At 40.8% G+C, this 57,163-nt stretch carries 63 protein-coding genes and 2 pseudogenes (1 of these 65 only partly in view); 13 read left to right on the top strand and 52 right to left on the bottom strand.

Translation table 11 applies throughout. The features are described from left to right. Positions 1-384 carry the end of a 4-(cytidine 5'-diphospho)-2-C-methyl-D-erythritol kinase gene (locus PF327_RS06790; protein ID WP_289401839.1) on the top strand. It extends 513 nt beyond the left edge of the window, so the window shows 384 of its 897 coding nt (coding positions 514-897); its start codon lies beyond the left edge, outside the window; the stop codon is at positions 382-384. A gap of 15 nt (positions 385-399) precedes the next feature. On the opposite strand, the gene PF327_RS06785 is transcribed toward PF327_RS06790, so the two are convergent. From PF327_RS06785 to truC, 5 genes are all read right to left on the bottom strand, one after another. Continuing rightward, entirely contained in the window at positions 400-636 is a 237-nt protein-coding gene (locus PF327_RS06785) for a VF530 family protein (RefSeq protein WP_008245468.1), read from the bottom strand. Between the two features lie 15 nt (positions 637-651). Continuing rightward, positions 652-1,626, bottom strand: a complete 975-nt coding sequence (locus tag PF327_RS06780) for an alpha-L-glutamate ligase-like protein (protein ID WP_289401837.1) — start codon at positions 1,624-1,626, stop codon at positions 652-654. Between the two features lie 3 nt (positions 1,627-1,629). After that, the gene (locus tag PF327_RS06775; RefSeq protein WP_289401836.1) at positions 1,630-3,159 is read right to left on the bottom strand and encodes an inactive transglutaminase family protein; all 1,530 of its coding nucleotides are present in this window, start codon (positions 3,157-3,159) and stop codon (positions 1,630-1,632) included. Positions 3,160-3,171: 12 nt separating this feature from the next. Then, entirely contained in the window at positions 3,172-3,765 is a 594-nt protein-coding gene (locus tag PF327_RS06770; RefSeq protein WP_081501850.1) for an ATP-dependent zinc protease family protein, read from the bottom strand. Between the two features lie 93 nt (positions 3,766-3,858). Further along, positions 3,859-4,605: a tRNA pseudouridine(65) synthase TruC gene (gene truC / locus PF327_RS06765; RefSeq protein ID WP_289401835.1), complete on the bottom strand. Its 747-nt coding sequence runs from the start codon at positions 4,603-4,605 to the stop codon at positions 3,859-3,861. A 61-nt stretch (positions 4,606-4,666) separates the two neighbouring features. On the opposite strand from truC, the gene smpB reads away from it, so the two are divergent. Both smpB and PF327_RS06755 read left to right on the top strand, forming a co-directional pair. Further along, entirely contained in the window at positions 4,667-5,128 is a 462-nt protein-coding gene (gene smpB / locus PF327_RS06760) for an SsrA-binding protein SmpB (RefSeq protein WP_008245476.1), read from the top strand. Positions 5,129-5,135: 7 nt separating this feature from the next. Continuing rightward, positions 5,136-5,618, top strand: a complete 483-nt coding sequence (locus PF327_RS06755) for a HugZ family pyridoxamine 5'-phosphate oxidase (RefSeq protein WP_289401834.1) — start codon at positions 5,136-5,138, stop codon at positions 5,616-5,618. Here PF327_RS06755 and PF327_RS06750 read toward each other — a convergent pair whose 3' ends face one another. The 18 genes from PF327_RS06750 to PF327_RS06665 all read right to left on the bottom strand — a co-directional run bounded on the left by PF327_RS06750 (position 5,619) and on the right by PF327_RS06665 (position 19,127). Continuing rightward, entirely contained in the window at positions 5,619-6,542 is a 924-nt protein-coding gene (locus tag PF327_RS06750) for a hypothetical protein (protein WP_289401833.1), read from the bottom strand. Positions 6,543-6,549: 7 nt separating this feature from the next. Further along, positions 6,550-7,113 carry a hypothetical protein gene (locus PF327_RS06745; protein WP_289401832.1) on the bottom strand — a complete coding sequence of 188 codons (564 nt, stop codon included), beginning with the start codon at positions 7,111-7,113 and terminating at the stop codon, positions 6,550-6,552. A gap of 182 nt (positions 7,114-7,295) precedes the next feature. Next, positions 7,296-7,655 carry a 50S ribosomal protein L19 gene (gene rplS / locus PF327_RS06740; protein ID WP_008245481.1) on the bottom strand — a complete coding sequence of 120 codons (360 nt, stop codon included), beginning with the start codon at positions 7,653-7,655 and terminating at the stop codon, positions 7,296-7,298. After that, positions 7,645-8,340, bottom strand: a complete 696-nt coding sequence (gene trmD, locus PF327_RS06735) for a tRNA (guanosine(37)-N1)-methyltransferase TrmD (protein ID WP_008245483.1) — start codon at positions 8,338-8,340, stop codon at positions 7,645-7,647. Before trmD ends, rplS begins: the two co-directional genes overlap by 11 nt. 4 nt (positions 8,341-8,344) lie before the next feature. Further along, positions 8,345-8,872, bottom strand: a complete 528-nt coding sequence (rimM, locus tag PF327_RS06730; RefSeq protein ID WP_289401831.1) for a ribosome maturation factor RimM — start codon at positions 8,870-8,872, stop codon at positions 8,345-8,347. 6 nt (positions 8,873-8,878) lie between these two features. Then, entirely contained in the window at positions 8,879-9,121 is a 243-nt protein-coding gene (locus tag PF327_RS06725) for a KH domain-containing protein (RefSeq protein WP_008245486.1), read from the bottom strand. A 5-nt stretch (positions 9,122-9,126) separates the two neighbouring features. Next, complete coding sequence (gene rpsP / locus PF327_RS06720; protein ID WP_008245488.1) at positions 9,127-9,357, bottom strand: 30S ribosomal protein S16; 231 nt, start codon at positions 9,355-9,357, stop codon at positions 9,127-9,129. Positions 9,358-9,593: 236 nt separating this feature from the next. Next, a complete protein-coding gene (gene ffh / locus PF327_RS06715) occupies positions 9,594-10,949 on the bottom strand; it encodes a signal recognition particle protein (RefSeq protein ID WP_008245490.1) in 1,356 nt (451 codons plus the stop codon). A 57-nt stretch (positions 10,950-11,006) separates the two neighbouring features. Then, positions 11,007-11,744: an RluA family pseudouridine synthase gene (locus PF327_RS06710; protein WP_008245491.1), complete on the bottom strand. Its 738-nt coding sequence runs from the start codon at positions 11,742-11,744 to the stop codon at positions 11,007-11,009. Further along, positions 11,731-12,024, bottom strand: coding sequence for a DUF167 domain-containing protein (locus PF327_RS06705; RefSeq protein ID WP_008245492.1), 294 nt, complete (start codon positions 12,022-12,024; stop codon positions 11,731-11,733). Before PF327_RS06705 ends, PF327_RS06710 begins: the two co-directional genes overlap by 14 nt. After that, on the bottom strand, positions 12,014-13,183 hold the full coding sequence (gene waaA, locus PF327_RS06700) for a lipid IV(A) 3-deoxy-D-manno-octulosonic acid transferase (protein WP_289401830.1): 1,170 nt from the start codon (positions 13,181-13,183) through the stop codon (positions 12,014-12,016). The genes PF327_RS06705 and waaA overlap by 11 nt, the downstream gene beginning before the upstream one ends. A 10-nt stretch (positions 13,184-13,193) precedes the next feature. Beyond that, entirely contained in the window at positions 13,194-13,913 is a 720-nt protein-coding gene (locus tag PF327_RS06695) for a zinc ribbon domain-containing protein (protein WP_008245494.1), read from the bottom strand. 61 nt (positions 13,914-13,974) lie between these two features. Continuing rightward, entirely contained in the window at positions 13,975-14,703 is a 729-nt protein-coding gene (locus PF327_RS06690; protein ID WP_289401829.1) for a Nif3-like dinuclear metal center hexameric protein, read from the bottom strand. 1 nt (position 14,704) lies between these two features. After that, positions 14,705-15,205 (bottom strand): 5-(carboxyamino)imidazole ribonucleotide mutase, encoded by a 501-nt coding sequence (gene purE, locus PF327_RS06685; protein ID WP_289401828.1) that lies wholly within the window; start codon positions 15,203-15,205, stop codon positions 14,705-14,707. Next, entirely contained in the window at positions 15,193-16,353 is a 1,161-nt protein-coding gene (locus tag PF327_RS06680) for a 5-(carboxyamino)imidazole ribonucleotide synthase (RefSeq protein WP_289401827.1), read from the bottom strand. Before PF327_RS06680 ends, purE (PF327_RS06685) begins: the two co-directional genes overlap by 13 nt. Before the next feature lie 3 nt (positions 16,354-16,356). Further along, positions 16,357-17,250 carry a glycine--tRNA ligase subunit alpha gene (gene glyQ, locus PF327_RS06675; protein ID WP_289401826.1) on the bottom strand — a complete coding sequence of 298 codons (894 nt, stop codon included), beginning with the start codon at positions 17,248-17,250 and terminating at the stop codon, positions 16,357-16,359. Between the two features lie 24 nt (positions 17,251-17,274). Next, positions 17,275-17,769 (bottom strand): 5-(carboxyamino)imidazole ribonucleotide mutase, encoded by a 495-nt coding sequence (gene purE, locus PF327_RS06670; protein ID WP_248576281.1) that lies wholly within the window; start codon positions 17,767-17,769, stop codon positions 17,275-17,277. Then, positions 17,766-19,127 (bottom strand): peptidase U32 family protein, encoded by a 1,362-nt coding sequence (locus PF327_RS06665; RefSeq protein ID WP_289401825.1) that lies wholly within the window; start codon positions 19,125-19,127, stop codon positions 17,766-17,768. Before PF327_RS06665 ends, purE (PF327_RS06670) begins: the two co-directional genes overlap by 4 nt. Positions 19,128-19,252: 125 nt before the next feature. Here PF327_RS06665 and PF327_RS06660 point away from each other — a divergent pair, with 125 nt between their 5' ends. From PF327_RS06660 to PF327_RS06645, 4 genes are all read left to right on the top strand, one after another. Next, a complete protein-coding gene (locus PF327_RS06660; protein WP_289401824.1) occupies positions 19,253-20,032 on the top strand; it encodes a histidinol-phosphatase in 780 nt (259 codons plus the stop codon). Between the two features lie 69 nt (positions 20,033-20,101). Further along, positions 20,102-21,529 (top strand): type I glutamate--ammonia ligase, encoded by a 1,428-nt coding sequence (glnA, locus tag PF327_RS06655; RefSeq protein ID WP_289401823.1) that lies wholly within the window; start codon positions 20,102-20,104, stop codon positions 21,527-21,529. Between the two features lie 287 nt (positions 21,530-21,816). Continuing rightward, positions 21,817-22,536, top strand: a complete 720-nt coding sequence (locus PF327_RS06650; RefSeq protein ID WP_289401822.1) for a methyltransferase family protein — start codon at positions 21,817-21,819, stop codon at positions 22,534-22,536. Positions 22,537-22,696: 160 nt separating this feature from the next. Continuing rightward, positions 22,697-23,290, top strand: coding sequence for a DUF459 domain-containing protein (locus tag PF327_RS06645; RefSeq protein ID WP_289401821.1), 594 nt, complete (start codon positions 22,697-22,699; stop codon positions 23,288-23,290). A gap of 77 nt (positions 23,291-23,367) precedes the next feature. On the opposite strand, the gene PF327_RS06640 is transcribed toward PF327_RS06645, so the two are convergent. The 10 genes from PF327_RS06640 to PF327_RS06595 form a co-directional block, all read right to left on the bottom strand. Then, a complete protein-coding gene (locus PF327_RS06640) occupies positions 23,368-24,675 on the bottom strand; it encodes a cation:proton antiporter (RefSeq protein WP_289401820.1) in 1,308 nt (435 codons plus the stop codon). After that, on the bottom strand, positions 24,668-25,288 hold the full coding sequence (locus PF327_RS06635) for a DsbA family protein (protein WP_289401818.1): 621 nt from the start codon (positions 25,286-25,288) through the stop codon (positions 24,668-24,670). Before PF327_RS06635 ends, PF327_RS06640 begins: the two co-directional genes overlap by 8 nt. Before the next feature lies 1 nt (position 25,289). Continuing rightward, positions 25,290-27,431 carry a transglycosylase domain-containing protein gene (locus PF327_RS06630; RefSeq protein ID WP_008245519.1) on the bottom strand — a complete coding sequence of 714 codons (2,142 nt, stop codon included), beginning with the start codon at positions 27,429-27,431 and terminating at the stop codon, positions 25,290-25,292. A gap of 44 nt (positions 27,432-27,475) precedes the next feature. Beyond that, a complete protein-coding gene (locus PF327_RS06625; RefSeq protein WP_289401817.1) occupies positions 27,476-28,570 on the bottom strand; it encodes an aminotransferase class I/II-fold pyridoxal phosphate-dependent enzyme in 1,095 nt (364 codons plus the stop codon). 1 nt (position 28,571) lies between these two features. After that, complete coding sequence (gene maf, locus PF327_RS06620) at positions 28,572-29,129, bottom strand: septum formation inhibitor Maf (RefSeq protein ID WP_289401816.1); 558 nt, start codon at positions 29,127-29,129, stop codon at positions 28,572-28,574. Then, positions 29,129-29,656 (bottom strand): hypothetical protein, encoded by a 528-nt coding sequence (locus tag PF327_RS06615; RefSeq protein ID WP_289401815.1) that lies wholly within the window; start codon positions 29,654-29,656, stop codon positions 29,129-29,131. The genes maf and PF327_RS06615 overlap by 1 nt, the downstream gene beginning before the upstream one ends. 1 nt (position 29,657) lies before the next feature. Then, the gene (alaS, locus tag PF327_RS06610) at positions 29,658-32,216 is read right to left on the bottom strand and encodes an alanine--tRNA ligase (protein WP_289401814.1); all 2,559 of its coding nucleotides are present in this window, start codon (positions 32,214-32,216) and stop codon (positions 29,658-29,660) included. Positions 32,217-32,478: 262 nt separating this feature from the next. Beyond that, positions 32,479-32,919, bottom strand: a complete 441-nt coding sequence (locus PF327_RS06605; protein WP_289401813.1) for a hypothetical protein — start codon at positions 32,917-32,919, stop codon at positions 32,479-32,481. Between the two features lie 47 nt (positions 32,920-32,966). Next, complete coding sequence (gene murG / locus PF327_RS06600) at positions 32,967-33,974, bottom strand: undecaprenyldiphospho-muramoylpentapeptide beta-N-acetylglucosaminyltransferase (RefSeq protein ID WP_289401812.1); 1,008 nt, start codon at positions 33,972-33,974, stop codon at positions 32,967-32,969. Then, positions 33,971-35,152, bottom strand: a complete 1,182-nt coding sequence (locus PF327_RS06595) for an FtsW/RodA/SpoVE family cell cycle protein (RefSeq protein ID WP_008245536.1) — start codon at positions 35,150-35,152, stop codon at positions 33,971-33,973. Before PF327_RS06595 ends, murG begins: the two co-directional genes overlap by 4 nt. 85 nt (positions 35,153-35,237) lie before the next feature. Here PF327_RS06595 and PF327_RS06590 point away from each other — a divergent pair, with 85 nt between their 5' ends. Continuing rightward, entirely contained in the window at positions 35,238-37,277 is a 2,040-nt protein-coding gene (locus PF327_RS06590) for a peptidoglycan D,D-transpeptidase FtsI family protein (RefSeq protein WP_289401811.1), read from the top strand. A gap of 9 nt (positions 37,278-37,286) precedes the next feature. Here the strand turns inward: PF327_RS06590 and panC are convergent, their stop codons facing one another. Then, positions 37,287-38,111, bottom strand: a complete 825-nt coding sequence (gene panC, locus PF327_RS06585) for a pantoate--beta-alanine ligase (RefSeq protein WP_289401810.1) — start codon at positions 38,109-38,111, stop codon at positions 37,287-37,289. Positions 38,112-38,174: 63 nt separating this feature from the next. Here panC and prfB point away from each other — a divergent pair, with 63 nt between their 5' ends. Next, entirely contained in the window at positions 38,175-39,269 is a 1,095-nt protein-coding gene (prfB, locus tag PF327_RS06580; protein ID WP_289401809.1) for a peptide chain release factor 2, read from the top strand. 15 nt (positions 39,270-39,284) lie between these two features. On the opposite strand, the gene PF327_RS06575 is transcribed toward prfB, so the two are convergent. The 6 genes and pseudogenes from PF327_RS06575 to bcp all read right to left on the bottom strand — a co-directional run bounded on the left by PF327_RS06575 (position 39,285) and on the right by bcp (position 42,976). Further along, positions 39,285-39,410, bottom strand: coding sequence for a hypothetical protein (locus PF327_RS06575; RefSeq protein WP_255344741.1), 126 nt, complete (start codon positions 39,408-39,410; stop codon positions 39,285-39,287). Beyond that, a complete protein-coding gene (locus PF327_RS06570) occupies positions 39,407-40,066 on the bottom strand; it encodes an ABC transporter ATP-binding protein (protein ID WP_289401808.1) in 660 nt (219 codons plus the stop codon). Before PF327_RS06570 ends, PF327_RS06575 begins: the two co-directional genes overlap by 4 nt. Before the next feature lie 159 nt (positions 40,067-40,225). Beyond that, on the bottom strand, positions 40,226-41,287 hold the full coding sequence (tsf, locus tag PF327_RS06565; protein ID WP_289401807.1) for a translation elongation factor Ts: 1,062 nt from the start codon (positions 41,285-41,287) through the stop codon (positions 40,226-40,228). A gap of 2 nt (positions 41,288-41,289) precedes the next feature. Then, positions 41,290-41,439, bottom strand: a pseudogene (locus PF327_RS11495) (helix-hairpin-helix domain-containing protein); the annotation flags it as partial. Between the two features lie 12 nt (positions 41,440-41,451). Next, positions 41,452-42,237: pseudogene (gene rpsB, locus PF327_RS06560) on the bottom strand (30S ribosomal protein S2); the annotation flags it as partial. Between the two features lie 268 nt (positions 42,238-42,505). Then, positions 42,506-42,976 (bottom strand): thioredoxin-dependent thiol peroxidase, encoded by a 471-nt coding sequence (bcp, locus tag PF327_RS06555; RefSeq protein WP_008245559.1) that lies wholly within the window; start codon positions 42,974-42,976, stop codon positions 42,506-42,508. Between the two features lie 123 nt (positions 42,977-43,099). On the opposite strand from bcp, the gene PF327_RS06550 reads away from it, so the two are divergent. Beyond that, a complete protein-coding gene (locus PF327_RS06550) occupies positions 43,100-43,309 on the top strand; it encodes a hypothetical protein (RefSeq protein ID WP_008245560.1) in 210 nt (69 codons plus the stop codon). On the opposite strand, the gene PF327_RS06545 is transcribed toward PF327_RS06550, so the two are convergent. The 5 genes from PF327_RS06545 to PF327_RS06525 form a co-directional block, all read right to left on the bottom strand. Then, entirely contained in the window at positions 43,310-44,749 is a 1,440-nt protein-coding gene (locus tag PF327_RS06545) for a S1C family serine protease (protein ID WP_289401806.1), read from the bottom strand. Next, entirely contained in the window at positions 44,746-45,192 is a 447-nt protein-coding gene (locus PF327_RS06540) for a 2-thiouracil desulfurase family protein (RefSeq protein WP_289401805.1), read from the bottom strand. Before PF327_RS06540 ends, PF327_RS06545 begins: the two co-directional genes overlap by 4 nt. Next, positions 45,192-45,671 carry a DUF420 domain-containing protein gene (locus PF327_RS06535; RefSeq protein ID WP_289401803.1) on the bottom strand — a complete coding sequence of 160 codons (480 nt, stop codon included), beginning with the start codon at positions 45,669-45,671 and terminating at the stop codon, positions 45,192-45,194. The genes PF327_RS06540 and PF327_RS06535 overlap by 1 nt, the downstream gene beginning before the upstream one ends. Positions 45,672-45,764: 93 nt before the next feature. Beyond that, positions 45,765-47,192 carry an aldehyde dehydrogenase family protein gene (locus PF327_RS06530; protein ID WP_289401802.1) on the bottom strand — a complete coding sequence of 476 codons (1,428 nt, stop codon included), beginning with the start codon at positions 47,190-47,192 and terminating at the stop codon, positions 45,765-45,767. Positions 47,193-47,397: 205 nt separating this feature from the next. Next, positions 47,398-48,246: a hypothetical protein gene (locus PF327_RS06525; protein ID WP_289401801.1), complete on the bottom strand. Its 849-nt coding sequence runs from the start codon at positions 48,244-48,246 to the stop codon at positions 47,398-47,400. Between the two features lie 292 nt (positions 48,247-48,538). On the opposite strand from PF327_RS06525, the gene PF327_RS06520 reads away from it, so the two are divergent. Then, the gene (locus tag PF327_RS06520) at positions 48,539-49,459 is read left to right on the top strand and encodes a branched-chain amino acid transaminase (protein ID WP_008245569.1); all 921 of its coding nucleotides are present in this window, start codon (positions 48,539-48,541) and stop codon (positions 49,457-49,459) included. A 12-nt stretch (positions 49,460-49,471) separates the two neighbouring features. After that, complete coding sequence (locus PF327_RS06515) at positions 49,472-50,566, top strand: prohibitin family protein (protein WP_008245570.1); 1,095 nt, start codon at positions 49,472-49,474, stop codon at positions 50,564-50,566. Positions 50,567-50,655: 89 nt separating this feature from the next. On the opposite strand, the gene PF327_RS06510 is transcribed toward PF327_RS06515, so the two are convergent. Further along, positions 50,656-51,378: a 2OG-Fe(II) oxygenase gene (locus PF327_RS06510; protein ID WP_289401800.1), complete on the bottom strand. Its 723-nt coding sequence runs from the start codon at positions 51,376-51,378 to the stop codon at positions 50,656-50,658. A gap of 210 nt (positions 51,379-51,588) precedes the next feature. Between PF327_RS06510 and hisIE the strand changes: the two genes are divergently transcribed. Beyond that, positions 51,589-52,254 (top strand): bifunctional phosphoribosyl-AMP cyclohydrolase/phosphoribosyl-ATP diphosphatase HisIE, encoded by a 666-nt coding sequence (gene hisIE, locus PF327_RS06505; protein WP_008245573.1) that lies wholly within the window; start codon positions 51,589-51,591, stop codon positions 52,252-52,254. 36 nt (positions 52,255-52,290) lie between these two features. On the opposite strand, the gene purF is transcribed toward hisIE, so the two are convergent. From purF to PF327_RS06475, 6 genes are all read right to left on the bottom strand, one after another. Beyond that, positions 52,291-53,661: an amidophosphoribosyltransferase gene (purF, locus tag PF327_RS06500; protein ID WP_008245574.1), complete on the bottom strand. Its 1,371-nt coding sequence runs from the start codon at positions 53,659-53,661 to the stop codon at positions 52,291-52,293. Position 53,662: 1 nt separating this feature from the next. Next, positions 53,663-54,430, bottom strand: a complete 768-nt coding sequence (gene dapB, locus PF327_RS06495; protein WP_008245575.1) for a 4-hydroxy-tetrahydrodipicolinate reductase — start codon at positions 54,428-54,430, stop codon at positions 53,663-53,665. Beyond that, on the bottom strand, positions 54,431-55,369 hold the full coding sequence (trxB, locus tag PF327_RS06490; RefSeq protein ID WP_289401799.1) for a thioredoxin-disulfide reductase: 939 nt from the start codon (positions 55,367-55,369) through the stop codon (positions 54,431-54,433). It abuts the gene before it with no gap. A 147-nt stretch (positions 55,370-55,516) separates the two neighbouring features. Next, the gene (trxA, locus tag PF327_RS06485) at positions 55,517-55,834 is read right to left on the bottom strand and encodes a thioredoxin (protein ID WP_008245577.1); all 318 of its coding nucleotides are present in this window, start codon (positions 55,832-55,834) and stop codon (positions 55,517-55,519) included. Between the two features lie 129 nt (positions 55,835-55,963). Continuing rightward, positions 55,964-56,755, bottom strand: coding sequence for a phytanoyl-CoA dioxygenase family protein (locus PF327_RS06480; RefSeq protein ID WP_289401797.1), 792 nt, complete (start codon positions 56,753-56,755; stop codon positions 55,964-55,966). Positions 56,756-56,785: 30 nt separating this feature from the next. Next, the gene (locus PF327_RS06475) at positions 56,786-57,130 is read right to left on the bottom strand and encodes a YraN family protein (RefSeq protein ID WP_289401796.1); all 345 of its coding nucleotides are present in this window, start codon (positions 57,128-57,130) and stop codon (positions 56,786-56,788) included. Between the last annotated feature and the right edge of the window lie 33 nt (positions 57,131-57,163).

The raw sequence follows: 57,163 nt of genomic DNA, 5'->3' as shown, positions 1-57,163 counted from the left end.
GCAAAACTGGGAAGTACGATTGGTGCAGACCTCCCCTTTTTCATCTATAACTATACTTCGGCAAATGTCAGCGGTTTCGGGGAGATTGTTGAGCCTTTTGATGAAGATCCCCTTTCTTTGGAACTCTATACACCCCAGATAGGCTGCGATACGACATTGGTCTATAAAACCTTTAAAGAACACCTTTTGAATGGCATTTCACTTGCATCTTTTATTGGGTGGGATCAACTGGACTCAAAAACATTGCTCGAACGCATTGCGGATCCTATCATGTTAAATGATCTTTACAAGGCTGCACTCATTGCCTATCCTGAACTAAAGAACGAAGCGAAAGAGGGATGGTTCTTTTCGGGCAGTGGAAGTACATTTTTTCGTCTCCGCTAAAAATAGACGAAATTTCTAACCCTCTTTTGCTTTCTTCTTTCGCATCAGCAGATACAAGGCTTCCACTTTGTCTCTTGCCCAGGGTGTTTTTCTCAAGAATTTTAAAGAGGAGTTGATACTGGGATCATACTTGAAACATCGTATGTTCACAAACTCTCCCAGTAGTTCCCAACCGTACTCTTCTTGTAATTCTTCCAGTATCTGCTTGAGTTTGATACCGTGCAAAGGATTGTTTTTATGTGCATCACTCATACTTCTGTTTATCCTTTACATTTCTTTCATCATCATTGAATCTTCACCTGTTTTCATACCAAAATGGTCCATAGAGAACTTTACTCTCTGTGCCACATCCAAATTGGCTTGTTGCGTGTCAATGACATCATAGCGTTTTACTGCACCCATTCTATTGGCAATTTGTATGGCCAATCCGGGACGGGCATTAAGCTCCAAGATCAAAGGGCCTAAATTTTTGTCCAGTACGATATCTACACCCAGGTATCCCAAATGGGTCACTTCATAACACGATGCTGCCAAGGTCAGTATCTTTTCCCAATGCGGTATTTCAAGCTCAGAGAAATCATACCCTGTATCAGGATGGTGTGTAACCGGAGAGCCATGCTGTACAGCATAGAGTGCCTTGCCGGTTGCGATATTAAGTCCTACACCCACTGCACCTTGATGTAGGTTGGCCTTACCGTCACTCTCCCTGGTTGAACACCGCAACATTGCCATAGCAGGGTATCCCCTATAGGTGATCACCCTGATATCCGGCACACCCTCATAACTATAGCGATCAAAAATAGGGTCAAACTCTACCAGTGTTTCAAGCATAGCAACATCGGGTTTCCCCCCGAGTGAATAGAGACCACTGAGAATATTTGAGATATCCCGTTGAATATCCCTTAGTTCCAATCTCTGTCCGTTTGCTTTGATGAATTCATCACCTTCACGCTTGACGATGACCAAAATACCTTTTCCTCCGCTTCCCTGAGAAGGCTTAAGCACAAACCCGTCAATTCCCTCCAATATCTCTTTCAAATATCGAAGTTGGGACTGACGTTCAATGGTTTTGATCAACTTCGGTACTGCAATACCCGCACTTTGTGCAATGATCTTGGTTTTCAGTTTATTATCCACTAAAGGGTAATATTTACGATCGTTATGTGCTCCGATATAATGTATATTTCGTTTGTTCATCCCCAATATACCCAATTTTTTAAGCTTAAAAGGATTGGCAAACATCGATTACTCCACCATCGATCTAAAGCGAATGAGTTCACTCAAACGATAGCCACTGTAACGTCCGATCATAATGATCACAGCCAATACAACTAAAAGAAGTTCGGGGAAATTGAAAGCCATATGTGAAACAAAAGGATCGCTCATGACAAAATACGCACACACAGCCACGATCAATGAACCTCCCCCTTGTATGAAGACTTCTTTTGCACCCTCTTCCTCCCATAATATCGACATTCTTTCAATCGTCCATGCCAAAATGATCATAGGGAAGAATGTGACCGTAAGCACTTCTTTGATCCCCAGTTTAAAACTTAAGATACTCATAAAGGACATAATAAGGATTACTACGATCATCACTGCAGAGATCCTTGCGACCAGTAACAGGTTCAGACTGCTTAAATAAGAACGAATGATCAGTCCCATCCCTACGATCATAATAAACATGACAAGCCCGGCAGAAAGTGTCGTCTCCATAAAGGCCAATGCGATCAACACAGGCATAAAGGTTCCTGATGTTCTCAACCCTATCATGATCCTTAACAATACCACTACCAATGCGCCAAACGGTACCAATAATATATGCCTATAGGTATTCTGTTCAGATATAGGCAAGGTAAAAAGTGAAAAGTCCAAGATCGCCGCCTTTTTGACCAATTCTTTTTTGTCAAGAAGGTATTGTACGGGAACCTGACGTTCATTCAATGAAAAACTGATGTTGGATTTTTTTGCTCCTGTGACCTCAATCAGAGAATTATTGCCTTGCTGCCAAACAAAAAAGTTCTTATCACGGACCACTTTGCCTTTGTTCAGATCATACAGTTGCCAATCTTTTCCATCATAGACATCCAGCATAGGTGTCAATGCAATATTACGCCGTGCACTTTCCAGATAAAGTCCATGGATCTTACGTACCGATATTTTTCTGTATCTTAAAAGACGGTAGAGCAGATCGATTTTGCTTTCTCCTGCTTGTGCAAGCAGTATCTTCACCGCCTGTGAAGGCTCTTTTGCACTAAAATCCTTGATCAGCTGTGCTGTAAATGAATGTGTATCTGCCGATCTGGAACGTACATCATGTAAAAGATTTTTTGCCGTATCCTGTAACATATTTGGAAGATCACTAAGCGTCTCAGTTTCTTGTTCAGACGGTGCGATAGGCGGTTTAGGCTTATGTTCTCCCGGTTCTATTAAAACTTCAAGAGAGTAGTAAAGCATCTGCGGTCCTACCACATTACGCTTGCTCCATTCAGCCCTTTTTCCGTTGACTGTTTCTCCCTCGGCATAGCCAAAACCGGAGGATGCAACATCTTCTGAGAGTATCTGTATCCCCTCCTGAGGTTCTGGAAGTGCCATAGAGACCAAGACTGATTTCTTTTGTCCTACAAATGAGATCTCTGCACCTATAGTATAGACAGAACGTTTTTCGTGAGGCAAAAATGGTATGCCAAGTACACCGACCTTATACCAGACGATAAAAAATCCTGTAAATGCCAAAGTGAAAGTGATCAACAGTACTTGAAATCTTCTAGACATGTATTTTCCTTCTTATTTGGGTAAAGACATAGGTTTAAATTGATATTTTTTTGCAACATCAACCATAAAAAAATCGCGTAAGAAATTACGTCCTATAAGGACAGGGTATTTATACTCATCTCTATCATTCAAGTTCACAGAGATGAGCTGGGATACATCACCAAGTATAATACGCATCTTGACAACATAACGATCTTGTGACTCTGCCCCATGACGCTTGATCTGTACTGTTTTGATGACTTTTCTTTCGATCGTGTACTCTTTTTCCCCCGACACACAGACAAACCGTACCCACTGTTTTCCATCACGTTCAAAAGGTGTGATGTTACGTGCATCGATAGATGTTGTTTTTGCACCTGTGTCAATACGTGCTTTGAGTACCAGGTTTGGAGGTACCAGTCGAACATACTCCAATGCTCCGATAATGATTTTAGAGTCTGGTTTTTCGGTATTGAGATTGACATAAGTACTCTTTTCTTCTACTGCAATTGCTGTATCCTCTTGTGCTTCAATAAAAGATACACTACTAAACAAAAATAAAAATAGTACAGTGTAATACCATCTTCTTGGTAAAATCATTCTATGCTCCACATATGAAATATTCATATCATTATACCATAGAAGAAGCTACAATGGTGATATTTTCATATGAGTAAAAGTGCCCACGACCACCTTATAATCCATGGGTATATACAGACCCTAATAAACAATCTTCTCCCAGTCAAATGCGTTGAATAGTTTCTGCCAAGTATCATCCAGTGAGGCATTGATGACTAATTTTTCTTGATGTATGGGATGGATAAAAGAGATCCTGTATGCATGCAACAGAAGCCTATGACATGTATATTTTTCACGAAAAAGTGTATTGTGCTCTCCTCTCCCATGTTTTGTATCTCCGATAATAGGGTGAAAGATATGTTTCATATGGCGTCGGAGCTGGTGTTTTCTTCCCGTTTTGGGAAGAAGTTTTACCAAAGAGTAACGGGCAACAGGGTAACGGCTTACAGCAAAAGGCAACTCTATTGTAGCCAAACGTTCATACGCTGTTTTCGCCTCCTGTGTCTCTTTAGTGATCCCCTGTTTCTTCTGCGCTTTGGTATCTAACATTTGTTTGAGCGGATAATCTATCAGTGATGTCTCTTCGGTAAAACCGCGTACGACAGCCAAGTACTCTTTATCTACCTGAGAGGCGCGAAAAAGCAGGGACATCGTCTGGGCTATTTGAGGGTCCAGTGCAAAAAGCAATACCCCCGAGGTCGGTTTATCCAAACGATGGACAGGATAGACATACTGCCCTATCTGGTCACGCACCAGTTGCAGTGCGAACTGCGTTTCATGTTTGTCTATGGGTGACTTGTGTACAAGCAGACCCGATGGTTTATTGATCGCAACCAAATATTCATCTTGATAGAGTATTTCCAAGGGGTGTGTTTCTACATTATCCATAGTGAATTATATGATATAATTCTACAAAGTATAGATAGAACCCTCTACACAAAGGACCGATTTGGCTATCAACATCATCGCACAAAACAAAAAAGCCCGGCACGATTATGAGATACTTGAGAAGTTTGAAGCTGGCATTGTACTCTCAGGTGCTGAAGTCAAAGCACTGCGTGCCAAACGTGCGAACCTTGCAGATGCTTTTTGCCGATTCATCCAGGGTGAACTGCATCTTATGAATGCCCACATCGCCCACCTTGAAACAGCAAGCAAATATTTTACCCCGGATACACGTGCACCACGAAAACTGCTTTTACATAAAAAAGAGTTGGAAAAACTCTATGTCAAAGTACATAAAGACGGCCTGACCATCGTACCGCTTATGATCTATTTCAATGAACGTAACATTGCCAAAGTGAGCATCGCGATAGCCAAAGGTAAAAAACTGCATGACAAACGTGCCGACATGAAAGAAAAAACACTCAAACGTGAAGCCCAGCAGGCGATGAAAAACAGGAGTTACTGACCCCGGTATGAAAACCCTGACAGAACTATTGGCCGGATTTCAGAGTGTGGTCCTGGGAACACTGGGCAGCAATGGCTACCCTTTCTCCTCTTATGCACCTTTTTACTATGATGGGGAGGAGGTCTATATCTTCATATCAAACCTTGCCACACATGCAAAAAATATACAGTCCACACCCCGGGCTTCTGCACTCTTTGTCGAAGATGAGAGCAAGAGTGAAAATATCTTTGCAAGAAAACGTATCTCGCTGCAGTGCGATGTCACATCTGTTTCCAGGGAGGATGAAAGATTTAACACGATTATGGAAAATTTTAAAGATAAATTCGATGCCCCTATCGTCACCATGCTGATGGGAATGAAAGACTTTAACCTTTATGCCCTTAAGCCCATTTACGGAGAAGCAACCTTTGGCTTCGGGGAAGCCTATCATATAGGTGGAGAGAAGATGAATACACTTGTGATACGAAGAGGGGACAAAGGTCACAAATAGTTACCTCTTTTTCTTTTTTCGTCCTTGCAGAATGATCTCACGAGCAGAAAGATAACTTTTCTTCTTCTTTTGCACTCTTTTTTGGCGTGTATCCAAAAGTTTGGTATGCAAATTTGGATGAAGTGTCCTATTTTGTTTTATCTTGCACCAGACTGATATCTGTTCTACACTTATAAAATGATCTATATACTCTTGTATCTTTTTCACCAACCATTTTAAAAAACCTTTGACAGGTATATGAAATACCTTTTCTATAGTATGCTCCAGCCAACCAAATAAAAATATAAAAAATGTATAGACTCTGCGTACCCCCTTGGCTAAAAATGGTACCTTTTCCATCCAAGCGAGCAGCCACGAGAATAGTATGACTTCAACAATGGGAGCAAGCCAGCTTCCCCATAAGTAATCTGTAAAAAAATAGGTAATGGCTGTACCAACTTTTAAAGATAATGCCAGTAAAAAGCTCCATACTTTGGCTAAAAAGACTTTTAGTGCCAGCATTACACCCATGGACTTGGCTATGAAACCCAAAGATCCAAGAAAAGCAAAAATAGTTATCATTTTTTTCACTAAAGGAAAGTTCTGAAAATTCTTTTTTGCATGTCTCACAAACCTATTGATATCATCAGAAATATGATCCCAAAAATGTGTTTTGACATTACCCATGATCACTTTTTCCACCACATAGCGTTTACCTAATCCAGTAGCTGAGAGTATGGCAAGTTTCTTAAGAAAAAGTTTCAGAATGAATTTTCCCTTTACAAGAAAAAATGCAGCCAACAACGCAATAAAATTTTTCTTTACAAATAATACGATCCTCAAAAATAACGCTATAAGAAAGGTACGACTCTCCTCCATGCCTAATAATACAATGACAGTGACAATAGTTAAGGGGATCACCCATAAAAGAAGCCGTTTTTGCATCTTCGAACTATTTTCTCAATAACGCTTTAAGTGTTTTGTAAAGCTGTTTTATCTTCTCTATAAAAAGGCTTTTACCTGAAAAATATTTTTCTTTGAATGCTTTTATACGCATCTTGATCTGTAGCAAATATGCCATGGTTTTCTGATGCATTTCACTAGACTTTATCCAGTCGATCACTTTCATGATCCACTCATACACCCATTTAAACCATCCAAACTGCATAAGCTTATCTTCTGTGATCCTAAAGAGCCAAAAGGTAAATGCTGCAATAGGGATCTTGGAGATATATAGCACCAATCCCAAAAGCATCTGTCCACTCACAAATAACATTCCTGCATAAATACCAAATGCTTCCACTATGGCAAATAAGAGTATAAAAATAACAAGGATCATGGAAGGGTTTAAGTGTTCCAATTTCACTTCTATCCGCTGAAGTATTTTAAGCGCGTGGATCGCTTCATAGATAGGCTTTGCAATCCCCTCCCAGATCAACTCTTCAAAGATAATATATGTAACGACAAGTAAGAGCTGTAAAAGTAAAATAAGTTTGTGTTGTATGGCTGATAACATTATGGGATATCCCTCAATAAATTTTAAAATATTATAGCGATTAAAGATGATTTTTGTATTTGTATAAGAAAGTTTGGATTTATTTTTAATTGATTGTAGATTTGTAGGTTGTGATGAAGGAGCTTACGTCAGTAAGTGACTGAGTCAGCCCCTGCAAAGATGCAATGAAGCAGAAAGAAAGATTACTTTCTTCTAAGCTCTTTAATTCTTGCTGCTTTACCTTTAAGCTCTCTAAGATAGAACAACTTAGCTCTTCTAACTCTACCTCTTCTAAGTACTTCGATACTCTCGATAGAGTCTGAGTAAATTGGGAAGATTCTCTCAACACCCACAGAGTTCGCACCCATTTTTCTTACGTTGAACGTTCTACCAGTTCCTTGACCTCTGATCGCGATACAAAGACCTTCGTAGTTCTGTACTCTTGTCTTTTCACCTTCCTTAATTCTTACAGCTACTCTTACTGTATCACCTGCTCTGAATTCTGGAATATTTTTGTTTTCAACTTGTGCTTGCTCGAAGCTTTCAATGTATTTATTTCTCATGTGTTATACCTTTTTTGTATAAGTCTGGCCTAAAATACTTTGTTTTACACAAAGCAAGCCCTCTTTTTAAGTCCGTGATTTTACTATGATTACCCTTTAGGAATTCTGAAACTACTTCATTGTTTTCATAATTCTTGGGTTTCGTAAAAGAAGGCGCTTCCAAAAGTGATGCTTCAAAACTCTCTACACTTAAAGAGTCACTGTTACCTAATACACCTTCAACATTACGACTCACCGCATCACAAACCACCATACTTGCTAGTTCTCCGCCTGTCAGGATAAAGTCTCCTATGGAAAAGAGTTCATCTGCCTGCACTTCTATCACACGTTCATCGATGCCTTCATAACGTCCGCTCACCAGTACCACATGCTCTTTCTTTGCTAAACGCCTTGCATCGTTTTGTGTAAAAGGTTTTGCCACCGGGGAGACAAACACTACATGTGCTTTTGGGGATACCTCTTTGATCTTATTAAGCGTATCCATCAAGGGTTGAGGTGTCATAAGCATACCTGCACCTCCACCTATCATGGGTGCATCGACGCGTTTATGTTTATCTGTGGTGAAATCACGCGGATTGTAAAAATCGATAGAGATCTTTTCATCCTCAATAGCACGCTTCAAGATGCTTTCAGAGAAATACCCTTTGATAAGCTCCGGGAAAAGTGTGACAAAAGAGAAATGCATCGTGTCAACTCGCCTCTAAAATGTCTTTGGCATCTTTCGTATAGACGATCTTCTCTTCTGTATCGACTTTAATAATGTAACGTTCTATGTACGGAAGTAAGAAGTGTTTAGATAACCCTGCTTCCACCAAAACAGTATCCGTTTTTACAGAAAGGTAGTCTGTCTCAGCCATACGTTGGATATCCTCTACCACACCCAACACTTCATCATCCTGTTTGACGCTGCATCCGATCACATCAAACCAAAAGTATTGACCTTCATCCAGTTCACAATTCTCTTTCGTTTGTGCTTCATTAGTATAGAGTTTTGCATTGGTCAGTTTTTTGGCAGAATCCACACTTTCGTATCCTCTGAAACGGATCGTACCGCGTTTGTGATTGATATCAGAAATCGTAAGCTCTCCACGATCACTTTTATAGGTCTGGCCTACTTTAAATTGTTCTGGAAAATCTGTATGAAGATGAAATTTAAGGTCACCCCAAAGTCCGATGGTCCGCCCTATTTGAGCGATAAAAAAGTTGTCATTGGACATGGATTGTTACTTTGAAGCTTTAACATTTACGCGGTAGTTTTTACCGCCTTTTGCTTTACAGCCGGAGATGACTGTCTTAATAGCATTGATCATTCTTCCCTCTTTACCGATAAGTTTACCTATATCTTCACTGTTCGCAAAGATAGTGATCTCATCGAAACCCTCATCAACCTCTGATATCTCTATAGAGATATCTTCAGGGTTGTTTACCAAAAGCTTGGTATATGAGAGCAGGAAATCTTTAACCATTCAGACTATTTTTTACCTGCTAGTCTTTTTACTGTTGGGCTCATTTGTGCACCAACACTTAACCAGTAGTTCAATCTCTCTTCGTCAAGTGTAAGATCTTTGTTTACACTTACCGGGTTATAGTGACCGATTGATTCGATCCAACCACCGTCTCTTCTTTTTCTGCTGTCTGTTACTACGATTCTGTAAAATGGCTTTTTCTTTCTACCCATTCTTGTCATTCTGATCACTGTCATTTTGTATCCTTTGTTTTTTTCATTTGTTGTAATGCCTATCTCGAGGAAAAGGTATGCATTCTCGTTACAAGTACTGACAACTGTTTTTTAATGACTAAAACACTCATCAACACTTCGTAAATTCTTTTTGGAACGCGATTCTACCATAAAAATTATAAATATTTTATTAAACGTTATGGTATGCTCACGTATAAAGGTAGGCATTGTAGTTGATTCATACAGAAGCCTAGTATACCTTAGCGTGGGCCACCTGGGAAACCGCCGCCCTGCATTTTTGCCATCATGTCCTGCATCTGCTTCATGCCACCTTTCCCGGATAACTTTTTCGCCATCTTTGCTGCATTTTTAAACTGCTTCAGTACACGGTTCACCTGTACCTGATCAAGTCCGGCACCTGCTGCCAAACGTCTCTTACGCGTATTGGTAAGAAGATCCGGATCTTCTCTCTCTTTAGGTGTCATAGAAGAGACCATTGCTTTGATCATTTTGATCTCATCAGAGTTCTCCAGGTCCATATCACCTATCTGTTTTGCCATATTCCCCATACCAGGGATCATTCCCATAATGGACTTCATGCTTCCAAGCTTTTTCATCTGTTCCATTTGTGCGAGGAAATCATTGAAATTGAACTGACCTTTTTTGATCTTCTGTGTGAATCTTTTTGCCTCTTTAGGGTCGATGGCAGCTGCTGCTTTTTCTGCCAATGATTCCACATCTCCTGCACCCATCAGACGGCTTACGATCCTGTCTGAAATGAACTGCTCAAGATCCGGCATCTTTTCACCTGCACCGATGAAACGAAGCGGAACACCTACCTGCTCTGTAAGCCCAAGTGCAACACCACCTTTAGAGTCACCATCAAACTTGGAAAGTACCACACCGGTGATCCCTATCTTCTCTTTAAACGTTTGTGCTGTTCTGACCGCATCCTGACCTGTCATCGCATCAGCCACATAGAAAAGTTCATCTGGTTCTGCTACCTTCTTCACCTCTGCCAGCTCATCCATCAGCTCTTCATCGATAGCCAAACGTCCCGCGGTATCTATAAGCACCACATCATAAAGCTCTTTCTCTGCCTTTGCAAGACCCTGTTTAACGATCTCGACAGGTGTGGCATTCTCATCCGCTACCAATTCTACTTCGATCTGTGAAGTGATCTGTCTGAGTTGTTCAACCGCTGCAAGTCTCTGAAGGTCGGCTGCAATGACCATCACCTTTTTCTTTTTCTGTTCTTTAAGGAAATAGGCCAATTTACCCGTCGTCGTTGTTTTACCAGACCCTTGTAGACCTATCATCAGAACCACAGTTGGCGGTTTAGAAGCAAAAGTGAAACCTTTAGGTGCACCCTCTATCGTTAAAATATCGGTAAGTTTAGTTTGCAGTGCTTTGAGGAAGTTGTCTTTACCTACACCGTTTTGCTTGGTCTCAAGCTCTACGCTCGAAATGAGCTCTTTCACTACTTTATGGTGAACATCTGCTTTTAACAGTGATTTCTTAAGTTCAGCAGTAGCTTTTTTAAGTGCTTTTTCATCATCATGAAAACGAATTTTGCCTATGGCATTTTTAAAACTGTCGGTTAAAGTATCAAACATTTCTTACCTTATTTTTTCTCTTTTTTCTCTATATAATGTTGCGATTTTATCGAAGATTTACTTATATCTCGCGATGTCTTTGGGCTCTGCAGCATTGAACTCATAGTCCAGTAATTTCATTTTAGCAGAGTGTAAAAGGATACGTTTTGATTGCGTACGGCTCCCATACTGCTCATCCCCTACAATAGGATGTCCTATATGTGCAAGATGTACACGGATCTGGTGTGTTCTTCCCGTCGTGATCTCTATATGGACTTTGGATTTTTTACCCTGGATCTCTTCGGGTTTGACCACAGTATGTGCTTTTTTACCGCGTACCGGGTCTATCATAGAGAAGGCTTTCCCTTTTTTTACCGTAAAGATAGGTTCGTCTATCTCCACCTTTTCATACAGTACACCCTCGACCCATGCCACATAATGTTTTTCCACTTTACGGTTCTTGAACTCTTTAATGGCACGTTCTATGAATTCCCTGTTCTTTCCTAAGAGCAGTACACCCGATGTATCTCTGTCAAGTCTGTGAAGAAGTTCCGCACCTGCTATGGAATCCTGGATCTCATAGCTGTCCACCTGTGCCGGTTTGTTCACGGCAATGATATCTTCATCTTCGTAGAGTATCTCTATATCCTCAGGATACTCTATACGGAAGACCGTATCTGTGCGTATCTCCGCTCTGGCGATCTTTACTTTTTTATCTTCCACATAGACCAGTCCTCTGTCTATCAGTTCTTTTGCTTTGTTGTTTGAAATACCCTTTGCCATTGCAAGGACTTTATATGCTTTATCTGTAGCCATTTTCTTCTATCCAATCTTTAAATTTATCATTCAGTGGGAATGCCACTATTTTTATCTTGCTATGTTGCCCTGTTTTAAAAAGTATATCACTTTTTGAAACTTTAAAACTTTTTGCAAGAAATTTTACTAACTCTTTGTTTGCTGCACCTTCTACTGCTGGTGCTTTGATCCGTATCTTGATGGCATCATTATCGTACACTTCACAAAATTCGTTCTTACTGGCATTGGGTTGTGCCTTGATCCGTAAACTGACGGTGTCATCTTCTATATTATAAAACACGCTCTAAGCTCTCAGTGATACGTGTGATGTCACTCTTGCTTTTTATCTTGGTGGGTTTAAGCAATCCATGCTGCAGCAATCTTCTTGAAAGATTGGATGCCTCTACAACTGCGATACCCTCAATGGCATCAAAAATATCTTTTTGGTTGAAGTAGTGTTCTCCTGAGATGATCTTACAACCAAACTGTGCTGCCTCTGCCGCATTATGCCCGCCTATAGGTTCAAATGCCCCGCCAAGTATCACAATGTCACTGACGGCATACAGATTGACCAGTTCTCCCAGAACATCGACTAAGATCATATCAGAGCCCAGCACTTCATTTTGGGAATAACGCTGTGCCGTGAACTGATACCTGTCAGCATACGCTTCCATCATTTTAGCCACTTTGTCAAAACGTTCCGGATGGCGCGGTACCAAAAGCATAACGGCTTCAGGATGTTCCTTTTTCAATGCGACAAAGGCATCCATGATCAGTGCCTCTTCCCCCTCATGTGTACTCGCCCCACAGACAACCAGACTGGAAGGTTTTTGGATTTCTTTGGTGACAGCAGGCAAATGTGCCAGCTTAATATTACCCGTAACCACTACATTCTTTGCGCCTAGAGACTCCAAACGCTCTTTATCTTTGGCTGTTTGTGCGTACACTTCATCGATGTGCTTAAAGATCTCTCTGTAGAGCCACCCTATCTTTTTGTACCTGGGGAAAGACCTGTCACTCATACGTGCATTGATCAGTAAGGTTTTAGCCCCTCTGCGCTGCGCCAGTGTAAAAAGAAGATACCAAAACTCCGCTTCCATCACTACCAATGCCTTTTGCGGTTTCAGCCAGCGAAAAAGCAGAGGTTCAAAAGGCAGATATCTGCTCTCTTGCGTATACTCCTCTATCACTTTAAAGCCCGTATGCGTGGTTGTACTCATACGCAGACTCTCTTGAGGTAGACTCTCCACTAAAGATCTGATGGCTTTTGCTTCTCCGAAACTGCAAGAGTGAAACCAGATACCGTCAGGTTTTAAAGGCTTGTTGTTCCGTAAGAAAAATCTTGCGGGCAGCGAATCTTTATACTTGGTTTTAAAAGAGAATAATGCTAAAAGAGGAAGGGCAAGTAGATAGAGGAAAAAAGAGAGAACACTATAGAGAAAAAAGAAAAGTTTCTCCATAGTACATCGCTTATGCTTCTTCCGTAACACTCTCTATATAGAGAATTCTACCACAGTGTGGACAATTACAGATCTCCTCTGCTTTGATCACTTCTGAATACGTTTTGTCATTGAGCTTCATATAACATCCGTAACATGCCTGTTTCTTCACAGGAACCACTGCGGTGTTCCCTGCCCAAATACGGATCTTCTCATAAAATGCAAGTACTTTCTGTTCAAGATCTCTACTGAGTTTTTCTCTCTCAACAAAAAGTTCACCCTTGTTTTTTTCGATCTCTGCTTTTTCTACAGACACCACTTCATTGACCGCTTCTGCTTCTGCAGCCAATGCTTCTACTTTTGCCTTCGCTTCTTCTACAAGCAATGCTGTCGTTTCATTGATCTTCTGGAGTCTTTCGATCTCTTCATTGGCAAAAGTCATCTTCTCTTTGGCGATATCTTCTTCCAAAGAGAGTGCTTTCATCTCTTTTTCTGTAGTGATATCTTTAGATTTTTTAGCATTTGAAGCCAATTGTTCATTCAGCATGGTAAGCTGCTCTTCAAATGTTTTTACTTTTGCATCATTTTCAACGATACTTGCATTGAGTGTATCAAGTTCTTCCTGTGCAGCATTGATCTTCTTTTCTACTTTTGCAACTTTTTTATTTGCTGCTTCAAGCTGCGGAGTATAACTGTCTATAGCCTTGTCAATTTTTGAAAGCTCGATGAGCTCTTTTAGATGTTTGTTCAATCTCTGTCCTTTTGGCGTTTAACGGTTCTCAATGATTATTTTGAGAGGTTTGTCCCATACTTTATATTGTTTCAATATGAAATGGGTTTTTTGAATTTGAAATTATAGCTAAAAGAGGTAAAACTTTCAACTCATCCAAAATGATCTCTGCAAAAAACTTTTCACTCTCATAGTGTCCGATGTCTACCATCATCAAATCTTCACTCATGGCTTTCATCGCATCATGATATTTTATATCTCCAGTCAAAAAACAGTCAGCTTCAACCTCATCCATAAGTGAAGCCCCTGCCCCTGTGGTCAAAGCGATAGAGCTTATCTTCTCTTTTTTCCCTATGACTTTGAGTGTAGGAAGGTTCAGTTTCTCTTTTAAAAGAGTTAAGAGTTCTTTATAGTGCCACTCACCCTTTGCCACACAGACAAATGGATCTTGTGACGCGACTTGAAATCCTAAGATCTTTTCAAACACATATCTGTTCAAATGTGTCTGGTCAAAATTGGTATGTAAAGCAATAAGAGAGTGCCTCTTCAGTATCATCTTTTCAATAAGGTTCGATGGGTACTTGGCAAAATCAAGCTGTGTCATTTTACTAAAGATCAGAGGGTGATGTACGACAAAAAGTGTATCGACCTCTGCACTTTCTATCATCTCTTCATCGATGTCCAGTGCTACCACTATCTGGGATACTTCTCTGGACATATCACCAACGATCAGTCCCGAGTTATCCCACTTTTCTTGAAGTTCAAAGGGACTGATCCTATCTAGATGGTTATATATCTCTTGCAGTTTCATGCTAAACTCTCTGGGATTGTACTCTTTTTGACTTCTCCATCACTTGCTCTGCAAGACCTTGTTTATAGGCGATGATCTCTTCTCTGGTCTCTTCACAGGCCGTTGAAACGATCTGCGCTGCAAGTATCCCTGCATTCTTGGCACCATTGAGTGCCACAGTAGCCACAGGTACTCCTCCAGGCATCTGCAGTATGGAGAGCACGGAATCCCATCCGTCAATGGAGTTGCTTGATTTTACAGGTACACCGATGACCGGTAATGGAGACATGGAAGCTATCATACCCGGCAGGTGTGCAGCACCCCCTGCTCCGGCAATGATGACTTGGATCCCACGTTTATGCGCATTGGCAGAAAACTCAAAAAGTTTTTCCGGTGTTCTATGTGCCGAGACGATGTCCAGCTCATAACCTACATTGAACTGCTCTAACATATTGGCAGCCTCTTGCATAACAGGAAGATCAGAATCTGATCCCATAACGATACTCACCACTACTTTTCCCATGATTTCACCTTTAGTATATTTTTTACTTGATCTGCTTTTTTGAATGCATGCTCAACACTGTCCGATAAGACAGTGACATGTCCCATCTTTCTTGAAGGTCTTGTACTTTTCTTACCATACAGATGGATCTTGACCCCATCTATTGCTAAACACTCACTAAAACCTTCATAATAGACCGGACCTTCATACCCTGCTTCGCCCAAAAGGTTCAACATCACTGAGGCACTGGTCAGTTTTGTACTTCCTAAAGGCAGATCAAGTATCGCACGGAGTAGCTGTTCTAGTTGGGAGGTTACCACACTGTCTATCGTATGGTGTCCACTGTTGTGTGGTCGTGGAGCCACTTCATTAATGAGTATCTGGCCTTGTTTGTCTATAAAGAACTCGATCGCCAACAGCCCGACCATATCCAACTTTTCGATAATATCTATGGCCAATGCCTCTGCAGTTTGTGCCTCTTCTTGCGTAATATTTGCAGGACAAAAGATCTCTTCAACCAGGTTTGTCTCATCGTTGAACGTCATCTCTACAGCAGGGAAACAACGTACTTCTCCTGCACTGTTTCTTGCAGCGATCACAGCAATTTCTTTATCGATATCCACTTTTTGCTCTATCACTGAAGTACCATCTAAAAGTGTTTTTTCACTACTATGGATGAGTGATACACCGCGTCCGTCATATCCGCCTTTTCGTAACTTTTGCACAAAAGGATAGGCAAGTTTTCCTGTTTGGAGAGCTTCAGTTATCTCCTCTTCATTTTCACAACAGATAAAAGAAGAGGTTGGCAGTGCATGCTTTGCATAGAACTCTTTTTGCAATCCTTTATCTTGAATGAGTGCCAAGATATCAGGGTCTGGAACGATTTTCAGTCCTTCAGATTTAAGCTTTTGCAATGCTTCAATATTGACATTTTCAAGTTCAAAAGTCAGGATATCTACACGCTTTCCAAATTCATAGACGGTGTCAAAGTCGTTAAAGTCACCTTTCACATAGACTGAAGCCACATTACGTGCGGAACATCCTTCATCCGGGTCAAGTACATAGGTGGAAATATCCCATTTGCTAGCCTCTTGAATCAGCATCTTGCCAAGCTGTCCGCCGGCAATGACCCCCATTTTTAAATTTGAAGTTACCAGTTTTTCGATCACTGCTTAGCCTCTCACACGTGCATTACGTTCTTGCTCTTGCACTTTATAAAGCTTTGCACACCCTATGGAGAGTTCTCTTACTTTTAAAATATAGTTCTGTCTCTGTGCCTGGGAGATCGCTTTTCTTGCATCGAGGACATTAAAAGCATGTGAAGCGATCATACATTGGTCATAGGCTGGCAAAGGCAAACCTGCCTCAAGGCATACTTCACACTCATTGGAAGCATCTTCAAAATGTTGGAACAGCTTCTCTACATTGGCGACTTCAAAGTGATACTTGGAAAATTCATACTCTGTCTCTTTATGGACATCACCATACGTGGTGACACTCTCTCCCATACGGTTCCACACCAGATCATACACGGAGTCCACCCCTTGCAGATACATAGCAAGTCTCTCTGTCCCATAGGTGATCTCTACTGCTACAGGGTCACAAGCGATACCACCGACCTGTTGGAAGTAGGTAAACTGTGTGACTTCCATACCATCAAGCCATACTTCCCAACCAAGACCCCAGGCACCCAAGGTCGGAGACTCCCAGTTGTCTTCTACAAAGCGGATATCATGCTCTTTCAGATTCAACCCCAGGTACTCCAAAGACTTCAAATAAAGCTCTTGAATATTGTCAGGGCTGGGCTTGATCAGTGCTTGAAACTGATAATAGGCACCAAGACGGTTTGGATTTTCCCCATAACGTCCATCTGTCGGACGGCGTGAAGGGGCCACATACGCAGCCGACCAAGGCTGCGAGTCCAGACTTCTCAGCAGTGTAGCAGGGTGGAATGTCCCTGCACCTGAAGGAATGTCATAGGGCTGTACGATATTGCACCCCTGATCTGCCCAGAATTGTTGTAATTTGAGGAGGAGTTCGCTAAATGTAATGGCGTTGTTGTTCATCTATATTTCTACCTAGTTTTAATTTTACAGTATCGTTTCAATCTCTGAAGAATCAAGTTCTACTTTTTTTGCTTTGCTGATGCGGTCTTCTTGGAGTTTCACTCTAAGTTCATCATCTTGCAGGGCCATGATCTGTATAGCCAGATACGCAGCATTGACCGCACCTGATTTACCTATGGCAAGTGTCCCTACCGGCATTCCTGCTGTCATCATCACTGTCGAAAGGAGTGCATCTTCACCCTTCAGAGCCCCACTTTCCATAGGTACACCAAGTACCGGCTTGCTTGTAGCTGCTGCTAATGCACCCGCAAGGTGTGCTGCCATCCCTGATGCTGCTATGTAGACCTGCGCACCTTTAGCTTCTGATTCTTTGACATACTGCATCGTTCTTTCAAGACTTCTGTGTGCTGAAGAGATGACAAGCTCATACGGTACACCGAATTTTTTCAGTGTCTCAGAACACTCGGACATCACACTGTAGTCACTTTTACTTTCCATTACGATCGATACAAATTTCATTTTATATCCTTACTTGTTGGTTTGACTGCTTGTTCCTGCTTCATAGGTGTTGAGCTCTCCGTTAAGCCCTTGTTCTCCAATGCTTCCGCGATCTCACGTCTTAATATAGTATACCCAGGCAATTTAGTAGGTAAAAGAATATTGTTCAAATCACCCGAGTGAATACACTCAAACTCCTTGCCTGATTCAGAGCGCATTTTTTTGAATGTCAGCCAGTACTTTCCGTCGATCTCTTCTATCTTGCCTATATCATTGTCTACCATCTCGACAGTCGCATCTAAAGGCAAAACGATCTCTACACTGTCACCTACACACGTCTTATCTTTACACTTCCATGTCAAACCATCTTCCAAGACAAGTCCCGCGACTTGGTGGGTACCATACTGTATAGAAAACTCGTTCGATTCTGTCTCCGTTCTATCAAAAGGCCGTGAAAGCAGATAAGCATCTGTAAACCCACGATTCTGTGTAGTGTTGAGTTCGGCTTGATAGCGTGCGGCATCAAAATCATTGGCATAAAAATCATCGATCGCATGACGATAGGCTTTGGTAACCACAGCTGCATAGTAAGGAGATTTCGTACGTCCTTCTATCTTCAGTGAGTCAATGACACCTGACTTGAGTATCTCATCGATATGTGATGCCATATTCATATCTTTGGCATTCATGATATAGGTACCGATCCCCTCTTCTTCATCCAGCCTGAATGTGGTTCCCGATTCCGGATTATGTGCATACACTTCATAAGGGAAACGGCAGTCATTGGCACAAGATCCACGGTTAGGCACACGCCCTGTCTGCAGTGAAGAGATAAGACAGCGTCCCGAGTAGGCAAAACACATCGAACCATGCACAAATATCTCCAATTCCAAGTCAGGTAGATGATGTTTAATGGCTTCACAATCTTTCAGACTGATTTCACGTGCGACAATGATACGCTTCACCCCAAGGTCATAATAGACCTCAGCATCCATAGCATTCATCACATTGGCCTGTGTAGAGAGGTGAATAGGAATGTCCGGTGCAATCCGATTTGCTATCTTTACCACACCAGGGCTAGAGACGATCAGTGCATCAGGTTTAAGCTCAGCGATCTTGGCAATGTGATTTTCATAGAGCTTCATTTGTGAATTAAAAGGAAACGAGTTCACCGTAGAGTAGACTTTTTTGCCACGGGCATGGGCATAGGCTATTCCTTCAGCATAGGATTCCATGTCGAACTCTTTGCCTGAACGGATACGCAGTGAAAAGGTACTGGTACCCCCATATACGGCATCTGCCCCATAGTTCAGAGCGATCTTCATCTTCTCTAGGTTACCTGCTGGTGCTAAAAGTTCTACTTTATTTTGATCTGTCATTTTATTCCTGAAATACAATCCCCGCCATTCTCCGGTTGTATAGAAAAATGACGAATACCATGAAAATATGTCTCTTATTCTACCCTATTAGTGGTAAAAAACAGTTTTTATGCTAAAATCCGCCTATGAGAATAGATATACATAATCACACAACACGTTGTAACCATGCTGAAGGTACAGTGGATGAATACATCCAAAAAGCCATTGAATTGGGCATAGATATTTATGGGTTTTCTGAACATGCACCTATGGATTTTGATCCCCACTATCGTCTCGCTTTTGAAGAGATGCAAGCATATACAGATGATATTTTAGGTGCCAAAGAGCGCTATAAAGATGATATCAATATCTTGTTCGGTTATGAAGTGGATTACCTTCCAGGACACATGGATGATCGTGTTTTACATGCAAAAGTAGACTACCTGATAGGCTCTGTACACTTCATAGATAAGTGGAGTTTTGACAACCCCGAATTCATCGCAGGATGGAAAAACAAAGATATAGATGAGATATGGCAGGCCTATTTTGAAGCCACGGAAGCCATGGCAAGATCCGGGAAGTTTGACATCGTAGGGCACCTTGATCTTATCAAGGTCTTTAAATTCCTTCCAAAAAAAGATGTCAGACTCTTGGCAAAAGATGCCCTTCATGCGATCAAGAGATCAAACATGGTGTTAGAAGTGAATACTGCAGGTCTTCGCAAACCTATAGGTGAACTTTACCCTTCAAGAGAATTACTCGAAGAAGCGTATGCACATGATATCCCTATTACTTTCTCTTCAGATGCCCATTCAGTTGAGCAAGTAGGGTTCGGTTATGATCTGGCAACAACACTTGTAAAAGAAGTCGGATATACAAAAGCTGCTACTTTTGAAGGGCGAGATCGACAATTGGTTATTTTTTAAGCACAAACACTGATATAACTAATTGATTTATGGATACAATATAGAAAATTTTTATTTAGGAGTAGTTACATGGGTAAATTTGTTAACAACACAGATGAGTTTTACAAATATTGCGAAGAGAATGAGGTAGAGTTTGTAGACTTTAGATTTACAGACATTAAAGGTGCATGGCATCATATTACATATAGAATGAGTGCTGTTGAAGCTTCTATGATTGATTCAGGTCTTCCGTTTGATGGTTCATCGATCGACGCTTGGCAGCCGATTGAAAAATCAGATATGATACTTAAACCAGATGTGGAGACTGCATTTTTAGATCCATTTACTGCTGACAGTACGATCATTGTTATCTGTGATGTTTATGATATTTACAAAAATGAGCTTTACGCTAAATGTCCAAGATCTATCGCGAAGAAGACACTTGCTCACATGGAAGAAATTGGTGTAGGTGATGCAGCATACTTCGGTCCTGAGAATGAATTCTTCATCTTCGATGATGTAAAATTTAGAGATGATGTAAACTCTTCTTATTTCAGAGTAGATTCTCAAGAAGGTGCTTGGAGTAGAGATACAGAGTATGAAGGTGGTAACATGGGTCACAGACCAGGTACCAAAGGTGGATATTTCCCTGTAATGCCTACAGACTCTATGGTAGACCTAAGAGCTGAAATGATGTTACTTCTTGAAGAAGTAGGTCTTGAAGTAATGCTTGGACACCATGAAGTTGCACAGGCACAGGGTGAGATCGGTGTCAAATTCGGTACACTGATCGAAGCTGCAGATAACGTTCAAAAGTACAAGTATGTTGTAAAAATGGTTGCACACCTTAACGGTAAAACAGCAACATTCATGCCTAAACCACTTGTAGGTGACAACGGTAACGGTATGCACGTACACCAATCTATCTGGAAAAACGGTAAAAACCTCTTCTACAAAGAAGGTGAATATGGAAACCTCTCTGAGACAGCACTTCACTACCTTGGTGGTATCTTCAAGCATGCTAGAGCAGTATCTGCATTTACAAACCCAAGTACAAACTCTTACAAGAGACTACTTCCAGGATTTGAAGCACCATCTATCTTGACTTACTCAAGCCAAAACAGATCAGCAGCTTGTCGTATCCCTTATGGTGCGGGTGAGATGGCAACAAGAATCGAGACTAGATTCCCAGATTCTACAGCTTGCCCTTACCTTGCATTCTCTGCATTGATGTTGGCAGGACTTGACGGGATCAAGAACAAAGATATTCCAGCTGGTCCAATGGATATCGACCTGTTTGAACTTAGCCTTGATGAGATCAGAGAGAAGAATATTGCTCAAATGCCTCACACACTCAGAGAAGCACTTGAAGGTCTTATCGCTGATAATGACTTCTTGAAGCCAGTATTTACTCAAGAGTTTATCGACACATACCAACACTACCAGTTTGAAAGACAAGTTTGGCCAGATGAAGGTAGACCAACAGCATACGAGTTCATCTCAACTTACTCTTGCTAATTTTTCCTTTCGGGCTTCTGCCCGAGAGACACCTCTTTTTCTTCAAAGCCTATCTAGACATTTCATTTTTTAAACCCTTTTGAGTTTATAGTTTTCATTATAAAATCTTCCATTATAGAATATATTTTATAAGGTTTTTAATCGAAGGTATATTTTTTGTATCAAGAGACTTTTGTGATATACTCTTAAGATTGATATACCCAATAGGTGGGTGCTTTATGCCTCTAATAAGCACATGTTTATCATAAGCCACTCAATGAAATTTTGGCTTGTTTTGGAGTAAAAAAATGACATCGAACACTGTTGATCCAACCACAAATCAAGCCCCAAGCCCTCGCCTATGGTTTGCTTTGATATTCGTATACCTCTTCATCCCGTTGATTCTCCTGGTCTGCGGAGGAGATTTTAGCTGGTGGCAAGCCTGGATCTATGCCGTTCTGATTTTTCTTTCCGGTATTGGCGGTCGATTTTTGGCAGAAAAGCGGCATCCGGGAATTCTGGTAGAACGGGCTACCTCTGAAAGGACTCTGAATGCAAAACCATGGGATAAAGTACTTTCCCCACTGATGGCGATAAGTCTCACATTCCCCATTGTCATCGTTGCAGGACTTGATCACCGCTATGGATGGACACCTCTGTTTTCCACATGGCTTCACATCCTCGGTCTCATTCTCATTGCACTTGGGTACACATTCGCCGCATGGGCTTTAATAGAGAACCGTTTTTTCTCTAGTACGGTACATATCCAAAAGGATCGTGGACATTCGGTCTGCGATAGCGGTCCTTACCGTATCGTACGTCATCCAGGCTATGCCGGAAACCTTCTGGCACTCCCAGGTATCATCATGGCCTTGAACTCCATATGGACCCTTATCCCTATAGTGGTGGCATTGATCATAGCTGTCATACGAACCACACTTGAGGATAACACTCTTCAGAAAGAGCTACCAGGGTATCAAGATTATACAAAACGTGTACACTATCGCTTATTCCCAGGAATCTACTGAGAATATCTAATAGATCATTAAGAGAAACCTATTAATGTTAACGCAATCTTTACTTCAAAACCTTATAAACTATATAATTTTATGGAATTATTACTTCAAACTTTAATCAATAATTTTTGCTATACTCTTCATAAAAAATATCAAATATTAAAGGTTGAAAATGAGAGATGTTCGTATATGCTATGTTGGAGACTCTTTTGTTAATGGTACAGGAGATCCCACTAAACTTGGATGGACAGGAAGACTAAGTCAAAATTCTCAAAACAACAATCTAGATATTACACATTATAATCTTGGTATTCGAAGAGAGGCATCAGGAGATATATTAAAAAGATGGGAAGCAGAATGTCACGCTAGATTACCAGAAGTTTCAGAGAATAAAGTTGTTTTTTCGTTTGGTGTGAATGATACAGTTATGGAAAATGGACAAAAAAGAGTTTCATTGGAAAATAGTATTGAAAACGCTAAAACTATATTAGTACATGCCTCAAAAAAATATGATGTCATCATGATAGGTATGCCTCCAATTGATGATGAAGAACAAAACAAGATGATTAAAGAGTTAGATATTGAATATCAAGCTTTGTGTAATGCATTAGAAATCCCATACCTTTCCGTATTTGAAAAATTAGCCAATGATCAAATATGGAAAAATGAAGTTTTATCCAATGATGGTGCCCACCCAAGAGATAAAGGTTATGAAATATTGGCAAATCATATCAAAAATTGGAGTGGTTGGTGGTTTAAAACATAACAAATGCATCAATCCCTTATTACATATAACTTTATAAAGGATTCCACATTGTTCTTTATCTAGAAAAGTATATAGAACTAGTGCGTAAACAACTTCTTCTCTTCCGCTTTCCTAAAGAAAGTAAAATAGGCCCAAAGTGTTGTACCATAGCCAAAGATAGAGAGCATAACGACACCTGTAGTTACCACTTCAAAAAGTTCTTTATACGCAAATGATGCAGGGATCATATGGACAAGGATGATAGAAAGAGCCCCTTTCATTCCAGAGAAGGTCAATATGAACCATCCCTCAAACCCCACAGGCTTGATCTGTTCCAGTTTACTGCCCCAAAACGCAAATTTTGCCATAGATATCGCACGGATCAATGTGGTAATGATGAACATGGCGAATATCTCTACTTTATACTCCCAGAACTTCTCAAGACTTACCATCTCTGCCAGTACAAAGAAGATCATGACTGCCGCGATATATCCAAACTCTTTGGCCATCTCATAGATATACTCCATGCGTTCAGAAGTCGTCGAGTCAATCCCATGCAGACGAAGCTTCTGTAAAAAAGTTTTGCTCTTTTTAGCTTCCTCGTCATCTAATCTCTTCATATCCATATCGATCCAAGCCTTAGTTGCGATGATTGCCGTGATCAAAGTCAAGATACCACTGACATGAAAATGCTCAGCTACCACATAGGCAAGATACGCTTCGATGATAAAAACAAAAAGCTCTCCTCGCTTATCCTCTATCAGTTTCATCATCATATAGAAGAGATATCCAAAACCTATCCCGATCCCTATACTCACAGCGAACACACGAAGTGCATCCAAGGTCGCTTCTCCTGCATCTATTGTACCGCTCATCATCCAGGGAAGTCCTATGAAGAAGAAAGCGATGACTGCAGTGGCATCGTTACCCAAAGATTCACCCTCGATCAACACTTTGATATCATGCCCGATCCCTTTAAATCGGGAAAGCACCGACTGCACACTCACTGCATCGGTAGCCATATTGATCGCAAAAAGTGAGACATAGGCACCAAGGGTAAGCCCCTCAAAGATCCCGAAGTAGTACATACTCGCTCCGGCTGTAATAGAGAGAGCCACTGCAACCACTGCCAGATAGAAGATACTCCAGCCGTGTTTTTTAATGTCACTAAAATGCAGATGCAAAGCATCCCCCATAAAGATAAGAGGGATACAAAATAGAATGATCGTATCAAAATAGTGTGGAAGGTCTATCGGTACAGCTATGGGTACATACATATAGATCAAATATGAACCTATAAGCAGTAAAAATACTGAAGGTATTTTCAATCTGTTGGCCAAGGCATCTGAAAACACGACAAGCCCCAGTATAGTGATAAGTATGATCTCCGGTGCGAAACTATGCATATGAATCCTCCAATAACTTTTTCATCTCTTGTAAACTTCTATAACCTTTTTGACATACCATATGTCCCTCTTCATCTATAACAACCACCGAAGGAAATGCATTGGCTCCCATAGAACGTGCTTTTGCGAAATCGTGCTCCATAAGAAGCTGTGCTCTGTCACTTTCAAAGAACGTTCGAAATGCACTTTCATCTGACTTTGACCCATGCAATAAACGTAGTAAGACCTCTGAATTTGTAATATCTTCGGTTCTGGTATAAAATGCTTCTTGTATCGTATGCAGATAGTCAAAAGCACTTTGCATACCAAATAATTCTCTTACGGCTATCACTGCCTTACATGCAGTATAGGTATCGTAGTCAAAATACTCTTTTTCAAATAAACCCTCTGAAAACACTTGTCCTGTTCTTTGTGAGACTTGTTTCCAGTGTCCCTTGAGATACTCCTTTGAACTCTCATTCCAAGGCATTTCACCTTGAGTACGTAAGCCACCTAAGACCAATGAGAACAGATACTTGTCATTCAATTTCGTACGTAACTCCTCTATCACAGGTGCAAATCCCCAACACCATGAGCACATGGGGTCAAGCACAAAGATCAGCTCTTTTTGCATGCTAGAACAAGGTACCGCTGTCGTTAGAAACAGGGGTCAAAGGTACTTTTCGTTTAGGATGTAAAGGATCCTCTTCTTCAGCCATCTCTTCTTGAGAAACCGGATCCTCATCGATATTGATCATAGGGGCAAGGCCTATCTCTCCCTCATCAGGATTGTTATCTTCTGTGATCTCTATCTCTTCTGCTAAAAGTTGATCATACCCATCATAGTTTTCCACTCTCTTTTTGTGACTGTTAGGTAGCGGAGAATTTTGTGTATAAAGTTCTGATTTACCCTGATACTCACCTCTAAATACCCCTTCAGGTATATCAAATGTTCGTTTCGTCTCCGGATATAATTCCAACAGTTTTTTATAGTAAAAAGAGAATGCAGGTGCAGCTAATGCACCTCCTGTCGCTCCGCGTCCTATACGTGTATTGTCATCTCGACCGAACCAGACAATCGTTTCAATGGTCGGCGAGTATCCACAGAACCATGCATCGATATTGTTATTGGTCGTTCCCGTTTTCCCTGCAAGTTCTATGCCATCTACTCTTGCATTCCTACCCGTACCTCTTTTCACAACATCCATCAAGACGTCGGTCATCAAGTATGCCTGTTCAGGCGTGGTGAAGTCTTCTATCTCTTTAGGACGTGTTTCATAGATCACTGCACCCTCTTTAGAGATGATCTTGCTTACAAGTCTCGGCTCTATCATATGGCCTTCATTGGCAAATACTGAAAAGATCTGCGCCATTTTCAACGGACTTAACCCAAGGTTACCTAAGGCAATGGACATATCTCTAGGGATATGCGGCACATCTAAAAATGCCAATCTTTTACGGATCGTACTCACACCGAGATCGGCTACCAGATTGATCGTCGCAAGATTACGTGAATGCACCAATGCTTCTCTAAAAGGTATGAACCCTTTAAAGTCACGTTCATAATTTTTAGGTGCCCAGATCTTAGGTTTCCCCTGATAATAATACTGAAAAGTTCTTGCAAGGTCTGTCAAGGGACTTGCAGGATTGTAGCCCATATCTAAAGCCGTTTGGTAAATAAACGGTTTAAATGCAGAACCGGGCTGACGCTTTGACTGTGTCACACGGTTATAGGCAGACTTCTCATAATCTGCCCCACCGACCATCGCTAAAATATCACCTGTTTTACTCTCTACCGCTACAAATGCAGTATTCAATGTAGAGGTTTCTGCTTTCTCATTATATTTTTTGAGTGCTTTCTTATAGGCAAAATCAACTGCCTCTTTTGCAATAGCTTGCTGTTTCATATCGACCGTTGTATAGATCTCATACCCACCGGTACGTATATCACCCAATTTCCCTTTAAAGCGTCTCAATACTTCATCTACAATACCTGGTGCTATATTCTGTGTCAATGAAGTTTTATGTACCACTGGAGATTCTTTTACCGCTTTAAGATAATCACTTTGCGTGATCCACCCTATGCTTTTCATACGATAGAGTACATTATTGGCACGGTCCAAAGCACGTTTGTAATGTTTCAAAGGATTATAATAACTTGGTGCATTGGGTAAACCTACCAAAATTGCCGCTTCTTTGAGCGTCAACTCATGAAGCTCCTTATGAAAATATCCGTTTGCCGCGGTTTTGACACCAAAATAATTATTTCCATAGGATATCTCATTGAGGTATCGTTCAATGATATCCTCTTTACTTAGCTCATGTTCTATCTTCAGTGCCAATATGGCTTCTTTGATCTTACGTGCCAGTTTCTTTTCATTTGAGAGTATTTTGTTCTTAATAAGCTGCTGCGTCAGTGTACTTCCACCCTCAACAAACGCACCCGCCTGTATGTCTTTGACTATCGCTCTTAGGATCGCATCCGGATTCACCCCGTTGTGTTCAAAGAACTGCGTATCTTCCATGGCTACGAGTCCTTCTACAAGGACTCCCGGGATTTCATCATAGCGTGCATAAAGACGGTGCTGGTCTTTGAAGACATAGGCAAGTTTTTCACCGTTTCTGTCATAAATGACAGAAGAGGTTTCTGGCTTATAATTGATGAGTTTATCTGCATCCAAAGATATCTCTTCATAGGCATAAATAAACGCTGCAGTCAATGCCACGCCAAATAGCATTGCTAAGATAATAGAACCTTTTACTAAACTATTGAACACGCAGACCCTTTATGAAAAATATATACATTTTTTATTTTGAATGGTTATTGTACCGTGTTATGGCTAATGAGTGCTAACGCATGTCTGATCTTCTGGACAGAGACACCCAGATTCAGTATTACCCTGATGATCGGCTTTTCCACTGTAGGCTGACGGATTGCCCCTACCAGATACCCCTGGACCATCAACCCTTTCTGTACGAACAATGCATGTTCATTACTTGGCATCTCTATAGGTACGATAAGACTCTGACACTCAATACCCAGTTGTTTTCTTACCGCCGTCTGCCGTTCGAGGATCTTCTTTCTATATTTTTCTGCTTTTTTACGTATATGTTCCACATTGACCAGTGCCAATGCCGTATCGAACACAGAGGGTGCCGTAGAGTAGATGATCGGTTTAGCTCTGTTTTCCAGGAAACTGATCACGTTTTTGGAAGCCAGGATGTATGCCCCATAAGAACCGTAAGCTTTTCCCAGTGTTCCCATCTTGATATGTCTTTCGTTGATCCTGATACCATAATACTCAAAAATCCCCAAGAGTTTGGTTCCAAGGACTCCCGCGCTGTGTGCCTCATCAACGATAAGCAGTGCTTGGGCTTCATCAGCAAGGTCAAAGATCTCTTTCTTACAAAGATCTCCCCCCATAGAGTAGACACCTTCCACTGCAATGATCTGTCTTTTAGCCGGATATGCCGCTAACTTTTCTCTAAGATCATCCACATCATTATGAGCAAATGTGACCACCCGGTCTCCCAAAAGCTGTGAAGCCATAACACCAGAGGCATGGTACTCTTCATCCATGAAAAGCATATCTCCTTTACGAACCAGTGCTTCTATGAGTGCCATGTTTGCCAAAAAGCCCGAACCCACTACAAGTCCTTCTTCAAAACCATTATACTCTGCCATGGTCATCTCAAAGACCCTGTGTATAGGGTGATAGCCGTTCACCAGCATACTGGCCTTGGAGCTGATCGTTTCATATTCATTGACCAGTTTTACTGCTTTTTTAAACTGTTTTTTATTGAGTGACAACCCCAGATAATCATTAGAAGCCAGATCATCCAACCTGTCATCATAGAGTTTGCGTTCTCTGAACCGTCCTGCTTTTTTAAGGGCTTTTAATTCATTTTCATACATATTAATTTTTAACCTTTATCCATGGCAATAGTGTTTCCACTTGTAATCCCATCGCCGTGCTTTCATAGCCATCTACAGACTGAATGTATTTTTTACAAAAACCTTCAACCATACATCCCCCTGCCTTACCTTGCCACAGTCCACTCTCAAGATATCTCTCAAGATCCTCTTCCTCAAACCTAGAAAAATGATAATGCGTTGCAGAGATATCTGAAAAAGCCAAACGCTTTGACTTGTAGTGGGCAGAGGAGATGATAGAGATGGTCGAACCGCTTTGGATGTTCAGGATGCGTCTTGCATCTTCTCTGTTTTTGGGTTTTCGTAAGATCGTTCCATCCGAAGCTGCGATGACCGTATCAGCACACAGCAGAGGTGACTCCACTCCAAACGCACGAATAGCTGCATTGAGTTTACCTTTACTTGCAGTGTAGACAAAATCTTTTGCAATGGATGTAGTGATCTGCTCTTCATCATACGCTACCGACTTTTGAATAAAATCGATTCCAAAGTTATTGAGAAGCAACGCCCTGCTTTCAGAAGATGAACACAAATAGATCATTACAATCCTCTAAGAGATACACCTAACCATAACGCTACGATTCCTAACACAATATTGATCGGTAAAAGCAGGTTAGGAATGAAACTCATCTGTGCTTTGGCAAGTGCAACCTCACCTTGAGAGAACAGTTTCCATGCTTTTGCACGTTTGATATACATATAGGTGTAATTGACTGCCATGATCGTCCAAATGATCTCTTTAGAAAGAAAAAGCGATTTTAGATCACCATGGTGTCCACCGGTCGCTATCGCCATGATCAAACCTGTAACAAATAACAGTGCAATAAAAAGCATCACAAGATTAAAAAGTCTTCCTGTGATCTGTAGGGTGATACCTAATCTCTGTTTGGGTACCAACATAGAAGCCTTGACATCGTTTTCCAACATCTCTGCTGCAGTCACACCGCCTCGCTGAATGACAGGATGGACTGCCACACGGATCGCGATCATACCGCCTACCCAGATAAAGGCAGAAAGTACATGTAAAAAAACGATCAAATTTCCATAGTTGCTAAAGAGTTCTGTCATCTTAGTTTCCGCCTTCCAATACTTCACTCAAATAGACTTTTGCCTCTTCCAAGGCTGTAGTGATCTTGCTTGGGTCTTTTCCGCCTGCCTGTGCGAAGTCAGGACGTCCACCGCCACCGCCGCCAACGATCGGTGCGATCGACTTGATCCAGTCACCTGCTTTGATCGGTGTATTTTTAGAACCGGCTGCAAGCATAACCTTGTCACCTTTTTTCATAAAGAGCATCACCGCAATGTTCTCATATTTATTTTTGATCTCATCGATCATGGTTTTAATATCACCATTTTCAACTTCTTCTACGATGACATTTACGCCATTAACCTCAACAGCACTCAACTCTTTTTGAGAACTGCTCATAGCTGAAGCCAACTCTCCTTTCAGTGTTTTCACCTGCTCTTTGAGTTTAGCGATACCTGCCATCGGATTTTGGTTCTTGAGCTCTGCTTTGATCTCATTAAGTTCATCTCTGAGTCCATTGACCATTTCTCTTGCAGCATTTCCACACACAGCCTCTATACGTCTTACACCCGCACTTACACCACTCTCTTTAGTGATCATAAAGAGACCTATCTGCGCAGCATTCCCTACATGTGTACCACCACATAATTCTATAGAATCATCTGCAAAACTGACAACACGTACTTCATCACCATACTTTTCACCAAAGAGGGCCATAGCACCAGAGTTCTTCGCTTCTTCTATCGACATCACTTCCGTTTTCCCCGGGATGGCTCTGGAAATTTTATCATTCACCCATGCTTCCACTTTGGCTATCTCTTCAGCTGTCATTGCCTGTGGATGAGAGAAGTCAAAACGCAATCTTTTGTCATCATTGAGAGAACCAGCTTGAGCTATGTGGTCTCCCAAAACAGCCCTAAGTGCCGCATGAAGCAAGTGTGTTGCAGAGTGGTGTTTCTCTATCTCGGCACGACTGGTATCTACCACAGCCTCTACCTCATCACCCACACTCAACTTACCTTTAACTTCTGAAAGGTTCATCTCTAAGAACTTTCTTGTATCGAGTACTTTTATATCGTTGTTAAGTGTTCCGGTATCACCTGTTTGTCCACCTGATTCTGCATAAAATGGTGTTTTATCAAGAAGAACCCATCCTTTCCCGTCAATGCGCTCTACCTGGTTAAAGTCCTCATCCAGCAGAGCCAACACTTTTGCACTGGCAGTTGTACTCTCATAACCGACAAATTCATTGACATCAAACTGCTCCTTAAGTGCTTTAAAGTCACCTGTTTCTGAAGCATCACCTGTACCTTTCCAGTTGGCTTTTGATTGTGCCTTTTGTGCTTCCATCTTCGCATCGAATGCATCGATATCCAGCTTGATATTTTTCTCACGAAGCATATCTTCCGTAAGGTCAAGTGGGAAACCATAGGTATCATAGAGTTTAAAGGCTACTTCACCATTGAACACTTCAGAGGTATTTTTCAACTCTTCATTAAAGAGTTTGATCCCTGCTTCGATCGTATCAAAGAAACGCTCTTCTTCCATCTTCATAGATGTTTTGATCGCTTCTGCTCTATCCGGAAGATACTCATACTGTTCACCCATCTGCTCGATCAGAGTATCTACCAGTTTATACATGAATGGTTCACGTAATCCTAGTAAATATCCGTGACGAATGGCACGACGCATGATACGACGAAGTACATATCCACGTCCTTCTTTGTCAAAGTTCACACCCTGAGCAAGCAGGAATGAACAAGAACGTAAATGATCAGCGATCACACGGTAAGAAGCAGAGTTAGGTGCTTCGTAATCATAAGGTGCACCTACAAGTTCACCGATCTTCTCCAAGAAAGGCATGAAGAGTGAAGAGTGGTAGTTGTTGAGTTTACCCTCTTTGATGGCAACCACCCTCTCCAGTCCCATACCTGTATCGATACTAGGTTTTGGAAGCGGGGTCAGTGTACCTGTTTCATCACGGTAATACTGCATGAATACCAGGTTCCAGATCTCTAAGAATCTGTCCCCTTCTCCACCCATTTTGTCTTCCGGACCATTAAAGTTCTCTTCCCCCTGGTCATAGAAGATCTCAGAAGAAGGACCGCAAGGACCCGTATCTCCCATCTGCCAGAAGTTATCGGCATCACCAAAACGCAAGATACGGTCTGCTGCTATATGTTCCTTCCATAGCTCTTCCGCTTCATCATCACTCGTATGCACGGTCACCCAAAGCTTGTCTACAGGAAGGTTCAGATACTTCTCACTTGTTACAAATTCCCATGCATAAGCAATGGCTTCTTTTTTGAAATAATCCGCAAAAGAGAAATTCCCAAGCATTTCAAAAAGTGTATGGTGACGTGCCGTATAACCTACATTGTCAAGGTCATTGTGCTTTCCACCCGCTCTTAAACAGGTTTGTGAAGAGGTAGCACGAGGTATCTCAGGGATAGGTGCTTCACCCGTAAAGATGTTCTTGAACTGTACCATCCCGGCATTGGTGAACATAAGTGTCGCATCGTCCGGTACGAGTGGTGAAGATGGTATAAGCTGATGCCCTTTACTTTGAAAAAAGTCTAGAAATTCTTTTCTGATATCCATGATAATCTGATCCTAAAATTGTGTTGTATAAATTGGTGACATTTTAGCTAAATTGTGGTTACTTAGAGGTAAAGAGTGGAATTTCGCAGGACTCTACTTTCTATTTGAGTACATAGAGCCCTGCTGTGGATAGGTTCAGACATATAGTACACAATAATTGTGTGAGATTTATGGCCTCAGTACGGCTGTTTTTCACTAACATCTTTTTCTAACACAAGAAAATTATGTAACGGGCGAACACAATATACAGGTATATCTCATCTTAATAGATATCAAATAGTGTACATCCATCATGTAAGCTTCCATCTTCGATAAAACCATTAACATCCCATAGCGGATCATATCTTGTGTAGCCTGATGCACTAAGAGTACCATTTGCAACACATTCATAATAGATACCGTTTATACCTGCATCCGTATTTGGATCATTGTCATATTCAATAAACAGATCATCTACAATAATGTTTGTGACTAAGTCAAAATTACAATTATCTCCGCGAAGATCAAATGTGAAAGCCCCTTCAAAATTAGTGACACCGCTTAAACCACTGTCACAATGATAGATGATATCACTCACACCATAACCCAAACCATCTGTAATAAAATATGTTTCGGGTACCGGTCCATCATCACTTCCGCCGCCACAGCCACTCAACGCCATAACGGATACTCCAGAGAGTATCAATATCATAAACTTTTTCATCATCAATCCTTTTCCTTTTATTTAACCCATCATAACAGATAATCGTGTCAGATTTGTGTCAATAACGCAGCAATCTTCTCACTGCCGTTCTTTTCAACGATCTCCATAAGTCCTCTACTTTTCTCTGACAGATCCTCATCCAGTAGTGCAAGGACTTTCCCTGTCTCTATCTCGTCTTCCCTCATGATCCATGCAAGATTTTTTTCGACCAGAAACTGTGCATTGTAAAACTGATGATCACTCGCAGCATGCGGGTAGGGAATATAGAGTGCAGGCAGAGCCGTCGCCGAGAGTTCCCATAGTGTCGAAGCACCCGAACGTGCTATGGCAAGATCAGCTTCTTTCATATAGTCTGCCAGTTTGGTCGTAAAACCGAATACATCTGCTTCGATACCCAGTTCATCATAGACTTTTTGTACCTCATCAATGTTATTTTGACCCGCCTGATGGATGATATTTATCCCTCTCTCTTTGAGTTGGGGTGCTAACTCTAACGCTAGTGTGTTGATAGCTTTTGCCCCTTGGGATCCGCCAAGAAATATGATAGTTCCCACTTTATCCCGTATGCGGGCATTATCGAAAAATATCTGCTTGATAGGATAAGCTTTGATGGGGCTCTCTTCCAAGTATGAAGAGATGAATGCTGTAGCATGGGGCTTAAGCAGTTTGTTAAGTGAACCCAGTGCGGCATTTTGTTCATGGATGACTAAGGGTATACGAAGGATCCTGGCTGCAAAGGCGGTGGCAGCAGCTGAGAAACCGCCCACAGAAAAGACCACTTTGGCCTTGTGTTTTCTTAAAAGTTTAATGGCTTGTATCGTTGCTTTGAACATCATAAAGAGTGATTTGACCTTACCTAATGATCCCTGGTTTACTACGCCGCGTGTTTCAAAAAAGTATGTGTATGCAAAATCAGAATCCTCTTCAAACCACTGTTTGTCTTGTCCTTTGGTGGAACCGATATAGATCAGTTCTTCCTCTTTCAGATGCTCTTTCACTGCCTTGATGATGGCCAAATGCCCACCTGTACCACCACCTGTCATTACAATACTCATCGCATTCTTCCTTTAGCATCCCTTGGTACCTTTTTAGATACCATCAAGACCATACCTATAGCGATACAGGAAGCCCATATATGCGAACCACCATAACTTAAGAACGGTACGGCAATTCCTTTAATAGGTGTGATCCCTGAAATACCGTAAGAGTTAAGGATAAATGCCAACGAGATCAGCAACCCTACCCCTATGGAGAAGAGGTAATACATAGGGTTTTTTACTTTGGAAGCGATCTTGAAGATACGGAAGACTATGAACAAGATGGTCAGTGTCACCAAGAACAGTCCTAAAAATCCTAACTCTTCCGTGATACCTGCCAAAATAAAGTCTGTATGGACTTCACTTAGGTAGCCCAGTTTAAACTGACCGTTGCCCAGACCTTGTCCCCAGAAACCGCCATTATAAATGGCATTGAGAGAATTTGATATCTGATAGGGTTCTTTGCCTGCTTCTATACGAAGGTTCTGAACCGATTCAAAAGGGAAAAGAGAGAGGATACTGTCTTGTACCGTTCCCCACCAGCTTTTGATCCGTGCCATACGGTGAGGTGCCAGGATAATGAGCCCTACAAAAGCGAACAAACCAACAGAAAGCAGGCTGAGAAAGAACTTCCATGAGCTTCCGATAAACAAGAACAATACCATGAGTGTCGCTCCCAATACCACCACTTGACCTAGATCTTTTTGAAATACAGCGATGATAACAACGGCCACCATGAACACAAAGAGATACGGCGTAAAAGTACGTACCTCTTCCCAAAACTGCATTTTTGTTTTGTTGAGTAGTTTACGAGAAAAACTCCAGGCCAAAAAGAAGACGAACCCCACTTTAAAGAATTCAACAGGTGCAATGGACATAGGCCCTACATGTATCCATCGTTTGGCCCCTCCTACCGCTGTTACAAGAGAAGAAGGTAAAAACTGCATACCTATCATCAGAATAAAAAAGAGGATAAACAGTGACAATCCTATACGTGAAAACCATTTATCAGGGTCCATTCTACTTAAAAGAACCATCGTTCCGAACCCTATAAAAACAGCCATACATTGTCGTATAAAAAAGTGAAAATCCGCATAATTAAAATGCAGTACGGTATAGGTAGAGAGAGAATAACTCATCACTAATGAAAGTGTCAAAAGTGTCATGACACCTGCTAAAAGGGGTTTGTCTACCATATCATATTCTCTTTCTTTTATTCATTAGTATTTTATCAGATTTAACAGATAACTTTGATAAAATGACACTCTATAAGAGGGAAATATGAATAAAGACATACAAAACAGAGCAATACATCAAAGAAAGACCAAAATTTCTTTCCTTTTTTTACTCTTATTGCTTGCCATGGGTATGTTCTTATTTTCCGTACTGAAAACCATCTCATCAGACAGACATATCCCCAGCCATACGACTACAATTTATGACCGTTCATTTCGCGGGTCTATCATCTCTGAAGACGGATATACCCTTAGCAGTTCAGAAAAAACCTATCAGGCAGTGGTTCGTGGAGCGAGTATAGACCTTGACAAAAAAGCACTGTTTGTCAAACTCTTCAGTATCTATAGCGGTATTCCTGAGAAAGATATCCTTAAAAGATTTAAAAACCGTAAAGGGAAAGAGATCAAAGGCAATATCATCCTCTCTAAAACCATTAATGCACGTTCAGCGATGCAGCTTAAATCCCTTGCGTATAAATTACGAAAACTGGATGTATTTCAGTCTATCAAACTCCGTAATGGCATAGAAGTGCTCTATGGTCTAGATATCATAGAAAATGGTGAGAGCAGACGTTTCCCTCTAGGTGATGTTTTAAGTCCGATATTAGGCTATGTAGGAGATGAAAGTGATGGACGTTACACACGTCCGGCAGGGAAAAAAGGGCTTGAACGTGCGTATGAAAAGCACATTACCTCTAAGAAAAATGGATATTTCCAAGGTAAGCGTGATGTGGTCGGCGCGGTCATCCATGACAAGAACAGTATTAAGATGCAGCGTGTAGATGGATTAGACCTTCATCTCAACATTCCTCTTGCCCTGCAGAGACGTGTTGAACTGATGATAGACCAAATGAAACACAGTATTGATGCCGATGAGATCCTGGTCGGCATCATGGAGAGTGAGACTGGTAAGGTACTAAGCATGGCAAGTTCTGAACGATATGACCCATCGCACATTACACGAAACGATATTGCTTCACTTGTACCAAAATTTACAGAATACCCTTATGAAGCAGGTTCAGTCCTTAAACCGATCACGATTGCCATGGCACTTGACAAAAAAAGGATCACACCTGACACATGGTTTAAGACCGGCTATAAAAGATTTGATATTACAGGGGGACAGCATGTGAGTGATGATGATTATTTTGAGTCTCTTTCCGTCACGGATATCGTGGTACACTCTTCCAATATCGGTACCTCTCAAATCTCATGGCTGCTTACAGGTAAAGAGTTCAGAGAAGGTCTGCTCAAGTTCGGACTCGCCCAAAAAACCGGGATAGACCTCTCACGTGATCTTCCAGGTTCTCTCAAGTCGCTTAGACTACTCGATCATAAAATGCATAGAGCGAACTCTTCGTTTGGCTATGGTATGATGGTGACATTCACTCAGCTGCTTAAAGCCTACTCCGCTTTCAACAATGATGGTTTAGCTGTGACACCTCATTTAGTGGATTATCTGCAAGATGCACAGGGCAACCACTATACCCTTCCTCCTGAAGTGGGTAATATGCAAGCTGTCAGTAAAAAAGCGGCTAACCAGATACATGATATCCTTTTAGAAGTGGTCAAGCGCGGTACGGGTGTCAAAGCACAGTACCCAGGCTTAGAAGTAGGCGGGAAAACAGGAACAGCACATATCGCTAAACATGGACGCTATGTGAGAGAATACCACAGCAGCTTTTATGGTTTTGCCAACGACAACGAAGGACATAAATATACCATCGGTGCGTTGGTCATACGTGCTAAAAAACCCTATAAATACTTTGCATCACAATCAGCAGTCCCTACCTTTAGAAGAGTATTGGACATACTTGTAGAGCTCGATTATTTGAAACCAGAAGGAGGTCTTGAAGTGACCAGTCCGGAGATCAAAGTAGAACCAAAAACACCACCTGTAGTCATACATGAACCTTCAGTAGCACAAAAAGAAGAAAAGAAAAAAGTGACTGTAGAACCGGAGATAAAATCCAAACCTTCTGTCAAAGAGCTTTTTAAACTCCAACCAAAACCTGAACCTAAACCGGTCAACACAAAGCCTGCAAAAGAGAAGTCAACCAGAGAACTTTTTGAAGATCTATTTTAGGAGGTACATTTAGATCCACAAATTATCGATCAGCCTAGGTTTACCCACCCATGCAGCCACTAGAATGATCGTATTACCTATCTCCACAGTGTCAAGTTCATTAAATGCTCTATCAACAATAGCCACATACTCCACTTGGTCCGTCTCTTCAAGCACGATTAGCATCTCTTTTTTGATCACTTCAACATTGAGTTCGCCTGCCATGACCATTTTGGTTGCGCGTTTGAGTGAACGGGCAAGAGAAAGTGCACGCGTTTTTTCATCACCCTGCAAATACACATTACGACTGCTTAAAGCTAATCCATTCTCATCTCTGACAATGTCACAAGGAATGATATTCACATCCATAAAATAATTTTTGACCATCTGTGTGATGAGGGCTAACTGTTGTGCATCTTTTTTCCCAAAATAGGCATTTGTTGCACCGCTGAGATTAAGCAATTTCATGACCACTTGAAGCATACCGTCAAAATGGCCTGGACGCTTTTCTCCTTCTAAAATGTACCCACGGATCGCAGGTGCACCTATACTCAGTTCATCCTTCTCGTACATTGCATCGATCGTCGGCATAAACAAGATATCCACACCTGCCAATTTGCATATCTTTATGTCCGCTTCCTCTTTACGGGGATACGCATCCAGATCTTCCCCTTCCAAAAACTGTGTAGGGTTGACAAAAATAGAAACGATGAGATGATCATTCTCGTTCTTTGCTTGCTGTATGAGGGAAAGATGTCCTTTATGTAGTGCTCCCATAGTTGGCACAAAACCTATAGAACCCGATAATGCTTTTTTTGCTTCCTGTAAAGCCTCTATTGTCTGAACGATAATCATTTCTAACCTCATATTTCGCTATATTTAGATAAAATCATATCAAAATTACACTAGGTTTTTACTATGGATGCATACGAATACAGCGAATTACTCAAATCACTTACCATTAAAATGGACAATATTAAAAACATTGTCAAACCTGACCTCTTACAAGAAAGACTCAAAGAGATCGAAGAGATGCAGCAAGATCCTAATTTTTGGAACGATGCAGCAAATGCTGGTAAGATCTCTCAGGAAAAAACCAAAGCTGAACGTATTTTAGCCACCTATAACAGTGCCTATGATGCAGTCCATGATGCCAGTGAATATTTTGAACTCTCTAAAGCAGAGAATGATGAAGAGACCCTGGAGATGCTCTATGAAGATGCAGAGAACCTACAGGAAAGTACAAATGCACTGGAAGTGCAGATGATGCTCAGTGGTGAACATGACGGGGCTAATGCCATCGTTTCCATACACCCCGGGGCCGGTGGAACAGAATCACAAGACTGGGCCAGCATTCTCTACCGTATGTATCTGCGTTGGGCAGAAAGACATGACTTTAAGGTGGAAGTACTAGACTATCAAGCCGGAGAAGAAGCGGGTATTAAAGATGTCTCTTTCATCATCAAAGGTGAAAATGCCTATGGCTACCTCAAAGTAGAGAACGGTATCCACAGGCTTGTACGTATCTCCCCTTTTGATTCCAATGCCAAACGCCACACTTCATTCTCTTCTGTGATGGTCTCACCGGAAATAGATGATGACATAGACATCACCATCGAAGACAAAGACTTGCGTGTCGATACCTACCGTGCCTCGGGGGCAGGTGGACAACATGTCAACAAAACAGAATCAGCCATCCGTCTGACACATATACCGACAAATATCATCGTACAGTGTCAAAATGACAGAAGCCAGCATAAAAATAAAGCGGCAGCCATGAAGATGCTCAAATCCCGTCTTTATGAGTATGAGATGGCAAAAAAACAAGCAGCTTTGGATGGCGTAGAAAAATCAGATATTGGATGGGGACATCAGATACGCTCTTATGTAATGCAACCCTACCAGCAGGTAAAGGATACAAGGTCCAATCAAGCCTTTACCAATGTCGATGCCATACTTGATGGGGATATAGACAAAATGTTAGAAGGTGTACTTATCACACAAGCAAGATAGAGACACAACTTCTTGCTACTTTTGTTTCCCATCCTTTTTTTCCGTATATTTAGAGATCGTTTTAGTGATCACTAAGGCTGCAACAAAAGCCAAAAGCACCATAGAAGTGGTATAGAGTGCATTCATTAAATCTATTTTCATATTTTCTCCTTAAGTTCCTTGAGTATTTTATCTTCGATCTTATACGTCACATCACAGCGTGCTTCCATACTGTCATCATGGGTGACCAGTAAGAGCCCTGCGCCTGTCTCTTTAATGTAATGTAACAGTACATCCATCACCAGTTCGGCTGTCTCTTTATCTAAATTTCCTGTAGGTTCATCAGCAAAAATAATACGAGGCTTTTTACTCAATACCCTGGCAATGGAAACACGCTGTTGTTGTCCTCCTGAGAGTTCACCTATCTTTTGTTTCATCAGTTCTTTGATCTCTAGTTTTTCAAGTATAGCATCATCAATACTCTCAGCACTTAACATGCTGGCGACTTCGACATTCTCCATGGCTGTCATACCTTTGAAGAGGTAATGGAACTGAAAGATGATCCCTATATCATAACGGCGCAATGCTTCAATAGCCTTGTCATCGAGCGTATAAAGATCTTTCCCTAACAATGTGACACTGCCTTTATCAGGTTTGATAAACGTTGAAAATATATGTAGAAGTGTAGACTTTCCGCAGCCGCTTCGACCGATAATCGCTGCACTTTGTGATGGCTTTAAAGAAAAGTTTACATCGTGAAATAAAAGGGTATCAAACCCGTGGGAAATATTTTGAGCTTCCAATAAAAATTGGGACATCTGCTGCCTTTAAACTATTTTACAAGGGTGGACTTTGTTCCACTTACTGCTATATTTTAACATAAAAATGTGATGGATAGTTTGAGAAAAAGAGGAAAATACGTAAGAGTCTGTCCAAGCGATCAGCCTGGACAGGAAAAAAAGAGTAAGGGTAGACCCTTATCCCATTTGTGCAGCAACTTCAGCAGCAAAATCTTCTTCTGCTACTTCAATTCCTTCACCAACTTCCAATCTTACAAAATGTACGATATCAGCTGAACCGCCAGCCGCTTTTGCTTTTTCTTGAACATACTCAAGAACTGTTTTGCTGTCATCCATTACAAATTTCTGATCAAGAAGACATAGTTCTTGGTCAAGTGTAGTGTTGTCTGAGATAAATCTTTCAATTTTACCTGGAAGAATTCTATCCCAGATCTTTTCAGGTTTACCTTCAGCTTTAAGCTCTTCTTTAAGAAGTGCTTCAGCTGCAGCCATAACTTCTTCAGTCAATTGGCTCATAGAGATATACTGAGGAATGTTCTTAAGTGTTTTACCAAGTCTAGAAAGTTCTTCATTCTCTTTTTCAATAGCAATGATTCTACCTTTAGTCTCTTCTTCTACGAATGCAGGATCAAAATCTTTAAAAGAAAGTGTTTTCGGTGACATTGCAGCTGCATGCATTGCTACTTCTTTAAGTACAGGAGTCATTGCTTCAGCTGTTTGTGCAGAGTCACATTTTGCTTCGATGATTACACCATTTTGACCGTTCGAGTGAACATAACCATTTACCGCAGTCGTTTCATCTCCCTCGATGAGTGCTGCTCTTCTTACATCAAGCTTTTCACCGATGATCGCAATTTGCTGAGAAAGATAATCCGAGAATGGTTCACCATTGATCGTAGAAGCATTGATCGCCTCTGCATCTTTAAGGTTATTGTCAAATGCATGATTTACAACCGTATTCATCAGTGCTTTAAATTTGTCATTTTGTGCAACAAAGTCAGTTTGAGAGTTGATCTCAACGATCACTGCTTTTTTACCTTCCACTTTTACAGAGATAGCACCTTCAGCAGCTACTTTACCGGCTTTTTTAGCCGCAGCACCCATACCTTGGTCTCTAAGCCATGCAACTGCTTTGTCCATATCTCCATCAGCTTCAGTCAATGCTTTTTTACAGTCCATCATCCCTGCATCAGTCATCTCTCTGAGTTTTTTGATATCTTTAGGTCCAAAGTTTGCCATGATTACGCTCCTGCCAATTCTTTTGCTTCAGCGATCGCTTCAGCTTTCACTTTAAAATCTGCAGCTTCTTCTTCACTCATCTTAGCAATTTGTGCATATGTCGTGATCCCTGCTTCAATCAACTTTTCGTTACCTACTTTACCGATACCTGTAAGTTTTGTTAGATCATCAGCTTCAGATGCTTCAACTTCTTCAGATGCTGCTTCAGCCATCACTTCTGCTACTTCTTCGCTTGTTGCTACTTCTTCAACATCTTGACCAGTAGCTTCAGCATATGCCGCTTTACCTTCGATGATCGCTTCAGCCATTTCTTGACAGAAAAGGTTGATTGAACGGATAGCATCATCATTTCCAGGGATTGGATAATCAACCATATCAGGATCACAGTTCGTATCAAGTGGTGCAACAACTTTCATACCAAGTCTTCTTGCTTCTTTAACAGCGATATGCTCTTTTACAGAATCGATAACGAACATCATATCTGGAAGTTTTTTCATGTGTCTGAAACCTTCAAGGTAAGAGCTTAATTTCTCTTTCTTTCTCTTGAGCATCAATGCTTCTTTTTTAGTCAAAAGATTGATCTGTCCAGTCTCTTCCATTTGCTCGATGATCTCAAGTTTTCTGATTGATTTTTTCATTGTTGGGTAGTTTGTTAACATACCACCTAACCATCTAGTTGAAACGTAAGGCATACCACATCTCTCAGCATGCTCTTTGATCGCTTGTCTAGCTTGTTTTTTAGTACCTACGAAAAGTACTGTTTGTCCTTCAGCTGCTGCATCTCTTACTACATTGTACGTATATTTGAAGTATCTAAGTGTTTTTTGAAGGTCGATGATATAGATGTTCTTTCTTGCACCGAAAATGAATTTCTTCATTTTTGGATTCCATCTTCTAGTTTGGTGCCCGAAGTGTACACCACATTCGAGTAAGTCTTTCATTGTTACCATAAGTTTCTCCTTGGTATATAATCATAATAGAACTTTTATTTATAAAAGCTCAGTTAAAAGCATATGCTTCATCACTAGGTTTGATCCGCTGTAGTCCTCAATGTTCACTCTGTATTCAGAGTCACACAACCGTGCAAGGAATAACTACATGAGTATTTCCATTATCCTCTCGAATAAGGAACGCGATTATACCGAAATGATCTTTAAAATTTTATAAAATAGAGAGGGGGAGAAACAAGAACAAGGAAAAACCTTGTCCCAAGAGATATTAAGCGTTTTGAAGCTCTTGAAGTTTAGCCTTTACAGCATCCACATGTTCCTTGACTTTCACTTTTGTCCAAGTCGCAGCTACTTTGCCGTCAGGATCTATGATGAAAGTAGAACGTACCACACCCATATACTCTTTACCCATGAACTTTTTAAGTTGCCAGATTCCAAAAAGATTACAAAGTTCTTTCTCTTCATCTGCAAGCAATGTGATCTTTAAGTCTTTTTTCTCTATGAAGTTTCTGTGTTTTTTAGGAGAATCCGGGCTTACCCCTAAAACAATCGCATCCAAATCGGTAAAATCCGGAAGTGCTGCCGTGAAATCGCAGGCTTCTGTTGTACATCCAGGCGTATTGTCTTTTGGATAAAAATAGAGTACGATCCACTTTCCTTTAATGTCTCTCAAACAGATCTCCTCTTCATCCTGGTTGGGTAAACAAAAATCCGGTACTTGTGTGCCTACTTCTAACATAGCTGTATCCTTTATAATTTCTTTTTGGGTAGTATAACAAATAAATGTAAAAAACTCTTGCCAAAGGCAAAGCTTCAGTGAGAGGAATTTTTAAGTAGCTTTGCTTCTTCAAAAGGAGAAATTATGGTAGACAAACAAACCAAAGAAGAATTACTGGCAGATATAGAAAAACTGATCGCATATGGCAGAGAAGAAACAACGATCAATCCAGACCTACTGGCATACCTGGAGATCAATGACCTGATCTCTACAAAGAAAAAACTCCTCGAAAGAGTAGGCACACTCAGTGAAGAAGACAAAGAGTGGCTACAGCAGTTTAAAAAGTACGAATAACTACTCTCTTAAATCTATCGACCTGTCAAACTCGATATTATATTTTTTAAGTATGGCACTCTGTTTTTCTTGTGCTTCCTTTCTGTCAATGATCACTTTAGCCCCATCATTATCCTCTAGAACGATATAGTCACTTTTTGCAGCTTTCACCTTTTCATAAAACTCTTTAAAGTCCTTAAAGGTCTCCCCATTCACCTTATCTATAGGCCACATGGCGAAATCATTGTCTCCCCTGCTCATATCTGAAGCCAATACTTTAAGTAGAACCACCACTTCGTTTTTATCTTCTTCCTGCCATTTACCTGCCAGATAACTTAATGGTAAACGGTTTCGGTTTGTCGATACAATGAGGTTTCTGGTAAGTGGGGAAAAAACATACCCCCCATAAACAAAATACCTTGGCATGGTATCATAACGCGTTGTCTTGACCAGATACATGTCATCAGCGACGTACTTTAAAGGTACCTCAACCTGTATATGTTTCTTATCTCGGATGATATCGAGTTTTACTTTCTCACCCATTTGATACACATCTACAAAGTGCTGATAATGGGTAAACTCATGTTTTCTAAACTCTACCGTACCGTCGTTTTCAACATTATGCCCGTCCACTGCCGTTAAGATATCACCCTCTTTGAGTAATCCTGAAAGAGAAGAATTATGTACCACTTTAACGATCAGTACTCCACTGGTATCATCATCAAGCCCATAGTAGCGTCTAATGGCAGGATTTTCCAGTTTCTGTGTATTCAATCCCAGGTCTGAGAAGCCATCATACTTTCCATCTTTCATATCTTCTATGAAATGTTTGACGATATTCACAGGTACGAGATATCCGATATTCTGAGACTTACTGATGAGCTGCATCACCACACCGACGATCTTTCCATTCGAGAGTGCCGGACCGCCGGAGTTTCCGGGATTCACAGCAGCATCAACCTGAATGGCTAAGAAAGACTCCCCGCTGTGCGCATAAGTATGATGTTCTATCCTTGAAACTACCCCGATCGTTGCAGAGAGTGTACTTCCTCCCATTGGATATCCATACACAACAATTTTTTGTTCCACTTTTGGAAGTGAACCGAACGTCAGTGGTTTCACCCCTTCAAAAAATGCTTTGTCATCAACTTTCAAGAGTGCAAGGTCTGCTTGATGGGACACTGCATGGACTTTGGCAATATAGCGTTTACGCTGTCCATAACGCTGTACCTCTATAAAGGATTGATTGGCTACTACATGTGCATTTGTCAGAATATACCCATCTTCTATAATAGCGCCAGAACCTGTACTGCTGCGTGTTGAACTGCTCCAGGGTTCCTGGTAATTGGGTACTTTGGCCACAGTGTAGATCTTAACGATCGCTTCTTTGGTACCATTCAGCTGTTGTGCACTTGCAGCTAAAAAAAGTGTACTTAGCAACATTGTCCATAATATTCTCATACTGATCCCCTAAAATCTTCTGCATCTATACAGTGTATCTTTCGTTTGATTGCCTCTTTAGCCATAAGACCCGGCTCTTTTGAAGAAAGCAGGTTTTTCTCTTCATCATACACTCTTGCAGAACATACACCACAACTTGGGCTTCTGTCTTTACCAATGAAGAGATCCAGTTCTGGATGACTCTCAAAAAACGCTGTTGCATATGCAATGACAGGTGCAGAAAGATCTTCTCCGCTTACATTGGAGAATGCTCTGTCACCCTCTTTTGTTCTAATAAGATCCATGGTAGGGCGAGGTGTCCCAAAAGCAGCATCTTCCGGACAAAAAGGGATAAGCTCCATGCCCTGAAGCTTTTTTAAAAGCGCTTCATCTCTATTGTCCGTAGCATCATATCGACATTTTTCACCTAAAAGACAAGCGGAAATTGCGACATTTTTCATCATTAAAATACAAAGAGCAATGCATAGACCCATGCACCTGTCAACATGGTCAATATAATACCTATAAAAGTGCGTTGTCCATCTTTTTTATGTGATTGAGAATAGAGTCCCGGAAGTGTAGATTGTCTTTTATAGCGATTTCCACGATAGAGTGTGATGATCCACAAAAACAATGTGACAACTGAGATAATAATATGAAAAATAAGCACATACAAAAGATAATCATGTGATACGGAACTACCTTCCATCAGATTTTTATAACCACCCTCCATACGGACACCATACTCAAAAAACCCTACTACGAGTACAGAAACGATAAAAAGAAGTTTCTGCACCTTTTCATGTGCAGTGTAATTCTTTTTCTTTGCGAGCATGATCGCGCCGTATATGAGAAAAGGCAACAATGCCACAATGACGGATACAATATCCATAAATAACGGTGCTCTCGTTCCTAAAAAGCCTGGTTGAAACATAACATCCATAAAGATCCTTTTTTTAATTTTCTCTTGTTTAATTGATTATGAAGAGTATCACATTCAAACTAAATGTTGTAAGGTAAAAATTACCACTCATACCTAACAAATGACAACTGATTTGATTTCAGTGAATTCTTCAAGTGCCCACTTCGGACCTTCTCTTCCTACACCTGAAAGTTTTGCACCCCCATAAGGCTGTACATCAAAACGGAGTGTTGGAATGTCATTGACCACTACACCTCCGCATTCTGCATCTTCTATGAATTGCTGTGTCATTTTCAGATCATTCGTAAAGATAGAAAACTGCAGACCGTACGGTGAGTCATTCATCTTTTCTACAGCAGTTTCATAATCTGCTACAGCTACCAAACTGACGATAGGAGCAAAAACTTCCTCACAAATGATCTTCATATCATCTGTCACATCTGCCATCACTGTCGGAGGGAATATCCCCTCTACTTCTTCACCGCCTGCAATGACTTTTGCCCCTTCATCTTTAGCCGATGCGATCCATGATTTTGCTCTCTCTCTGGACTCTTCATCTATCAGTGGTCCCATAAATGTATCTTCTTCGTAAGGTGAACCCACTTTCAGCTTTTTTGTCTCTTGTGCGATCAGTTCTGCAAATGCATCATACACTTCTTCATTCACATAGATACGCTGAAGAGAGATACACACTTGTCCGGAGTTGTAAAAAGCACCAAATGCACAACGTGCTGCTGCAAGCGCCAGGTCTGCACTTTTATCGATGTAGGTTGCGGCATTACCGCCTAGTTCAAGGCTTACCTTCTTGATCCCCGCCTGTTTGGTAATAATGTTTCCTACAGGTACTGAACCTGTAAAACTAATGACCCTTGGAATATTACTTTGCACCAGTGCCGAACCTACTTCAGCATCACCATACACCACAGAGAGTGCATCTTTGATCGCATACTCTGAATCTACAAAAAGCTTTGCAAACATATAAGCTGTCATAGGTGCTTCAGGTGTTGGTTTGAGTACCACTGCATTTCCTGCTCCCAGTGCCGGTGCTATCTTGTGTGCTACAAGGTTCAGAGGAAAATTAAACGGTGTAATGCACGCAACAACCCCTACAGGTTCTCGCTTAAAATACGCCAATGTTTTCTTTCCGCTGGGCATTATATCTGTAGGGAGTGTTTCACCTGCAAGATTTGCAAGTTCCATAGCTGTGATCTTGATCGTTTCTACACATCGCTCTACCTCAATGCGTGAAAATGCGATGGGTTTTGCTACTTCTTTAGCCAACATCAAAGCAAAGGCTTCTTTCTCTTCCATCAGTCTTTTAGCCACATCCTCCAACCACAAGATACGCTGAGACAATGGAGATCTTGCTGCTGCTTTACTTGCAGCCTTGGCAATATCAAGCGCTTTAAGCGTATCCTCTGCATCACAGACCGGTGCTGAACTTACGACCGCACTATCAAAAGGACTCTTTCGTTCCTGCTGTACTTCTTTATTCTCTTCGGCGGAACCAAAAAAGATTTTTGCTTGTGCTATAGTAGACATGAGATATACCTTCTTTCTGAAATTGTTTGATTATAGCAAATTGGGGATAAAAGGTAATGGAATTTTGCTATATTTTATCTTCTGTGATGGAGAGAATCAGCATCACAGTAACGTTTGAGGAATCTATGAAGAAAGCTAATATTCAACGCTTCATACGATTCATCCCATTTTGCATGTAACTCCATGTCAGATCCAATCAAACCGTTTATTTTTTAGATAAAAAACTATAGACTCCCAAAGATATAATAATGAGTGCAATACCCAAGATAAGATAGAGTGCATGTACCATCTGAGAATAATCATGTAAGGCGATCTTAAAGACTACCATCAATGCTTCGATAGAGAGTGCGATTATGATCGCGATAGAAAACTTTGTTAAGACATTTGCATCTTCATCTTCTTTACTATAATTTTTGAAAAAAACCTCTCTCTCCAATATCGTCTTGGCCAGGTCAAAAATAGCAAGCCCCAAAGTGAGTGCAACAATAGGTTTAAAGAGTGAATCAAGAGAGAAATTCCCTTCCACCAATATACTTGAAGCATATCCGACTAATGCATACATAATGGCAAAAAAAGCAAAGGCCATGAGTGAAAAACCTACTGCTTTATAAAAGAACTGGGTAAAACTATTAAACGCCGGATTTAATTCTACAAGACCGAGCCTTCCGAGTAAACCCGAGAGTGTAAAATCAATAAAAATATACTGATCCTCTTCTTTTTTCATCACTGTAATACACGTATGCCCCGTTGCAGAACTGATGTAGGGAGTACTAATGGAAAACTCTTCATCTTTTTGCATCACTTTTGTACTCATATAGGATCTGTTTTTACCTACTTCCGATTCATCTGTTTTACTTCTGGAAATATTTGGAGAGGTTTGATTAAAGTCTTTATCCGTGATATAGAGTAGTTCCATCGAAGGAAATGTTTGAAAAGTCTTTTTATAATTCTTTGCTTTCTCTGTTAAGATCGATCCATTGTTTCTTAATGTTGTCATAATAAACTTTTCAATATCTTCCTGATTTTCTTGATACACTTCAATAAACTCTTTCATTTTCTATCCTCTTTGTGTCATTGTATATGAATGATACAAGTATACCATGCGAATCATCATATGAGATGTAACTTCTGTATAGTTGTTACACAATATCCTATACTTTTGGGTGGGAAATCATTCAATTTCATGTAGAGATACTCACTCTTTCAGATCAAAATTGTGCCTGTTTATCGTATAAAAATGAATGACTCTCAACATCCCCCATATCTAAACCCACTATTAACAACAATTTGGTTAAAATAATTCATTAATTTTGACTACCCTTAGGTAGGTCTTGGAGCAAATAAGAATGAACAAATCAAAATACATTTGGATGGATGGCGAATTCACACCTTGGGATGATGCCAAAGTACATATACTTACACATACACTACATTATGGAAATGGTGCTATAGAGGGAACTAAAGCCTACAAAACAGTTGATGGAAGATGTGCGATCTTTAAACTGAAAGAACATACAAAAAGACTTCTAAACTCATCAAAAATGACACTGATGGATGTTCCGTTTACAGCAGAAGAATTGAATGATGCACAGGTAGAACTTTTACAAAAAAATGAACTTTTCAATGGTGCCTATATCCGACCGTTGGTGTATCTTGGATATGGCGTTATGGGCCTTTACCATAAGGAGTGCCCTGTAAATGTTGCAATCGCTGCATGGGAATGGGGAGCTTATCTTGGAGAAGAAGGGCTCAAAAAAGGTGTACGTATGAAGATCACTTCTGTTACAAGAACACCGAACACTTCTGGTATGGGAAAAGCAAAAGCTGTGGCAAACTACCTCAATTCACAAATGGCGAAATTTGAAGCAGTAGAAGCAGGATATGATGAAGCATTGCTCAGAGATGACCATGGGTATATCGCTGAAGCATCCGGTGCAGCTTTCTTCATGGTAAGAGATGGTGTACTTATCTCTCCTCCTAGTGACAATTCACTGGAGTCCATTACACAGCAGACGATCATAGACTTGGCACATGACATGGGTATCAAAGTGGAAAGACGCCGTATTACCCGTGAAGAGGTCTATATCGCTGATGAAGCATTTTTAACAGGAACGGCTGCTGAAGTCACACCGATCCGTGAAGTGGATGCACGTCAGATCGGTATAGGTTCAAGAGGGCCTATGACCGAAAAATTACAAACAGCCTACTTTGATGCAGTGGCAGGTAAAAACCCTGACTATATTAAGTATTTAACCTATATCAACTAAACAAGGATCAACATGCCAGCAGACATGAACGACTATTTCAAAAAGAAAAAACCGAGTAATAACTCAATGAATACCAATAATAACAGCGGTGGTGGGGGCAACTTTAATAACCCGCTTAGTGGTATGGGTAAAGGTGCACCTTGGATGTTTATCATCGTTGTGATAGGATTTGCACTTTTTGTACTTAAACCATTTACAATCATCAACTCTGGTGAGGTGGGAATTAAAATTAACACCGGTAAATTTGAACAAGAACCTCTTGGAGCCGGACTACATTTTTTTGTCCCTGTACTTCAAAAGATCATCCCTGTCAATACGCGTATCAGAATGATCACATACTCTGATGTAAGAACCGGTGAACTTGGTGATGCATACAGAAATCTTGAAGGTGGGCTCAAAAGGAACCCGGCGATCACCGTACTTGACAAAAGAGGATTAACGGTCAATATAGATATCGCCGTACAGTACAGACTTAAAGCAGAGACTGCACCGGCTACGATTGAAAAATGGGGTGCGAGTTGGGAAGAGAAGATCATTAACTCTAAAGTACGTGAAGTAGTACGTGACGTAGTCGGACGCTATACGGCTGAGCAACTTCCTGAAATGAGAAATGAAATAGCAGCTGCCATAGAAACAAAAGTTAAAGAGAGTGTTGATTCGCTTGAGAATAGACCTGTTATACTTGCTTCCGTGGAACTTAGAACAATCAATCTTCCTCCAAAGATCAAAGATCAGATTGAAAGAGTACAGATCGCGAAACAAGATGTTACTATCGCTGAACAAGAAAAAGAGAAAGCTAAACAACAGGCACAAAGAGCTGCAGAAGTAGCGCGAGGTGAGGCTGAGAGAAACCGTATCGAAGCACAGGGTGAAGCTGACAAAATTCGTATCGAAGCAGAAGAACAGGCTAAGGCCAACAGATTAATCTCTGACTCATTAAGTCCTGAGCTTCTCCAACTAGAACAGATCAAAACACAAAATAAATTCAATGAAGCGCTTAAAGTCAACAAAGATGCACAGATATTCCTTACACCTGGTGGTGCTGTACCAAACATCTGGGTAGATGCAAAAGGTAAAGAAAAGCAACGTCTAATGGGACAACAATAACCCATATAGTATGGTGGAAAACTCCACCATATTTCTCTCCCACTTCATTCTCCTCTTTTCATCTTCCATCATAGCAATTATACGATATCCTATATCGCATCATGCCACTGTACTAAAGTAAGTCTATACCCCTCTTCAACAGGTAACACTTCATGTGAAAAATATGGGTTACTTGGAAAAATGATCATGTCCCCCGCTTCTGGTTTGATCTTAACAGCTTCTCCACCTTTATCATAAAGATAATTAAACATCAATTCCCCACCAGAAAAACTCTGAACTCTTTCATCTGCATTACTCACATGACTTGTGGCAAACAATACGGTTGAAAGTTTTCTCTGCGGTGCTACCACCTTAAACCCTATCGTTTGTTCATCTTTATCAATAATTTCACTTGAATCATCTGCATGCTTCACATAGAAAAAACCCTTTTTGTATTCCAGTACCTGTACATCTGTTGATAGTGTCAATGCAACAGTAAAGTACTCTTCTATGATCGGTTTATACTTACTGAATTGCTCATCATAGTAGTTTTGATAAAAGGTATCCAACTTATAAATATTGGTCTTTCTATACTCTTCCACAATATCCGCTTGAACAATACCCGTGATCACCTCTTTTTTTACCTTTGCTTTTCGCTTTGTTTTCTCATCCTCTTGTACTAAAAAAGCCAGTTCTTCACATGCTTCTTTGGAAAAAAAGTTTTTAATAATGAGATAGGGATAATCTTTATATTGACTGGGTAAAAGTTTATTTTCTATCTCTATATTCTCGAATAAAGGATCACAAGATATATGTGTACTGATCTGTATCATAGAGTATGAAATGGGTTGAAAAAAATGTGCATAAAAGCTCCTTGGCTTTTCTTATTTGGAGTGACATTATAATTCAAAAATCAGACATTTATCCTAAAAGATTTCTTAATTTAATGATCTGTTTCTGCTGACCCATAGAGGTAAAAAAGCTCTCCCAATGTATACTATAGTTATAATACGACCAAATATTTTCCTGATGGAGATTCTCATATGCAAATAGATTGGAATAAAAACCCCCTCATCCCTGCTATAGCTCAAGATCATGAGAGCAATGAAGTGCTTATGCTCGCATACATGAATGAAGAAGCGTACAAGCTTACTCTCTCTACAGGATATGCCCACTACTTCAGCCGAAGTAAACAACGTATATGGAAAAAAGGTGAAAGCTCTAACCATACCCAGGAAGTCAAAGATGTGCTTCTTGATTGTGATGCAGACACTGTGATACTAAAGATCAAACAAAATGGTGTAGCCTGTCATACAGGACGTAAGAGCTGTTTCTTTACTTCTGTGATGCAAGATAAAATCGTTTTGGACCAAGAGGTAGATACGGACGCTATCTACGGTGTCGTAGATACCCTCTACCATACGATATTAGAACGTAAAAATGCTCCTGAAGAAGCTAAGTCATGGACAAAAAAACTTTTAGATGATAAAGCACTCATGCTCTCTAAGATCCGTGAAGAGGCAGACGAAGTCTGTGTTGCTATTAACGAAGAGAGTGATGAACAAGTCATCTATGAATCTGCTGACCTTCTCTACCATACACTGGTAGGGTTAGGATATAGAGAAATCTCTCCGGACAGAGTCAAACAAGAGTTGGCCAGAAGATTTGGTATGAGTGGGATCGTTGAAAAAGAGGGACGAAAGAAGTAGAGTGCAAATATCTTAATGCACTCTTTCTAAATAGATCTAACAGCCTCCGGCACACCCTGGGCTATCTGCATTACCCCCTGCAAAATAGTTTCCATCAAAGCTTACCAAAGAGTAGTGTCTTTCCGTTCCAAGCGACTCTTTTAACCCTTCAATAGAGAGAAAACCTAGTGAGTCCGCATCAATTTTATCGGCGATCTCTTCTGGTGTGTATTTTGTAGAGATCAACTCGACTTTTGTTGGAGTATCGATACCATAACGGCATGGATATTTGATCTCAGGTGCAGCAATACGCATATGTACCTCTTTTGCACCTGCCTCTTTAAGCATACGTACGATCTGTTTAGACGTCGTACCACGTACCAGAGAGTCATCAATGATGGCTACTCTTTTCCCTTCTATCAGATGTTTGACCGGAGAGAGCTTCAGTTTGACCTTCAGGTCACGTATCTCCTGTGTCGGTTCAATAAAGGTACGTCCTACATAGTGGTTACGTACGATACCCATCTCAAAAGGGACACCCAGACCATCTGCATAGCCCTTGGCAGCAGCTACACCCGAATCAGGGACAGGAAGCACAAGATCCACATCCGCAGGAGTCTCTTGAGCGAGTCTTTTTCCCATTTCTAAACGCATTTCATACACATTTTTACCATCGATGATAGAGTCTGGTCTGGCAAAGTAGATATATTCAAAAGCACAAGGGTGGAAATCCGGTTCGAAAACCTGTTCTGAAACAGGTTCTTTCCCCTCTTCAAAGATAAGCATTTCTCCAGGTTCTACATCACGTATAAACTCTGCCCCTACCAGATCGAAGGCACAGGTTTCAGACGCGACAATATATCCACCGTCACTTAGTTTACCCAGGCTGAGAGGACGGATACCAAAACGGTCACGGATCACAAACATTTTAGAGCGGCTTTGGATGGCTAAACAATATGCCCCTTCTATCTTTGTCAGCATATCCTTGATACGGTCCACCAAAGAATCTTTTTGGGATTTTGCTATCAGGTGAATAATATTTTCAGTATCCATATCGGTTTGAAAAATAGCACCTCTATCTATCAGTTCATTTCTTACTTCATGTTTATTGACAAGATTACCATTATGTACGACGGATATCTCTCCGAGCTTATACTTGGCAAATACAGGCTGTGCATCTCCGGCAGATTCACTTCCTGCTGTTGAATAACGGTTATGTCCTACAGCACATCTACCATCCAAACTATCTAATATATCCTGAGAGAAAACATCTGATACCATACCACGCTTTTTATACGTAGCGATACGCTTCCCATTGGCTGCGGAAATACCCGTAGCTTCTTGTCCACGATGTTGCATTGAAAAGAGCGAATAATACGCTACTGTAGAAGCTTTTTTTGCACCGAACACACCAACTATTGCACACATATTAAATTCCTAAACAATCATTTATAGAGTAAAGACCACTCTTTTGATTTACGAGCCATGTTGCTGCACGGATCGCACCTTTTGAAAAAGTCTCTCTACTGGTGGCTGTATGGTTGAGTTCTAAAAACTCACCATCATTGTAAAAACCAACCGTATGTCGACCTACGATATCTCCTCCGCGGAGTGCCATCACAGCGATCTCATCTTTAGATCTTGCTCCGATCTGACCATCTCTTCCTGATACCCGTACAGCATCAAGATCCAAGCCTCTTCCTTTTGCAGCAAACTCACCCAATGTTAAAGCAGTACCACTTGGTGCATCCACTTTATGTCTATGGTGCTGTTCCACGATTTCGATATCAAAATCTTCCAGTGTCGCTGCTACCTGCTCGACCAATTGTTTAAGCAAAGCAATCCCTGCTGACATATTTGAAGCATAAAGGACCGGCATTTCTTTTGAAGCTTCTTTGAGGAGATTTTGCTGATGTGCAGTGAATCCTGTGGTTGCAATCACCAATGGTGTAGGATTTTTCAAAGCCTCTTCACAAAGTTCCTGTGTTGCTTCAGGTGCGGAAAAGTCAATCACTACATCACAATTTTCAAGCACAGCTTTCATACTGTTGGTGACCAATACATCAGACGGAACATCTCTTGTTAGTTCACCAAATACATGTAATACACTCAGTTCCAATGCTTCATTTTCTAAAATATTTTTAATCAGGTGCTCACCCATTCTACCTGTACTGCCTACTATTCCGATCTTTGCCATCTATTGTTGCTCCTGAATATATGAAATTACTTGAAGTGCGGCCACTGAACCGTCACCTGCTGCTGAAACTACTTGTTTTGGTGCTTCTATACGTATATCTCCTGCCGCATAAAGCCCTTCGACCGATGTTCTCATACATAGATCTACGATCACTTGCCCTCGCTGATTCATCTCACAGATAAAATCACCGTTTTGATCTTTAAGGACTTCGTTGTTTACATTGTGTCCTACAAACACAAAAAGTCCGGTATTATCCATATGTGTCATTGTACCGTCATTGTGTTTGATATTGACACCCGTCACACCCATTGCGTCTCCAACTATTTCATCGATCACAGCGTTGGTAACAAAATGTATATTCTCTTTTCTCATCGCTCTGTCTATAGTTGCGGGTGCCGCTCTGAATGTATCTCTTCGATGTACCACATAAACATCCGAACAGATATTGGAAAGGTAAAATGCTTCCTCAAGTGCGGTATCACCCCCACCAAGTACGGTAACGGGTTTGTCTTTATAAAAGAATCCGTCACACGTAGCACAGGTGCTTACACCTTTTCCAAAGTATTCATCTTCCCCTTTAATACCAGCTCTTTTCGGTGTAGAACCTGTACAGACGATCACGGTCAGTGCTTCAACACTCTCTCCACCTTCAAGTGTCACAGTAAAGTGTTCACCTGTTTTTGCCACACGCTCTACTTTTTTCATCTCATGTCTAAGACCAAAGTGGAAACACTGCTTTTGCCAGGTATCCATGAAGTCCATACCTGTTTTATCATGTTCAAAGAATCCGGGGTAGTTCTCTATCTCAGAACTCTGTGTGATCTGCCCGCCAGGCATACCCGTCTCAAACAGTGTAACATTTTTAAGCCCACCACGTGTCGTATATAATCCTGCTGTAAGTCCAGCTGGACCGCCACCGATGATTGCGCAGTCTAACATTATGAATCCTTGAACTAAGTAAAATACTTAAGCAAATACTATCTATTATACAATGAAAATACTTGGTTAAAAATTTTAGAAGATTTTATCTAAATATAGATATGAAAGAAGTTTTAAGAGAGGAAGACCCCCTCTTAAATGTATCATTTAGAGTTGTGCGTTAAGTTTTTCAGCGAATGCGTCTTTAGAAGCTGCACCTACCATTTGGTCTACCAATTCACCGTCTTTAAAGAAAAGGATCGCTGGAATAGATCTGATACCATATTTTACTGCGATATCTTGCTGCTCGTCTGTATTCACTTTACAGATAGTCGCTTTCCCTTCAAAATCTTCTGCAAGCTCTTCGATCACTGGAGCGATCATTCTACAAGGTCCACACCATGGAGCCCAAAAATCTACCATTGTTACACCTTCAGCGATAGTCGCATCAAAATTTTCAGCTGTTAAATCTACATATTTTCCCATATTTAATTCCTTTAAATTTGTATACAAATAGTATAACCTAATTTCTTATAAAAACTATTGTTATAGCTTATATTTTTTTAAATTATCTATCTTTTGTCCTAATTATATACAACTAGGATAAAACTTCTCTTATTCAACTTCTTCCAACATGATCTCTGGATATTGGGAAGAACGTGATCCTTCTATGGCCATCGTCCTCTCCCCTTTGACCGTATAGACAAATGATATTTTAGCTTGATCTGTACTGTTCTTATTGGCTCTATGCAGCAGTAAAGAATGGAAGATGATCACATCGCCTTTTTTGAGTGGGGTAGAGACTTTTTTCGCTATCAGTTCGGCATTCTCTTGCGTATCTTCCCTAAAATACTCTTTTACATCAAACTGTTCAGGCTTGAATTGCATCAAATGGCTTCCAGGTATGAATTCAAGCACACCATTCTCACTGTACTCATCATCCAAAGCCAGCCATACACTCACCAGATTATTATCTGAATAACGCCAATACCTTCTGTCCTGATGCCAAGCTGTTGCTCTGCTGTAATGAGGCATTTTTGTCATGATAGAGTTATGATGGGCGGTCGTGATGACCACTCTGTCATCCAGTATCTGCTGTAAAACAGGACGGATATCGACATCTTCCATCCACTCTTTGAAAAGAATATCTCTCTCATACACCTGCCGTAACCTGCGGACGATCATATGCGTTTCATTGGATCCACTGCTGTAATCCACCACCTCGGTACGATACTCTTTGGATCTCTCATCATACCCTATCTCTGTTTCAATCGGTTCAATTTTATGTTCTAAATGTGCTTTGGCGACATCCAGTATCGCGTCACATTTTTCTTGGGGTAAAAAATTTCGTAAGACAATAAAACCATTTTGATGAAATTGTTGAAGCTGCACATCGGAGAGTCTCATATAGGTGCCTTTAAAGTATCATTGAGCAGATTATAGCGTAACATTCTCTATAAATTCTACCTCATCATACCGAATGATCAGTGCATCGATACTAAATGCACTGTCAATGTTTTTTGTTTTCATATAGTAATGTGCAGAGTTGATGATCTTTCGGAGTTTAGAAGGTGTCACATTATAGACAGGATCAAACTCTGTTTTTCCGCTCTTCACGTCTATAAAATGCAAGCTATCATTACAACTGGCGATGATATCTATCTCACCAAGTTTTCTTGCGAAATAATTACGCTCCAAGATCATGAAACCTTTCTGTTCTAAAAAACGTGTGGCCAAGGTCTCGCTCTGATTACCGAATTTTTTAGGGTCTTCTCTTGTCATGTTATAAAACCTTATCACTTGTTCGTCTGTGTT

Origin of the sequence: Sulfurovum xiamenensis, assembly GCF_030347995.1 — a bacterium.
GTDB lineage: Bacteria > Campylobacterota > Campylobacteria > Campylobacterales > Sulfurovaceae > Sulfurovum > Sulfurovum xiamenensis.
The sequence above is the reverse complement of the archived record's forward strand: the minus strand, read 5'-3'. Positions and strand labels throughout refer to the sequence as shown.

Bases quoted from the DNA above. Each gene is read 5' to 3' on its own strand.
- PF327_RS06785 (WP_008245468.1), bottom strand. From the start codon at position 636: ATGAGTGATGCACATAAAAACAATCCTTTGCACGGTATCAAACTCAAG.
- PF327_RS06780 (WP_289401837.1), bottom strand. From the start codon at position 1,626: ATGTTTGCCAATCCTTTTAAGCTTAAAAAATTGGGTATATTGGGGATG.
- PF327_RS06775 (WP_289401836.1), bottom strand. From the start codon at position 3,159: ATGTCTAGAAGATTTCAAGTACTGTTGATCACTTTCACTTTGGCATTT.
- PF327_RS06770 (WP_081501850.1), bottom strand. From the start codon at position 3,765: ATGAATATTTCATATGTGGAGCATAGAATGATTTTACCAAGAAGATGG.
- truC (WP_289401835.1), bottom strand. From the start codon at position 4,605: ATGGATAATGTAGAAACACACCCCTTGGAAATACTCTATCAAGATGAA.
- PF327_RS06755 (WP_289401834.1), top strand. From the start codon at position 5,136: ATGAAAACCCTGACAGAACTATTGGCCGGATTTCAGAGTGTGGTCCTG.
- PF327_RS06750 (WP_289401833.1), bottom strand. From the start codon at position 6,542: ATGCAAAAACGGCTTCTTTTATGGGTGATCCCCTTAACTATTGTCACT.
- PF327_RS06745 (WP_289401832.1), bottom strand. From the start codon at position 7,113: ATGTTATCAGCCATACAACACAAACTTATTTTACTTTTACAGCTCTTA.
- rplS (WP_008245481.1), bottom strand. From the start codon at position 7,655: ATGAGAAATAAATACATTGAAAGCTTCGAGCAAGCACAAGTTGAAAAC.
- trmD (WP_008245483.1), bottom strand. From the start codon at position 8,340: ATGCATTTCTCTTTTGTCACACTTTTCCCGGAGCTTATCAAAGGGTAT.
- rimM (WP_289401831.1), bottom strand. From the start codon at position 8,872: ATGTCCAATGACAACTTTTTTATCGCTCAAATAGGGCGGACCATCGGA.
- PF327_RS06725 (WP_008245486.1), bottom strand. From the start codon at position 9,121: ATGGTTAAAGATTTCCTGCTCTCATATACCAAGCTTTTGGTAAACAAC.
- rpsP (WP_008245488.1), bottom strand. From the start codon at position 9,357: ATGACAGTGATCAGAATGACAAGAATGGGTAGAAAGAAAAAGCCATTT.
- ffh (WP_008245490.1), bottom strand. From the start codon at position 10,949: ATGTTTGATACTTTAACCGACAGTTTTAAAAATGCCATAGGCAAAATT.
- PF327_RS06710 (WP_008245491.1), bottom strand. From the start codon at position 11,744: ATGGCTACAGATAAAGCATATAAAGTCCTTGCAATGGCAAAGGGTATT.
- waaA (WP_289401830.1), bottom strand. From the start codon at position 13,183: ATGGAGAAACTTTTCTTTTTTCTCTATAGTGTTCTCTCTTTTTTCCTC.
- PF327_RS06690 (WP_289401829.1), bottom strand. From the start codon at position 14,703: ATGAAACTGCAAGAGATATATAACCATCTAGATAGGATCAGTCCCTTT.
- purE (WP_289401828.1), bottom strand. From the start codon at position 15,205: ATGGGAAAAGTAGTGGTGAGTATCGTTATGGGATCAGATTCTGATCTT.
- glyQ (WP_289401826.1), bottom strand. From the start codon at position 17,250: ATGAACAACAACGCCATTACATTTAGCGAACTCCTCCTCAAATTACAA.
- purE (WP_248576281.1), bottom strand. From the start codon at position 17,769: ATGAAATTTGTATCGATCGTAATGGAAAGTAAAAGTGACTACAGTGTG.
- PF327_RS06665 (WP_289401825.1), bottom strand. From the start codon at position 19,127: ATGACAGATCAAAATAAAGTAGAACTTTTAGCACCAGCAGGTAACCTA.
- PF327_RS06660 (WP_289401824.1), top strand. From the start codon at position 19,253: ATGAGAATAGATATACATAATCACACAACACGTTGTAACCATGCTGAA.
- glnA (WP_289401823.1), top strand. From the start codon at position 20,102: ATGGGTAAATTTGTTAACAACACAGATGAGTTTTACAAATATTGCGAA.
- PF327_RS06650 (WP_289401822.1), top strand. From the start codon at position 21,817: ATGACATCGAACACTGTTGATCCAACCACAAATCAAGCCCCAAGCCCT.
- PF327_RS06645 (WP_289401821.1), top strand. From the start codon at position 22,697: ATGAGAGATGTTCGTATATGCTATGTTGGAGACTCTTTTGTTAATGGT.
- PF327_RS06640 (WP_289401820.1), bottom strand. From the start codon at position 24,675: ATGCATAGTTTCGCACCGGAGATCATACTTATCACTATACTGGGGCTT.
- PF327_RS06635 (WP_289401818.1), bottom strand. From the start codon at position 25,288: ATGCAAAAAGAGCTGATCTTTGTGCTTGACCCCATGTGCTCATGGTGT.
- PF327_RS06625 (WP_289401817.1), bottom strand. From the start codon at position 28,570: ATGTATGAAAATGAATTAAAAGCCCTTAAAAAAGCAGGACGGTTCAGA.
- maf (WP_289401816.1), bottom strand. From the start codon at position 29,129: ATGATCTATTTGTGTTCATCTTCTGAAAGCAGGGCGTTGCTTCTCAAT.
- PF327_RS06615 (WP_289401815.1), bottom strand. From the start codon at position 29,656: ATGACAGAACTCTTTAGCAACTATGGAAATTTGATCGTTTTTTTACAT.
- alaS (WP_289401814.1), bottom strand. From the start codon at position 32,216: ATGGATATCAGAAAAGAATTTCTAGACTTTTTTCAAAGTAAAGGGCAT.
- PF327_RS06605 (WP_289401813.1), bottom strand. From the start codon at position 32,919: ATGAAAAAGTTTATGATATTGATACTCTCTGGAGTATCCGTTATGGCG.
- murG (WP_289401812.1), bottom strand. From the start codon at position 33,974: ATGAGTATTGTAATGACAGGTGGTGGTACAGGTGGGCATTTGGCCATC.
- PF327_RS06595 (WP_008245536.1), bottom strand. From the start codon at position 35,152: ATGGTAGACAAACCCCTTTTAGCAGGTGTCATGACACTTTTGACACTT.
- PF327_RS06590 (WP_289401811.1), top strand. From the start codon at position 35,238: ATGAATAAAGACATACAAAACAGAGCAATACATCAAAGAAAGACCAAA.
- panC (WP_289401810.1), bottom strand. From the start codon at position 38,111: ATGATTATCGTTCAGACAATAGAGGCTTTACAGGAAGCAAAAAAAGCA.
- prfB (WP_289401809.1), top strand. From the start codon at position 38,175: ATGGATGCATACGAATACAGCGAATTACTCAAATCACTTACCATTAAA.
- PF327_RS06575 (WP_255344741.1), bottom strand. From the start codon at position 39,410: ATGAAAATAGATTTAATGAATGCACTCTATACCACTTCTATGGTGCTT.
- PF327_RS06570 (WP_289401808.1), bottom strand. From the start codon at position 40,066: ATGTCCCAATTTTTATTGGAAGCTCAAAATATTTCCCACGGGTTTGAT.
- tsf (WP_289401807.1), bottom strand. From the start codon at position 41,287: ATGGCAAACTTTGGACCTAAAGATATCAAAAAACTCAGAGAGATGACT.
- bcp (WP_008245559.1), bottom strand. From the start codon at position 42,976: ATGTTAGAAGTAGGCACACAAGTACCGGATTTTTGTTTACCCAACCAG.
- PF327_RS06550 (WP_008245560.1), top strand. From the start codon at position 43,100: ATGGTAGACAAACAAACCAAAGAAGAATTACTGGCAGATATAGAAAAA.
- PF327_RS06545 (WP_289401806.1), bottom strand. From the start codon at position 44,749: ATGAGAATATTATGGACAATGTTGCTAAGTACACTTTTTTTAGCTGCA.
- PF327_RS06540 (WP_289401805.1), bottom strand. From the start codon at position 45,192: ATGATGAAAAATGTCGCAATTTCCGCTTGTCTTTTAGGTGAAAAATGT.
- PF327_RS06535 (WP_289401803.1), bottom strand. From the start codon at position 45,671: ATGGATGTTATGTTTCAACCAGGCTTTTTAGGAACGAGAGCACCGTTA.
- PF327_RS06530 (WP_289401802.1), bottom strand. From the start codon at position 47,192: ATGTCTACTATAGCACAAGCAAAAATCTTTTTTGGTTCCGCCGAAGAG.
- PF327_RS06525 (WP_289401801.1), bottom strand. From the start codon at position 48,246: ATGAAAGAGTTTATTGAAGTGTATCAAGAAAATCAGGAAGATATTGAA.
- PF327_RS06520 (WP_008245569.1), top strand. From the start codon at position 48,539: ATGAACAAATCAAAATACATTTGGATGGATGGCGAATTCACACCTTGG.
- PF327_RS06515 (WP_008245570.1), top strand. From the start codon at position 49,472: ATGCCAGCAGACATGAACGACTATTTCAAAAAGAAAAAACCGAGTAAT.
- PF327_RS06510 (WP_289401800.1), bottom strand. From the start codon at position 51,378: ATGATACAGATCAGTACACATATATCTTGTGATCCTTTATTCGAGAAT.
- hisIE (WP_008245573.1), top strand. From the start codon at position 51,589: ATGCAAATAGATTGGAATAAAAACCCCCTCATCCCTGCTATAGCTCAA.
- purF (WP_008245574.1), bottom strand. From the start codon at position 53,661: ATGTGTGCAATAGTTGGTGTGTTCGGTGCAAAAAAAGCTTCTACAGTA.
- dapB (WP_008245575.1), bottom strand. From the start codon at position 54,430: ATGGCAAAGATCGGAATAGTAGGCAGTACAGGTAGAATGGGTGAGCAC.
- trxB (WP_289401799.1), bottom strand. From the start codon at position 55,369: ATGTTAGACTGCGCAATCATCGGTGGCGGTCCAGCTGGACTTACAGCA.
- trxA (WP_008245577.1), bottom strand. From the start codon at position 55,834: ATGGGAAAATATGTAGATTTAACAGCTGAAAATTTTGATGCGACTATC.
- PF327_RS06480 (WP_289401797.1), bottom strand. From the start codon at position 56,755: ATGAGACTCTCCGATGTGCAGCTTCAACAATTTCATCAAAATGGTTTT.
- PF327_RS06475 (WP_289401796.1), bottom strand. From the start codon at position 57,130: ATGACAAGAGAAGACCCTAAAAAATTCGGTAATCAGAGCGAGACCTTG.